The sequence below is a fragment of the Pseudomonas sp. Os17 genome, assembly GCF_001547895.1.
Taxonomy (GTDB): domain Bacteria; phylum Pseudomonadota; class Gammaproteobacteria; order Pseudomonadales; family Pseudomonadaceae; genus Aquipseudomonas.
Genome location: NZ_AP014627.1, coordinates 413,685 through 471,355, shown reverse-complemented (window position 1 = coordinate 471,355; position 57,671 = coordinate 413,685). Strand labels below are relative to the sequence as shown.

Below are 57,671 nucleotides of genomic sequence, written 5' to 3'. Positions count from 1 at the left end.
CATCGGCACCCGCTCAGCGCTGTTCACGCCGATGAAGAACCCCGGGCTGATCATCATCGATGAGGAGCACGACGGCTCTTACAAGCAGCAGGAAGGCCTGCGCTACCATGCCCGCGACCTAGCCCTGGTGCGCGCCCGCCAGGAAGACATCCCCATTGTCCTGGGCTCGGCCACACCGTCCCTGGAAAGCCTGCACAACGCCTACACCGGCCGCTATGGCCTGCTGCGCCTGAACGAGCGCGCCGGCGGCGCCAAGCAACCGCGCTTCCTGCGCCTGGATGTGAAGAGCCGCCCTCTGGACAGCGGCATTTCCGGCCCCATGCAGCAGGCCATCGGCCAGACCCTGGCCGCCGGCCAGCAAGTTCTGGTATTCCTCAACCGCCGCGGTTTCGCTCCGACCCTGCTCTGCCACGACTGCGGCTGGATGTCCGAATGCCAGCGCTGCGACGCCCGCATGACCGTGCACCAGCGCTCCGGCGAACTGCGTTGTCACCATTGCGGCCATGTGGAGCGAGTGCCCCGGCACTGCCCGCAATGCGGCAAGGTCGATCTGCGCCCCGTGGGCGCCGGCACCGAGCGCGCGGAAGAACGCCTGGGCATCCTGTTTCCCGACTACCCGGTACTACGGGTGGACCGCGACAGCACCTCGCGCAAAGACGCGATGAACCAGCTGTTCGCCACCATCCAGAAGGGGCATCCGTGCATCCTGGTGGGCACCCAGATGCTGGCCAAGGGACATCACTTCCCCCGGGTCACCTTGGTGTCGATCCTCGACGCCGACGGCGGCCTGTTTTCCGGGGACTTCCGCGCCAGCGAGCGCATGGCGCAGCTGATCGTCCAGGTCGCCGGGCGCGCCGGGCGTGCCGAGGAACCGGGCAAGGTGATCATCCAGACCCACCTCGCCGACCACCCGCTGCTGGTGCAACTGACCGAGCAGGGTTACTTCGCCTTCGCCGAACAGGCCCTGAGCGAGCGCCGCGCCGCCGGCCTGCCGCCCTTCGCCCATCTGGCCCTGCTGCGGGCCGAGGCCCACAAGCCGGGGCAAGCCGAAGGTTTTCTCGATGAGGCGTGCAGCGAGGCCGAGCGCCTGCTGGCGGAACAGAACCTGGGGGGCATCGAGTTGCTGGGGCCGGTTCCGGCGCCGATGGAGCGGCGCGCCGGGCGTTATCGTGCGCAGTTGCTGCTGCAAGCCAATGCCCGGGCACCGCTGCATCGACTGCTGAGCAGCTGGTTGCTGGTGCTGGAGCAGATGCCCAGCGGACGCCAGGTCCGCTGGTCGCTGGATGTGGACCCGGTGGATTTGTATTGATCGATATCGCGTTTTCGCGGGCAAGCCCGCTCCTACAATGGGCTGCATCAAACCCGCAGGAGCAGGCTTGCCGGCGAAGGCACTCGAATGCCGCCACCGATCCCCAAGCAGCCCTCTATAGTTGGCAAGGCCGTTCCAGCAACGGATAATGCCCAGTTTTTCCACCCGCGCACCAACGCGCCGCCGCGCCAGCGGTCGAACGAGAAGACCATGAAAGACACCATTCGCCAGCTCATCCAGCAAGCCATCACCCAACTCGTCGCCGAAGGTGTGTTGCCAGAAGGCCTGACGCCGGCGATCCAGGTCGAAAACACCCGCGACAAGACCCACGGCGACTTCGCCAGCAATATCGCCATGATGCTGGCCAAGCCCGCCGGCATGAAGCCCCGCGACCTGGCAGAAAAAATCATCGCCGCGCTGCCGGCCCATGAGGACCTGAGCAAGGCGGAAATCGCCGGCCCGGGCTTCATCAACTTCTTCCAGAACACCCAGGCCCTGGCCGCGCGCCTGGACGCCGCCCTCGGCGACGAGCACCTGGGCGTGCGCAAGGCCGGCCCGGCGCAGCGCACCGTGATCGACATGTCGGCCCCCAACCTGGCCAAGGAAATGCACGTCGGCCACCTGCGCTCCACCATCATCGGTGACGGCGTGGCACGGGTCCTGGAGTTCCTCGGCGACACCGTGATCCGTCAGAACCATGTCGGCGACTGGGGCACCCAGTTCGGCATGCTGATGGCGTACCTGGAAGAGAACCCAATCACCAGTGATGAGCTGTCGGACCTGGAGAACTTCTACCGCGCCGCCAAGCAGCGCTTCGACGAATCCGAAGCCTTTGCCGACCGCGCCCGCGGCCTGGTGGTCAAGCTGCAAGCCGGCGACCCGGATTGCCTGGAGCTGTGGACCAAGTTCAAGGACATCTCCCTGTCCCACTGCCAGAAGATCTACGAGCTGCTCAACGTCAAGCTGACCATGGCCGACGTCATGGGCGAGAGCGCCTACAACGATGACCTGATCAACGTGGTCAACGACCTCAAGGCCCAGGGCATGCTGGTGGAGAGCAACGGCGCCCAGTGCGTGTTCCTCGACGAGTTCAAGAATGCCGAAGGCGAGCCGCTGCCGGTGATCATCGTCAAGGCCGACGGCGGCTACCTGTACGCCACCACCGACCTGGCCGCCGTGCGCTACCGCAGTGGCAAGCTCAAGGCCGATCGCGCCCTGTACTTCGTCGACCAGCGCCAGGCCCTGCACTTCCAGCAAGTGTTCGCCGTGGCCCGCAAGGCCGGCTTCGTGACCCATCCGATGGAGATGGAACACATGGGCTTCGGCACCATGAACGGCGCCGACGGCCGTCCGTTCAAGACCCGCGACGGCGGCACCGTGAAGCTCATCGACCTGCTGACCGAAGCCGAGGAACGCGCCTACGCCCTGGTCAAAGAGAAAAACCCGCAACTGCCGGAGGCCGATCTGCGCGGCATTGCCAAGGTGGTGGGCATCGATTCGGTGAAATACGCCGACCTGTCCAAGCACCGTACCAGCGACTACAGCTTCAACTTCGACCTGATGCTCAACTTCGAAGGCAACACCGCGCCGTACCTGCTGTACGCCTATACCCGTGCCGCCGGCGTGTTCCGCAAGCTGGGCAAGGACTTCAGCGAAGTCGGCGGCCAGATCGAACTGCACGCGGCCCAGGAACTGGAGCTGGCGGCCAAGCTGGCGCAGTTCGGCGAGATCCTCAACAACGTCGCCGACAAGGGCACCCCGCACATCCTCTGCACCTACCTGTACGACGTGGCCGGTCTGTTCTCCAGCTTCTACGAGAACTGCCCGATCCTGGCGGCCGAGACTCCGACGCAGATGCACAGCCGCCTGCGCCTCACCGAGCTGACCCGCCGCACCCTCAAGCAAGGTCTGGAACTGCTGGGCCTCAAAGTCCTGGAGCAAATGTAAGTTGGCTGCCAAGAAAAAACCTGCACCCAAGCGTGGCGCCAGCCGCTACCAGGCCCCGGCCAAGAAGCCGATCCCGGGCTGGTTGTGGCTGGCCATCGGCCTGACCATCGGCGCCTTCATCGTGTTCCTGATGAAGCTCGAACCCGGCAAGGGCGGCGACAGCGTCAAGCGCGAGAAGATCGAACAGCAGAAAGCCAGCAAGATCGCCGAGGCCAACAAGACCCCGCCGAGCCCGCAGCAACCGGTGAAGCCGAAGTACGACTTCTATACCCTGCTGCCGGAATCGGAGGTCATAGTGCCGCCGGAAGCGGTGCCGGAGAAAACCCTGCCGACGCCTCAAGTGCCGCCGGTGCCGACCACCCCGGTCACCCCGGCGGAAGCCGCGAAGATCGACACCGCCCGGGCCCAGGCGGCCCTGGCCGGCATCACCCCACCGCCGGCGCCACCGGTGGCCAAGGCGGCGCCGGTGACCAAGTTCTTCCTCCAGGCCGGCTCGTTCCGCAAGCAAGCCGATGCCGACAAGGTACGAGCGCAGATCATCCTGCTGGGCCAGTCGGTGGCGGTGGAATCCGGCACGGTGAAGGATGAAACCTGGTACCGGGTATTGGTGGGCCCGTTCAGCAACCGCGAACAGCTGACCGTGGCGCAGAAACAACTGGCCGGCGCCGGCTTTAGCAATCTGCTGTTACAACAGCGCCAGAGCCGTTAAGCCGACCGCTACGCGATTGATCGCGGCCCAGCCCACTCCTACACGACGCCTCGTAGGAGCGGGCTTGCCCGCGAAGCGCTTGCAGCTTGCAACAAAGACCGCTGGTCCCCCGCTACAGCCTCCGGTTGAAAAACTCCCAGCCACCCCCATATGAGTTTCCATCAGGGCACTTTCGCCCCGCTGTGTGGAGACTCCCCCCTTGACCACCATCGTTTCAGTCCGCCGCCACGGCAAAGTCGTCATGGGCGGCGACGGCCAGGTTTCTCTCGGCAACACCGTGATGAAAGGCAACGCGAAAAAAGTCCGCCGGCTGTACCACGGCCAGGTCATCGCCGGCTTTGCCGGGGCCACCGCCGACGCCTTCACCCTGTTCGAGCGCTTTGAAGGCCAACTGGAGAAACACCAGGGCCATCTGGTGCGCGCCGCTGTCGAGCTGGCCAAGGAATGGCGTACCGATCGCTCCCTGAGCCGCCTGGAAGCCATGCTGGCCGTGGCCAACAAGGACGCCTCCCTGATCATCACCGGCAACGGTGACGTGGTGGAGCCGGAGGACGGCCTGATCGCCATGGGCTCCGGTGGCGCCTACGCCCAGGCCGCAGCCAGCGCCCTGCTGAAAAAGACCGACCTGTCGGCTCGCGAAATCGTCGAGACGGCCCTGGGCATCGCCGGCGACATCTGCGTATTCACCAACCACACTCAAACCATCGAGGAGCAGGATCTCGCGGAATAAGCCTGTTGCGGCGCTCGCGCCACGGCATTCATTCTTGCTTGAGGACCGCCAATTACTATGTCCATGACACCCCGCGAAATCGTCCACGAACTCAACCGCCACATCATCGGCCAGGACGATGCCAAGCGCGCCGTCGCTATCGCCCTGCGCAACCGCTGGCGCCGGATGCAACTGCCGGCCGAACTGCGCGTTGAAGTGACGCCCAAGAACATCCTGATGATCGGCCCCACCGGTGTCGGCAAGACCGAAATCGCCCGCCGCCTGGCCAAGCTGGCCAATGCACCGTTCATCAAGGTCGAAGCCACCAAGTTCACCGAAGTCGGTTATGTCGGTCGCGACGTCGAATCGATCATTCGTGACCTGGCCGATGCGGCGATCAAGATGTTCCGCGAACAGGAAATGATCCGGGTTCGCCACCGCGCCGAAGACGCCGCCGAAGAACGCATCCTCGACGCCCTGCTGCCACCGGCCCGCATGGGCTTCAGCAGCGATGAAGCGCCAGCCCAGGACTCCAACACCCGCCAGCTGTTCCGCAAGCGCCTGCGCGAAGGCCAGCTGGACGACAAGGAGATCGAGATCGAAGTGGCGGAAGTCACCGGCGTCGACATCTCCGCGCCACCGGGCATGGAAGAAATGACCAACCAGCTGCAGAACCTGTTCGCCAACATGGGCAAGGGCAAGCGCAAGAGCCGCAAGCTCAAGGTCAAGGAAGCGCTGAAGCTGGTACGGGATGAAGAGGCCAGCCGCCTGGTCAACGACGAAGAGTTGAAGACCAAGGCCCTGGAAGCGGTCGAGCAACACGGCATCGTGTTCATCGACGAAATCGACAAAGTGGCCAAGCGCGGCAACTCCGGCGGCGTCGATGTGTCCCGCGAAGGCGTGCAGCGCGACCTGCTGCCCCTGATCGAAGGCTGCACCGTCAACACCAAGCTGGGCATGGTCAAGACCGACCACATCCTGTTCATCGCTTCCGGTGCCTTCCACCTGAGCAAGCCCAGCGACCTGGTTCCGGAGCTGCAAGGGCGCCTGCCGATCCGCGTCGAACTCAAGGCCCTGTCGCCGGAAGATTTCGAGCGCATCCTCAGCGAGCCTCACGCTTCGCTGACCGAGCAATACCGTGAGCTGCTCAAGACCGAAGGCCTGAACATCGAGTTCCTGCCTGAAGGCATCAAGCGCCTGGCGGAGATTGCCTGGCAGGTCAACGAGAAGACCGAGAACATCGGTGCCCGTCGCCTGCACACCCTGCTCGAGCGCCTGCTGGAAGAGGTGTCGTTCAGCGCCGGCGACCTGGCCAGCGCCCACAGCGAAGAGCCGATCCGCATCGACGCGGCCTACGTCAACAGCCACCTGGGCGAATTGGCGCAGAACGAAGATCTGTCCCGCTATATCCTCTAAGCGACAAGCTTTAAGCCTCAAGCTGCAAGTTGATCGCGGTCATCTTGTAGCTTGTAGCTTGCAGCTTTAAGCTGCCCTCATGACTAAACTCCCCTCTGGCATCAACCTGCACAAAGCCTCGAAAACCCTGACCCTGACCTACGGGCCGGACGAGGTCTATCACTTGCCTGCAGAGTTCCTGCGGGTGCACTCCCCCTCCGCCGAGGTCCAGGGCCACGGCAAACCCATCCTGCAGTTCGGCAAGCTCGGCGTGGGCCTGAGCAAGGTTGAACCGGCTGGCCAGTACGCACTGAAATTGACCTTCGACGACGGCCATGACAGTGGACTGTTCACCTGGGACTACCTGTATCAGTTGGCTCTGCGTCAGGACGAACTGTGGAGCGATTATCTGGCAGAGCTCAAAGCCGCCGGAAAATCCCGCGATCCGAATGAGTCGATAATCAAGCTGATGCTCTAGTCCGAGCCTCCGGCTGTTTAGAGGGCATTTTCTAATTCCATCTGTTTGAATGCTGGGCTGTATGGCCAATGAATGGCCTGCTTGCGAAAAAAATTAAACTCGGGTAACCAATGGAACTGGCAAGTTCCCTGCAGAGTTCTCTGCACTTTTAAAGCAGCGGTACGCAATCAACGGTCACCCGAGCAGTAGTACCTGGCATCGTGCTGTGTGACTGCACAGCAGGTCCGGTACTCGTCTCAGGACAATGGAGCGTCGTAGATGAGTAACAAGAATATCGATGACCTGAAACGCCAAGCCTCGGAAAACACACTGGGGCTCAATCCGGTCATCGGCTTGCGTAGAAAGGATCTGCTTACCTCTGCTCGAATGGTGCTCACCCAGGCCATTAAACAACCCATCCACAGCGTCAAGCATGTCGCCCATTTCGGCCTTGAGCTGAAGAACGTGATATTCGGCAAATCGACCCTGCAACCGGAGAGCGACGACCGTCGCTTCAACGATCCGGCCTGGAGCCAGAACCCGCTGTACAAACGCTATCTGCAAACCTACCTGGCGTGGCGCAAGGAGCTCCACGAGTGGATCGGCGACAGCAACCTGTCCGATCAGGACATCAGCCGCGGCCACTTCGTGATCAACCTGATGACCGAAGCCATGGCCCCGACCAACAGCATGGCCAACCCCGCCGCGGTCAAGCGCTTCTTCGAAACCGGCGGCAAGAGCCTGCTGGACGGCCTGTCCCATCTGGCCAAGGACCTGGTGCAGAACGGCGGCATGCCCAGCCAGGTCAACATGGACGCCTTTGAAGTAGGCAAGAACCTCGGCACCAGCGAAGGTTCGGTGGTGTTCCGCAACGATGTGCTGGAGCTGATCCAGTACCGGCCGATCACCGAACAGGTGTATGAGCGGCCGCTGCTGGTGGTGCCGCCCCAGATCAACAAGTTCTACGTCTTCGACCTCAGCCCGGACAAGAGCCTGGCGCGCTTCTGCCTGCGCAACAACGTGCAGACCTTCATTGTCAGCTGGCGCAACCCCACCAAGGCACACAGGGGATGGGGCCTGTCGACCTACATCGAGGCCCTGAAGGAGGCGGTCGACGTGGTCACCGCCATCACCGGCAGCAAGGATGTGAACATGCTCGGGGCCTGCTCCGGCGGTATCACCTGTACCGCGCTGCTGGGCCACTACGCCGCGCTCGGAGAAAAGAAGGTCAATGCCCTGACCCTGCTGGTCAGCGTCCTCGACACCACCCTGGATACCCAGGTGGCGCTGTTTGTCGACGAGCAGACCCTGGAAGCGGCCAAGCGCCATTCCTACCAGGCCGGTGTGCTCGAAGGTCGCGACATGGCCAAGGTGTTTGCCTGGATGCGCCCCAACGACCTGATCTGGAACTACTGGGTCAACAACTACCTGCTGGGCAACGAACCACCGGTGTTCGACATCCTGTTCTGGAACAACGACACCACCCGCCTGCCCGCAGCGTTCCATGGCGACCTGATCGAGATGTTCAAAAACAATCCCCTGGTGCGCCCCAATGCACTGGAAGTGTGCGGCACACCCATCGACCTGAAACAGGTGACCGCCGATATCTTTTCCCTGGCCGGCACCAACGATCACATCACCCCGTGGAAGTCCTGCTACAAGTCGGCGCAACTGTTTGGCGGCAACGTGGAGTTCGTGCTGTCCAGCAGCGGGCATATCCAGAGCATCCTGAATCCGCCGGGCAATCCCAAGGCGCGCTACATGACCAGCACCGAGATCCCCGTCTGCCCCGATCAATGGCAGGAAAACTCGATCAAGCACACCGATTCCTGGTGGCTGCACTGGCAAGCCTGGCAGGCGGAGCGTTCCGGCGAGCTGAAAGCGGCCCCCAGCACGCTGGGCAACAAAAAGTACGCCGCCGCCGAGGCCGCACCAGGGACCTACGTCCACGAGCGCTGAGTCCGGGCATTGAACGATGCGACGCCAGGAGGCGTCGCCACGCCCTATGCTTGGTACGAGGCCCGGCCTCGGAAAATCCGGACGACGCCCAGGACGGCGTTGCCCATGGTTCAATTCACAGGGCTACGGCATGCCACACTCTTTCATCTTTCGCACCGTTGATCTGGATGGACAGACCATCCGCACGGCGGTACGCCCCGGCAAGCCGCACTTGACGCCGCTGCTGATCTTCAACGGAATCGGCGCCAACCTGGAGCTGGTCTTTCCCTTTGTCCAGGCCCTGGATCCGGACCTGGAGGTCATTGCCTTCGACGTCCCCGGCGTGGGCGGCTCCTCGACCCCAAGCCGGCCTTATCGTTTTCCCGGCCTGGCCAAGCTGACCGCCCGCATGCTCGATTACCTGGACTACGGCCAGGTCAACGCCGTGGGCGTGTCCTGGGGCGGAGCCCTGGCCCAGCAGTTCGCCTACGACTACCCCGAACGCTGCAAGAAACTGGTACTGGCGGCCACCGCCGCCGGCGCCTTCATGGTCCCCGGCAAGCCCAAGGTGCTGTGGATGATGGCCAGTCCACGGCGCTACGTGCAGCCTTCCCATGTGATGCGCATCGCGCCGCTGATCTATGGCGGTGCCTTCCGGCGCGATCCGAACCTGGCCGCCGAACACGCAGCCAAGGTCCGCTCGGCCGGCAAGCTGGGCTACTACTGGCAACTGTTCGCCGGAGTGGGCTGGACCAGCATCCACTGGCTGCACAAGATCCACCAGCCGACCCTGGTGCTGGCCGGCGACGATGACCCGCTGATCCCCCTGATCAACATGCGCATGCTGGCCTGGCGGATTCCCAACGCGCAGCTGCACATCATCGACGACGGTCACCTGTTCCTGATCACCCGGGCCGAGGCCGTCGCCCCGATCATCATGAAATTCCTCCAGGAAGAGCGACAACGCGCCGTGATGCACCCGCATCCACTGCCATCGCACCCAACGAAATAAAACAACGCTGCCGACAGGATCGTCGCGCGCAAGAAAGGCCAGGAGCGACTATGTTGTCTGTCTTGGATTGGTCTGCTTGTTAGTGGTTTGACGAAGGAGTGTTGACTCATGCAAGACAAGCCTGCACAGGGTTCGCTTCCGGCCCCTGCGGCCTACATCAACGCACAGAGCGCGATCACCGGTCTGCGCGGCCGGGATCTGCTCTCGACACTGCGCAGCATTGCGGCCCACAGTTTGCGCAACCCGTTGCACAGCGCCCGCCACACCCTGGCCCTGGGTGGCCAGCTGGGACGTGTGCTGCTGGGGGAAACCCTGCATAAACCCAACCCCAAGGACAACCGCTTCGCCGACCCGGCCTGGACCCTCAATCCCTTTTACAAACGAGGCTTGCAGGCCTACCTCAGCTGGCAGAAGCAGGTTCGGCACTGGATCGACGACAGCGGCATGAACGAGGACGATCGGGCCCGGGCGCACTTCGCCTTCTCCCTGCTCAACGACGCGGTGTCGCCCTCCAACACCCTGCTCAATCCCCTGGCCCTCAAGGAAATCTTCAACACCGGCGGCAACAGCGTGGTGCGCGGCATCAGCAACCTGCTGGACGACCTGTTGCACAACAACGGACTGCCCAGCCAGGTGACCAAGCACGCCTTCGAGATCGGCAAGAACCTGGCCGTGACCCCAGGCTCGGTGGTGTTTCGCAACGAGCTGCTGGAACTGATCCAGTACAGCCCCATGAGCGAAAAACAGTACGCCAAGCCGTTGCTGATCGTGCCGCCGCAAATCAACAAGTACTACATCTTCGACCTCAGCCCGCACAACAGCTTCGTCCAGTACGCCCTGAAGAACGGCCTGCAGGTATTCATGATCAGCTGGCGCAACCCGGACGTGCGCCATCGCGAGTGGGGCCTGTCGAGCTACGTAGAGGCTACCGAAGAGGCACTGAATGTCGCCCGGGCCATCACCGGCAGTCGGGAAGTCAACCTGGTAGGTGCCTGCGCCGGCGGCCTGACCATCGCCGCCCTGCAAGGTCACCTGCAGGCCAAGCGCCAGCTGCGCCGGGTGGCCAGCGCCACTTACCTGGTGAGTCTGCTGGACAGCCAGCTGGACAGCCCGGCCACCTTGTTTGCCGATGAGAAAACCCTGGAAGCGGCCAAGCGTCGCTCCTACCAGCAAGGGGTGCTCGATGGCCGCGACATGGCCAAGGTGTTTGCCTGGATGCGTCCCAACGACCTGATCTGGAACTACTGGGTCAACAACTACCTGCTGGGCAAGGAGCCGCCAGTCTTCGACATTCTCTACTGGAACAACGACAGCACCCGCCTGCCCGCCGCCTTGCACGGCGACCTGCTGGACTTTTTCAAGCACAACCCGCTGAGCCACGAAGGCGGACTCGAAGTCTGCGGCACCCCGATCGATCTGCAGAAGGTCACGGTGGACAGCTTCAGCGTGGCCGGCATCAACGATCACATCACCCCCTGGGATGCGGTGTATCGCTCGACCCTGCTGCTGGGCGGAGAGCGGCGCTTCGTGCTGTCCAACAGCGGGCATGTGCAGAGCATTCTCAATCCGCCGAGCAACCCCAAGGCCAACTACGTGGAAAACCACAAGCTCAGCAGCGATCCGCGAGCCTGGTATTACGACGCCAAGCATGTCGACGGCAGTTGGTGGGGCCAGTGGCTGAGCTGGGTCCAGGAGCGCTCAGGAGCGCAGCGGGAAACCCTGACCACCCTCGGCAATCAGAACTATCCACCCATGGAGGATGCTCCGGGCACCTACGTGCGCGTGCGCTGAAAACACTTTGCTCCACGACTCCATGCTGGAGTCGTGCCCGCCAATGGACCGACAAGAAGTCAGGATGAAGACCCGCGACCGGATACTCGAATGTGCCCTGCAACTGTTCAACCAGAAGGGCGAGCCCAATGTCTCCACCATGGAGGTGGCCAATGAGATGGGCATCAGCCCCGGCAACCTCTACTACCACTTCCATGGCAAGGAGCCCCTGGTGCTCGGCCTGTTCGAACGTTTCCAGAACGAGCTGACACCGCTGCTGGATCCACCGTCCGATGCCCGGCTGGCACCGGAGGACTACTGGCTGTTCCTGCACCTGATTGTCGAACGCCTGGCCCACTACCGCTTCCTGTTCCAGGATCTGTCCAACCTGGCGGGACGCTTGCCGAAACTGGCCAAGGGCATTCGCAACCTGCTCAACGCCCTCAAGCGGACCCTGGCCTCGCTGCTGGCCCGACTCAAGACCCGTGGACAGCTGGTCAGCGGGACCCAGGCCTTGGGCCAACTGGTGGAGCAGATCACCCTGACCCTGCTGTTCTCCCTGGATTACCAGCGGATCCTTGATCGCGAGGGGGAAGTGCGCCTGGTGGTCTACCAGATCATGATGCTGGTGGCACCGCACCTGTTGCCGCCGGCGAAGCTGGCCACCGAGCAGATGGCGTTGCGCTACCTGGAAGAACAGGAATAGGCGGGCCTGGCGAGTACCGAACGCGGCCCAATAAAAAACGCCCGGCCTTTACAGACCGGGCGTTCTTTGAGCCCGATGCAATCAGGACTGGCTGCTTGGCGTCGCTGGAGCTGGCGCAGCAGTTGGCGCTACCGCCGGGCTGGGGGCTGCGGCGGAGTTTGCCGAACTGGCCGAAGCCGTCGGCGCTGGCGCTGCAGGCTTGGCCGCTACCGCGGGCTTGGCGGCAGGCTTCTTGGCGGCAGGCTTTTTCGCCACCGCCGGCTTGGCCGCGGGTTTGGCGGCGGCTTTCACCGCTGGCTTGGCGGCGGGCTTGGCCGCAGGTTTTGCTGCAACCGGCTTGGCAGCGGGTTTGGCAGCCGGCTTGGCGGCAGCGGTTTTCGCGGCGGGCTTGGCGGCGGGTTTAGCTGCAGCTTTGGCCGCCGGTTTGGCCAGAGGCTTGGCTGCAGGTTTAGCCGCAGGCTTGGCAGCGGCGGTTTTGGCCGCAACCGGCGCAACCTTGGCACCTGTGAGTTTTTCAATCTGCTTGGTCAGGGTATCGACCTTGTCATGCAGCGCTTTCACCTCATTGCGGCTCGGTACGCCCAGGCGCGAGATGGCACTGTTCAAACGCTTGTCGAAAGCGCCTTCCAGTTCGTCCCACTTGCCCAGGGCGCGGTCCTTGACGTCGCTGATGCGCGACTTGGCCGAACTGGCGGAGTCTTTGGCGGCATCAACTTTCTTGCCGACTACACTCTTGGTCAGTTTCTCGGCTTTCTCACCATCTTTGACCAATGTCTCGAAAAGCTTGCTGCCGTCAGAATCGATTTTCGAGTACACGCCTAAACCAGCAAGCCAAATTTTACGGGAGTACTCTTCGACTTTCCCGATCCACGAGCTGCCTTCTTTTTCAGTATTCTTTTTACCAGCCATCCCGTTCTCCTTAATGTTTACGCGCGACACGTTCGAGCAACGCCGTCAGCTCATCGAGCTTAGCAGAGAGTGTCTCGACGTCATGTTTAGACGGAATGCCGATGCGATTCAAGGCACTGGCGACGCGCGTGTCAAAGGCCTTTTCGACCTTGTCCAGTTGCACTTCGACTTTGCCTTTAAGAGTACTGACATCCCCTTTAACGCTGTCTATCTGACTATTGGCCGCTTCAAGTTGTTCAGTGACAACTTTTTTGCCTTTCTTTTCAACGGATTGACCGGCCTTGATCAACTCCTGGAAGTATTCGCTGCCCTCGTGACCGACTTTGGCGTAGGCACCCAGGCCAGCCAGCCAGATCTTGCGGGCATAGGATTTGACTTCGCTCAGAGCAGTCGATTGAACATCAACTTTTTTCTTCAGAATCACTTTGGCCATGGTGCACCTCACGCGCGGAAGGTTTGAGGAACTGTCCTCGGAACGAGGACCTGAGGCACAACCTAGAGAGAAAAATTAGAATCGGCACCCTAACGAATGTCATCAATTGATGTAGGGGCCGGCTCGCCGGCGAGGCTCTTGAGCGTGGCGCCGTCGCAGTGCCTGCGATTTGCCTGCAAGCCGGCGCCTGGGGATCGGGGCTCAGGCCAGGGCCTTGTCCAGGGCTTTTTCAATTTCGGACTTGATGGTGCCGCTCATGGCCGACATCAACAGACCCAGTTCCAAATCGATCCGGATCGACGCCTCACCCACATGCACAGCGCCTTTGACCCCGGAGCGCTTGAGGTTCAGCGTATCCCCCGCCCATTGCGGCTCCAGGCCATATTGATCGGCGAGTTTCTGCGCCAGTTTGTCGGCCTTTTCACGGGCTACCTGCTTACCCAGGCCATGGGCGCGTTCAACACTAATACGGGCCATCGAAGGACTCCTGCTGTTTGCGGACTTGCCTGAAGCATCTTGACCCTGTGTGCGTCAAAACGTCCCGGCGGTTCGCTATCTTACATTCAGCCTTGCCAAGACAAAGGCCGCCACCGGGATTAGAATGTCGCGCATTCTCTTTTGGTGACAGCGATATGACTGATCAGCGCAAAGGCAGCGATGCCGAACCCACCACGCACTTCGGCTTCAAGAACGTTCCTGAAAGCCAGAAAGCGGAAAAAGTCGCAGAGGTGTTCCACTCGGTAGCGGCCAAGTACGACCTGATGAACGACGTACTGTCGGGCGGCATGCACCGTTTGTGGAAACGCTTCACCATCGAGCTCTCCGGCGTGCGCGCCGGCAACCGCGTGCTGGATATCGCCGGTGGCACGGGCGATCTGACCAAGCGCTTTTCGCACCTGGTGGGGCCTACCGGCCAAGTGGTGCTGGCGGACATCAACGAATCCATGCTCAAGGTCGGCCGTGACCGCCTGCTGGACCTGGGTGTGGCTGGCAACGTCGAATTCGTCCAGGCCGATGCGGAAAAACTGCCGTTCCCGGACAACCATTTCGACTGCGTGACCATCGCCTTCGGCTTGCGCAACGTCACCCACAAAGAAGATGCCCTGCGCTCCATGCTGCGGGTGCTCAAGCCCGGTGGCCGCCTCTTGGTGCTGGAATTCTCCAAGCCGACCAACGCCCTGATGTCCAAGGTCTACGACGCCTATTCGTTCGCCTTCATGCCCCTGGCCGGCAAGCTGATCACCAACGATTCGGAAAGCTACCGCTACCTGGCCGAATCGATCCGCATGCACCCCAACCAGGAAACCCTGAAGTCGATGATGGTCGAGGCCGGTTTCGACCGCGTGACCTATCACAACATGACCGCAGGCATCGTCGCCCTGCACCGCGGCATCAAGCCCTGATGTTGCTCAGCGGCCTGCTCGCCAGCGTCGAGACCGGCATCAACCGGGTGCTGCGTCTGGACAGCACGGCCCTTCCGCGCCTGCAGCACCTCAATGGCAAGGTGATCGCCGTCGACTGCCGCAGCCCGGCATTGCAGCTGTTCATCCTGCCCAGCGATGAAGGCCTGATACTGGCCAGCCAGTGGGCCGCCGACCCTGACTGCATCCTCCGCGCGCCGGCATCGAGCCTGGTACGCCTGGCCCTGAGCAAGGACAAGACCGCTGTTCTGCACGCGCCGGACGTGGAGCTGGAAGGCGACAGCGGCGTGCTGCTGGACCTGGCAGCCATCCTCCAGGATCTGGAGCTGGACTGGGAATACGAACTGTCGCGCTGGCTGGGGCCGGTGGCCACCCAGCTGTTCAGTGGCCATGTGCGCAGCCGTGCACGCTGGTATCAACAGGGCTTTGCCAGCCTGAATCAGAACCTTGCCGAATTCCTTGCCGAAGAGTCGCGGACCCTGGTGGGTCAGCGCGAAGCCGAAGCGCGCTTTCGCGAGCTGGATCAGGCCAAACTCGACCTGGAACGTCTCGAGGCGCGCTTCGAGCGCCTTTCCCGCTCCCTTGACCCAAGCGATAACGCATGAAGCTGCTTGCCGTCCGCCGTCTGTTGCGCATCCAGCGCGTCGTGATCCGCTACCGCCTCGATGACCTGCTGTTCGCCCTGCCCCTGCCCTGGTTTCTCCTGGCCCTGCGCTTTGCCCTGCCCTGGCGCTGGTTCCCGCGCAAACCGCTGGACCTGAGCCGCGGAGCCCGCCTGCGCCTGGCGCTGCAGGACCTGGGCCCGATCTTCATCAAGTTCGGGCAGATCCTCTCCACCCGCCGTGACCTGCTGCCGGAAGACATCGCCGACGAGCTGATGCTGCTGCAGGATCGGGTGCCGCCCTTCGACTCGCAAAAGTCCGTGGCCCTGATCGAGGAGCAACTGGGCAAGAAGATCAGCGACGTGTTCAGCCGCTTCGACATCGAACCCCTGGCCTCGGCCTCGGTGGCCCAGGTTCACGCCGCCAAGCTCAAGACCGGTGAAGAAGTGGTGGTCAAGGTGATTCGCCCCGGGCTCAAGCCGATCATCGCCCAGGACCTGGCATGGCTGTTCATCCTCGCCCGCGCCGCGGAAAAGCTCTCCGCCGACGCGCGCCTGCTGCATCCGGTGGACGTGGTCAGCGACTACGAGAAAACCATCTACGACGAGCTCGACCTGCTGCGCGAGGCGGCCAACGCCAGCCAGCTCAAGCGCAACTTCGAAGGCTCGCCGCTGCTGTATGTGCCCCAGGTCTACTGGGACTGGTGCCGGCCTAAAGTGCTGGTGATGGAGCGCATCTACGGCATTCAGGTGACCGACCTGGCGACCCTGGCCGACCAGCGTACCGACATGAAGATGCTTGCCGAGCGCGGCGTGGAGATCTTTTTCACCCAGGTGTTCCGCGACAGTTTCTTCCACGCCGACATGCACCCGGGCAACATCTTCGTCAGCACCGTGCAGCCCTGGAGCCCGCAGTACATCGCCATCGACTGCGGCATCGTCGGCAGCCTGACCCCGGAAGACCAGGACTACCTGGCACGCAACCTGTTCGCCTTCTTCAAGCGCGACTACCGTCGCGTGGCCCAGTTGCACATCGACTCCGGCTGGGTCCCGGCAGAAACCAAGCTCAACGAATTCGAGGCGGCGATCCGCACCGTGTGCGAGCCGATCTTCGAAAAGCCGCTGAAGGATATTTCCTTCGGTCAGGTGCTGATGCGCCTGTTCCAGACCGCCCGGCGCTTCAACATGGAAGTGCAGCCACAACTGGTGCTGCTGCAGAAGACCCTGCTCAATATCGAAGGCCTGGGCCGCCAGCTGTACCCGGACCTGGACCTGTGGAACACCGCGCAACCCTTCCTCGAACGCTGGATGCGCGAGCGGGTCAGCCCCAAGGCCGTGCTCGGCAATATCCACAGCCAGATCGAGCAACTGCCGCATCTGGCCAACATGACCCGCGACCTGCTGGAACGCATGTCGCAGCCCCACGCCGCCGATCCGCCGGCCCCCTGGCACCGACGCAAGGACGACTGGTTCCTGCGCTTGCTGGGCACTGCCCATCTGGGCGGCGGCGCCGTTCTGGCCGCCGGCGGCCCGCTGCAGGAACTGGGGCACTGGCCGGCCGGCGTGATGATCGCAGTGGGTCTGTATCTGATCGTGCGCCGATAGCCAGTGGCGCGACCTGCTGGCAAACTGTCGCAATCGCCGAGGCGCCACCAGCGGGTTGCGCCCGGTTGTCGGAGTCGAACATGAAAGATTGGCTGGACCAGATCAAATGGGACGCAGACGGCCTGGTGCCGGCCATCGCCCAGGACCACAAGACCGGGCGCGTGCTGATGATGGCCTGGATGAACCGCGAGGCCCTGAGCCTGACCGCCGCCGAGCACCGCGCCATCTATTGGTCACGTTCCCGTGGCAAGCTATGGCGCAAGGGCGAAGAGTCCGGGCACGTGCAGAAACTGCATGAAATGCGCCTGGACTGCGACGCCGACGTGATCATCCTGATGGTCGAGCAGATCGGCGACATCGCCTGTCACACCGGCCGCCACAGCTGTTTCTACCGCGTCTACGAAGACGGCGAGTGGAAAACCGTCGAACCGGTCCTCAAGGACCCGCACGCGATTTATTCTGCAGGACACTGACATGAGCGATACCCTCACCCGTCTGGCCCAGGTGCTGGAAGAGCGCAAAGACGCCGCAGCCGACAGCTCCTACGTCGCCAGCCTGTATCACAAGGGCCTGAACAAGATCCTGGAAAAGGTCGGCGAAGAGTCGGTGGAAACCATCATCGCCGCCAAGGACGCCGCCATCAGCGGCGACTGCAGCGACCTGATCTACGAAACCGCGGACCTGTGGTTCCACACCATGGTCATGCTGGCGCAGCTGGGGCAGCATCCCCAGGCCGTGCTCGATGAGCTGGACCGCCGCTTCGGTCTGTCCGGACACGCCGAGAAAGCCTCGCGCCCGTCCGCCTGAACAACTTTCTAAGAGGAAACGCAGCATGGGCATTTTTGACTGGAAACACTGGATCGTCATCCTGGTGGTCGTGGTACTGGTATTCGGCACCAAGAAACTCAAGAACCTGGGCACCGACGTCGGCGAGTCGATCAAGGGCTTCCGCAAGGCCATGAACGACGACGAAAAACCGGCCGAGCCAGTGGTTCCTCCAGCGGCCCAACCGGTGCCACCGGTTCAGCCCCAGCAAAGCGCACCGCTGAACCAGCCGCACACCATCGACGTGCAGGCCCAGAAAGTCGAAGAGCCGACCCGCAAAGACTCGTGAGCACTGACTAATGTTTGGTATCAGCTTCTCTGAACTGCTGCTGGTGGGCCTGGTGGCCCTGCTGGTGCTCGGCCCCGAGCGCCTGCCCGGCGCTGCGCGCACCGCCGGCCTGTGGGTCGGGCGCCTCAAGCGCAGCTTCAACGCGATAAAACAGGAAGTTGAACGTGAAATCGGGGCCGATGAAATTCGTCGGCAACTGCACAACGAGCACATTCTGTCCCTGGAACAGGAGGCGCGGAAGATCCTCGCCCCGACCCAGCAGCAACCGACTCCGGTGGAACCGGTGGCCGAGCAGACGATCCACGCGCCAGGCACCGCGCCGCAGGCCGAAGCCTCGCCAGCCAGCGAGGTGCCCGCCCCCGCGACACCGACATCGGCACCGACCGCAGAGCCAGCGGCCCCGGTGGCAACACCCGCCACCACGGCCACCCACGACTCCACCTTGCCGCCGCGAGCACCATGAGCGATATCCCAGAGAACGACCAACACATGCCGCTGGTGTCGCACCTCACCGAGCTGCGTACCCGCCTGCTGCGCTGCGTAGCGGCGATCTTCATCATCTTCGCCGGGTTGTTCGCCTTCACCCAGCAGATCTACACCATCGTCTCCACGCCACTGCGCCAGTACCTGCCGGTCGGCGCGACGATGATCGCCACCGACGTCGCCTCGCCGTTCCTGACGCCGCTGAAGCTGACCATGATGGTCTCGCTGTTCCTGGCCATTCCGGTGATCCTGCACCAGATCTGGGGCTTTATCGCACCCGGTCTGTACAAGCACGAGAAACGCATTGCCGTGCCCTTGCTGGTGTCGAGCATCCTGCTGTTCTACGTCGGCATGGCCTTCGCCTACTTCCTGGTGTTCCCGCTGATCTTCAAGTTCTTCGCTGCCGCCACCCCGGCCGGCGTGGAAATGATGACCGACATCACCAGCTACCTCGATTTCGTCATGACCCTGTTCTTCGCCTTCGGCGTGGCCTTCGAGATCCCGGTGGCCGTGGTCCTGCTGGTGTGGATCGGCGTGGTCAACGTGGCCTACCTGAAGAAGATCCGGCCTTACGTGATCATCGGCTGCTTCGTGGTGGGCATGATCCTCACGCCGCCGGACATCTTCTCCCAGACCCTGCTGGCCGTGCCCATGTGGCTGCTGTTCGAGATCGGCGTGCTGTTCGGCGGGCTGATCAGCAAGCGCGGCGAGCATCCGGACGACGCCCCGGCCGACGATCACAACGACCAGCCGCCAGCGACCCAAGCGTGAACCTGCTGCTTCTGGAGGAGGCCGACTTCATCGCGGCCGACCGCGTGGTGCTGCGCGATCGACGCCTGACCCACATGCAGGAAGTGCATCGGGTAGCCGTGGGCGACAGCCTGCGCGTGGGGCGCATCGGCGGCTTGATGGGCAGCGCCCGGGTCCTGCGCCTGGAAACAGCCGAAGCCGAACTGCAAATCAGCCTGGAGCAAGCGCCACCGGCCAAGCTGCCACTGACCCTGGTGCTGGCCCTGCCGCGGCCGAAAATGCTGCGCCGGGTGTTTCAGACCGTCGCCACCATGGGTGTGCCGCGGCTGGTGCTGGTCAATAGCTACCGGGTCGAGAAGAGCTTCTGGCAGACCCCGTTCCTTGAACCCGAAGCCATTCGCGAACAACTGATCCTTGGCCTGGAGCAGGCACGCGACAGCGTGCTGCCCGAAGTGCTGATCGAGAAACGCTTCAAGCCCTTCGTCGAGGACCGCTTGCCGACCCTCTGCGCCGGAACCCTGGGACTGGTGGGTCACCCGGGCCAGTACCCGCCCTGCCCACGCGACGTGGATCGACCGGTGACACTGGCCATCGGCCCGGAAGGCGGCTGGATTCCCTACGAGATCGACCTGCTGGGCAAGGCCGGATTGCAACCGGTGCAACTGGGCGAACGCATCCTGCGGGTGGAAACCGCCGTCACCGCCCTTCTCGCCCGCCTGTTCTGAGGATGGACCCGGCCACAGCCGGGTCTGTCGCGAGCAATATCAAACCGCCATTACCGCTACAGAATCCAGGGTTCCCGCCGATAGCCTATGGTTAAGCCATATTGCTAATAGGGAGTTCGCAGCATGTACGGTTGGCTAGCCAAAAACCTGGGAAACCTGAGCGTCAGCCTCAAGCTCGGCATCGGCTTCGGCCTGGTACTGCTGCTGACCCTGTTGATCACCGCCACCGGCTGGACGGGCTTGGCGGGGGTCATCGATCGTGGCGATAAGCTGGGTAACATCTCCACCCTCTACGCCATGACCAAGGACCTGCGCATCGCTCGCCTCAACTACGAGATGCTCCATGGCGAACAAGGTCCCGATGCCGTCAACGGCATACTCCAGCAGCTCGACGAAGGCCTGCAGGCTGCCCGCCAACAGTTGCAGCAACCCGAGAGCATCGCGATGCTCGAGCAGCAGCTGGAAGCCGTTGCCGAGTATCACCGGGCCTTCAACGACATGACCCGCGCCACCGCCGCCCGCGAAGCCGCCCGCTCCCAGCTCGGCGCCAGCGCGGACAACGCCGCAGCCCGGGTAGCCGAAGTCGAGAAATCGCTGCTGCAAGGCGACAGCGTGGCCCAGTTCAACAACGTCATCGAACTTTCCAGGCTGATCCAGCAGGCACGCTTCCAGGTTCGCGGCTACACCTACAGCGCCAAGCCCGAGGCCAAGCAGCCGGCCCTGGACGCCATCGACAACGCCCTGAACAACCTCACCGGCCTGCCCTCGCGCCTGCCGGAACAGCACATCACCAACCTGCAACAGGCCAGCGACTCGCTCAAGACCTACCGCGCCGCGGTCAGTGCCTTCAGCGACTCCGAGGAAGCCAGCGCCGCCGCCCTCAAGCGCATGGCCACCCAGGGCGACCACCTGATGACCCTGAGCAAGCAACTGACCACCGCTCAGACCGCCAAGCGTGACAGCGAGGCCGGCCAGGCCAAGAGCACCCTGCTGATCGCCACGCTACTGGCGCTGGTATTCGGCATGGTCGCTGCCTGGGCCATCACCCGGCAGATCATCCAGCCCTTGCAACAGACCCTCAAGGCCGCCGAGCGCGTGGCTTCCGGCGACCTCAGCCAGGACCTGACAGTCGATCGCCGCGACGAACTGGGCCAGCTGCAACGCGCCATGCAGCGCATGACCCTGGGCCTGCGGGAGCTGATCGGCGGTATCAGCGACGGCGTGACCCAGATCGCCAGCGCCGCCGAACAGCTGTCCGCCGTCACCGAGCAGACCAGCGCCGGGGTCAACAGCCAGAAAGTCGAGACCGACCAAGTGGCCACCGCCATGAATGAAATGGCCGCCACGGTGCAGGAAGTGGCGCGCAACGCCGAAGAGGCGTCGGAGGCCGCAGTAGCCGCCGACCAGCAGGCACGCGAAGGTGATCGGGTGGTCAACGAAGCCATCGCCCAGATCGAGCGCCTGGCCAGCGAGGTGGGCAACTCCACCGAAGCCATGGGCCACCTCAAGCAGGAAAGCGACAAGATCGGCAGCGTGCTGGACGTGATCAAATCCGTGGCCCAGCAGACCAACCTGCTGGCCCTCAACGCCGCCATCGAGGCCGCCCGCGCGGGCGAGGCCGGACGTGGTTTCGCCGTGGTTGCGGACGAGGTGCGCAGCCTGGCCCAACGCACCCAGCAATCCACCGAAGAAATCGCCGAGCTGATCGTCGGCCTGCAAAGCGGCACCCAGCAAGTGGCCAGCACCCTGGACACCAGCCGCAGTCTGAGCGACAGCAGCGTCGAGCTGACCCGCCGGGCCGGCGGTTCCCTGGAGAACATCACCCGCACCGTGTCGGCGATCCAGGCGATGAACCAGCAGATCGCCGCCGCCGCCGAGCAGCAGAGTGCCGTCGCCGAAGAGATCAATCGCAGTGTGTTGAATGTGCGGGATGTGTCCGAACAGACATCATCGGCCAGCGAGGAAACCGCGGCCTCCAGCGCCGAGCTGGCGCGGTTGGGGATTCACTTGCAGAGCCTGGTGGGGCGCTTCCGGGTCTGAGCCGCTTCGCCGGCAAGCCGGCTCCTACAGGGAAATGCAGGAGCCGGCCTGTCGGCACAGGCCTTACAGCACCTGACGCAGGAAAGCCTGGGCCCGCGGGTCTTTCGGCGCCTCGAAGAAGACATCCGGCGCCGCATCTTCCAGCAGCTTGCCGTGATCGAAGAACAGCACCCGATCCGCCACTTCCCGGGCGAAACCCATTTCGTGGGTGACGCAAACCATGGTCATGCCTTCCAGGGCCAGGGTCTTCATCACGTCCAGCACCTCGCCGACCATTTCCGGGTCCAGGGCCGAGGTCGGCTCATCGAACAGCATCACCTTGGGCTCCATCGCCAGGGCCCGGGCAATCGCCACCCGCTGCTGCTGACCGCCGGAAAGCCGTGAAGGAAACTCATGGGCCTTCTGCGCGATACCGACCTTCTCCAGCAGCGCCAGGGCCTTGACCTCGCGCTCCTGCTTGCCTCGCTTGCGCACCACCTTCTGCGCCAGGCAGAGGTTTTCCAGCACGGTCATGTGGGGAAACAGGTTGAAATGCTGAAACACCATGCCGACTTCCCGGCGATAGGCGTTCACGTCGGTCTTGGGATCGGCCAGTTGCAGGCCGTCGATGCTCACCGAGCCCGAGTCGAACTCTTCCAGGCCGTTGAGGCAGCGCAGGAAGGTCGACTTGCCGGAACCGGAAGGACCGATCACCACCAGCACCTCGCCCTTGGCCACTCGGGTGGTGACGTTATCCACCGCGCGCACCACCTGGCCGCGGGTGTCGAAGACTTTTACCAGATCGCGGACTTCAATCACTTTGCGCGAGCCTCCGCTCAAGCCGGCTGGCCATCTTCGACAGCGGCAGGTTGATCAACAAATACAGGCCCGCCACACAGAACAGGATCTCGAACGGCGAGAACGAGGTGGTGATGACTTCCCGACCGCTCTTGAGCAGCTCGGTGATGGCGATCACCGACACCAGCGAGGTGTCCTTGACCAGACTGATGAACTGCCCGGCCAGGGGCGGCAGCACCCGCTTGAAGGCCTGGGGCAGCACCACATGACGCATCGACTGGCCGGCGCTGAGCCCCAGGGAGCGGGCGGCCTCGTTCTGCCCGCGGGCGATGGACTGCACCCCGGCACGGACGATCTCCGCCACATAGGCCCCGGTGAACAGCGACAGTGCGGCGATCCCGGCGAACTCCCGGGACAGGTTGAGCACCGTGCCGATGAAGAAATAGAAGATGAAGATCTGCACCAGCAGCGGCGTGCCGCGCACCAGTTCGACATAGATCGTCGACAGGTCGCGCAGGGTCGGGTTGTTCGACAGGCGGCACAGGCCGGTGCCCAGGCCGATGATCAACCCCAGCACCCCGGACACCACCGACAGCCACAGGGTGGTCCACAGGCCCCACAACAGCGGCCCCGCGGCCCAGTGCCGGGTTACGCCGATGACGTCGCCCTCACCCACGTCATCGCCGTTGGCCACTTGCAGGCTGCTTTCATCGACGCTCAGATGCTGCTCGGCACCCGAATCACCGCGCAGGGTGACTTGAGCCTTGCCGCCCTGGCGCACAACCTCGGCGACGGTGGAGATCTCCGCCGCCCGCTGGGACTCTTCAGCCTGATAGGCGAAGTACTGGGGGACACGGTTCCAGCGCCACTCGTAGGACATCAACGAGGTGGCGTAGTACAGCGCGCCGGCCAGACCGATCAGCACCAGCACGGTCAGCACGTGCCAGGGCCATTGGGCTTTTTTCTGTTTGTTCACTTTGCAGGTTCCAGCGGGTTGCAGCGGGGAGGTTCGGCAGAGCCTGGGTGGGCATCATCGCGAGCAAGCTCGCTCCTACAAAAACGCTGTACGCCCTGTAGGAACGAGCTTGCTCGCGATCAACCGCAAATCAGTTGCCTGACGCCTATTCCATGTCCTTGAGCCACTCGGTGCTCTTGAACCACTTGTCATGGATGCGATCGTAGGTGCCGTCTTCGTGAATCTGGTGCAGGAAGTTGTTGATGAAGTTGATGCTGTCGTAATCGCCCTTCTTCAGGCCGAAGGCCAGCGGCTCGTAGGTGAACGGCTTGTCGAGGAACACCAGCTTGCCATTGCCCACTTTGTTGACGGCCACCACGTTGTACGGGGCGTCATAGATGAAGGCGTCGGCCTTGCCATTGACCACGTCCAGCACCGCTTCCTGCTCGTTGTCGTAGCCGTGGTACTTGGCCTTGGCGATCAGCTTCTTGGCAACCATTTCACCGGTGGTGCCCAGCTTGGAGGTGATGCGGTAATCGGCGCTGTTCAGGTCCTTGTAGGACTTGATGGTGCCTTCCAGCTCCTTGCGGATCAGCAGGGTCTGGCCGACCACGATGAAGGGCTCGCTGAAGTTCAGGCGCAGGTTGCGTTCCTGGGTCAGGGTCATGCCGCTGCCGATCATGTCGAACTTGTCGGTCAGCAGGGCCGGGATGATGCCGTCATAGCCGGTGGAAACCATCTCCAGCTTGACCCCCATGGACTTGGCCATGGCCTTGAGCAGATCGACTTCGAAGCCGATGATTTCGCCACGCTTGTTGGTCATTTCGAACGGCATGTAGGTCGGGTCCATGCCGACTTTCAGCGTGCCGCGCTTGACCGCATCATCGATGGCGCCGGCCTGGGCGGTATTGACCGCCAGCAGGGCGGCAGCGCCTGCCAGCAGCAGCGAAAGATACTTCTTCATCTCAAGTCCCCTGAAGCCATTTTATTGTGGTGTCTGCACGCGGCGGGCCCGGAAAGGAAAGTCTTCGACGATCAAGGCGTTATCGATCACGCACAGAAATTTGCGGGTGCGATGCTAACGCACTCGGCCATTTGCACAAGGATTTTTGTTGCTTGCCCAGGGGATGGAGACTATTGGCCGCATACAGCAAAACGCCCTTGAGCAGGAGCTCAAGGGCGTTGGCTTCAGGCGGGTTGCGGCGCCGCGTTCAGCGGCTGCAACGGCAGCAGGGGAGCATGGGGATCGGTATCCACCGACTGGCGCCAGGCGCTCAGCCATTCGCTGTGCCCCTCGCTCCAGACCTGCTCGTGCAGGCGTCCCAGGGCCACCGGATCGCTCAACAGCGCCAGGCGCTCGCTGTTGTTCAAGGCCGCCGGACCGGCTTTCAGGGCATGGCGCACCCGCTCCTGACGCAGCCATTCGATCGGCTCGGCCTGGGTGTGACGGGACGTCGCCAGGGCACAGGCCAGGGCGTTCTGCTGCGGATCGACCACGGCCCGGATAAAGCCGTCGTTGAGCGCGTGCCAGCGGTTCTCGTGGGTGTACTGGTCGGTGGCCAGCAGCGCCTGGGGCGGAGCGTATTCCTCGGGGATCAGGAACAGGCTCTCGTCACGGGACTTCAGGCCCAGGCCGACCCGGCTGGAAATCACCGACACCGGGATCGACAGCATCAGCGAACCGACGATCGGCACCAGCCACCAAAGGAAGCTCGGGTTCAGCCAGATCACCAGCAGTGCCCAGCAGAAGCCCAGCAGGGTCTGCGGACCATGGCGGCGCACCGCTTCGCTCCATGGCGTGGAGTCGTCGTCACGCTGCGGCGAGTTCCAGGTCGCGGCCCAGCCAAGGAACGCGGCCAGAACGAAACGGGTGTGGAAAATCATCCGCACCGGCGCCAGCAGCATGGAGAACAGCATCTCCAGGAGCATCGACAGGGTCACCTTGAACTTGCCGCCGAACTCTTTCGCGCCCTTGGCCCAGATCAGGATGATGCTCAGGAGCTTCGGCAGGAACAGCAGCACGATGGTGGTGGAGAACAGCGCGATGGCCTTGTCCGGGTGCCACTGCGGCCACAGCGGATACAGCTGCCGTGGTTCGAGGAAGTACTGCGGCTCCATCAGGGTGTTGACCGCCAGCAGGGCCGTGGACAGCACCAGGAAGAAGAACCACAGCGGCGCCGACAGGTAGGACATCACCCCGGTGAGGAACACCGCGCGGTGCACCGGGTGCATGCCCTTGACCAGGAACAGGCGGAAGTTCATCAGGTTGCCGTGGCACCAGCGACGGTCACGCTTGAGCTCGTCCAGCAGGTTCGGCGGCAGCTCTTCGTAGCTGCCCGGCAGGTCATAGGCAATCCACACGCCCCAACCGGCACGGCGCATCAGCGCGGCTTCGACGAAGTCGTGGGACAGGATCGCACCGGCGAAGGCGCCTTTGCCGGGCAACGGCGCCAGGGCGCAGTGCTCGATGAACGGCTGCATGCGGATGATCGCGTTATGGCCCCAGTAGTGGGATTCACCCAACTGCCAGAAGTGCAGGCCGGCGGTGAACAGCGGGCCGTAGACCCGGGTGGCGAACTGCTGCATGCGCGCATACAGCGTGTCCATGCCCGAGGCCCGTGGCGCGGTCTGGATGATCCCCGCGTCCGGCGTGGCTTCCATCAGGCGTACCAGGCTGGTCAGGCATTCGCCGCTCATCACGCTGTCGGCGTCGAGCACCACCATGTATTTGTAGTCGCCGCCCCAGCGACGGCAGAAGTCGTCGAGGTTGCCGCTCTTGCGTTTCACCCGGCGCCGGCGCCGGCGATAGAAGATCTTGCCGAAGCCCTTGGCTTCGCGGCAGACATCCAGCCAGGCCTGCTGCTCGGCGACGCAGATATCGCTGTCGTTACTGTCGCTCAAGACGAAGAAGTCGAAGCGGTCCAGGTCGCCGGTGGCTGCCACCGACTCGAAGGTCGCCCGCAGGCCGGCAAACACCCGCGGCACGTCTTCGTTGCAGATCGGCATGACCAGGGCGGTGCGCGCATCCTTGGGGATCGGCTCGTTGCCGGCGCTGGCCCCGGAAATGCGGTACTTGTCGTGACCGGTCAAGAGTTCCAGGAAGCCCATCAGGGCGGTCCAGAAACCGGCCGACACCCAGCAGAAGAGAATCCCGAACAGAATCAGGATGCTGGTCTGCAAGGCATAGGGCAGCACTTGCTGGGCGGTCTGCATCAGCGGCTGATGCATGACCTCTTCCAGGTCGACGAACGACCAGCCCTGGTACGGCATGATGCCTTTCATGTACCAGCCGGCGACGATGGTCTGGCCAAGCATCAACAGCAGCAGGATGTAGCGACGGATCGAACCCACGGTGCGCCAGCGGGCAGCCGGCAGCACGCGTTCGTCCTTCTTCGGCGCTGGCGGGTTGCTGCGCCCGGTCAGGCGCCGCCAGCCACGCACCAGGATATTGGTGCGCCACGGCTCCGGTACCACCTTGGTACGGCGGATGGGCGGCGTGGCCTTGAGGCAGACCCGGCCTTCGGCGTCGACACCGAGCATTTCCGCTTCTTCAAGTTCGGCGGCGGTGCTCATGTTCAGGCGCTGGCCCACCGAGGCCTGGGCGGCATCGGTGGGGGCGTCGAAGGTGCTGGACGACAGGCGTTGGTGCAATTCGCTGAAGGACTGGCAGCCCGCGAGTTCCGCGCGCTGCTGGTCCGACATCGGCAGGTGCGCCAGGTACTCGGCAAGAGACTCTGGCTGTAGTTGAGAGTTACTCATCGGCAGGCAACTGATAGCTCCAGGTCTCGGTCAGGACTTGTTCAGTTTTAACCGGTTCCGGTGTGGCAGGGGCCGCTTCGGCAGCAGCAGGCTGCTTGGCGTCTTTGTGGTCCTTGTCCTTGGTGCTCTTGGCATCCTTGACCGGCTTGGCTTCAGCCTGTTTGGCGGCCGCTGCGGCGGCTTCCTTGTCCTTCTTCTCCTGCTGCTTGGCGGCGAGCTTGTCGGCCTTGGCCACAGAAGAGTTGGAGTTCGGCATCGACGCCTTGGCCGGCTCGGGCTGCGCAATGTCACGGACCAGGGCGGCGCGCATCTCGGTGGACTTGCTCGCGTCCTTGATCTTCATCCGCAGGGTCAGGCGCCAGCCCTTGGTTTCCGGGTTGTAGCGCACGCTGTTTTCCACCAGTTCGGCGTTGTCACCGACACTGACCTGGCTGCGAACTTCGGCGTTCTCCGGCAATGCCGCCAGGGACGGGCCCTGGAAGTCCACCAGGTAAGCCACGCTGCCATCGGGTTGACGGATCAGGTTGGACTGCTTGACGTCACCGGTGGAACGCAGGGTCTGTTGCACCCAGGCGCTGTCCGGGGAATGCAGGGCAGCTTCGTCGATGGTCCAGTGCAGGCGGTAGGCGTAGTCAAGCGGCTGGCCTGGCTCCGGCTGTTTTTCCGGGTTCCAGAAGGCCACGATGTTGTCGTTGGTTTCGTCCGCGGTCGGGATCTCTACCAGGTCGACGGTGCCCTTGCCCCAGTCGCCCTTCGGCTCGATCCAGGCGCTCGGACGCTTGTCGTAGCGGTCGTCGAGGTCTTCATAATGGCTGAAGTCGCGGCCACGCTGCAGCAGGCCGAAACCACGCGGGTTTTCCACCGAGAAGTTGCTCACGGCCAGGTGTTTCGGGTTGTTCAGCGGACGCCAGATCCACTCGCCATTGCCGGCATGGATCGACAGGCCGCTGGAGTCATGCAGCTCGCGACGGTAGTTGAGGACTTTCGACGGCTGGTTGGCGCCGAACAGGTACATGCTGGTCAGCGGGGCCAGGCCCAGCTTGCCGACCTTGTCCCGCAGGAACACCCGGGCCTTGACGTCGACGATAGTGTCGGCGCCCGGACGCAGGGTCAGGCGATAGGCACCGGTGGCCCGTGGCGAGTCCAGCAGGGCGTAGATCACCAGGTGCTTGTCGGTCGGCTTGGGCTGCTGGATCCAGAACTCGCTGAAACGCGGGAACTCTTCGCCGGACGGCAAGGCGGTGTCGATTGCCAGGCCCCGGGCGGACAGGCCATAGGTGTGGCCCTTGCCAACGACGCGGAAGTAGCTGGCGCCGAGCATGGTCATGATTTCGTCTTGCTTGTCAGCCTTGTTGATCGGGTACAGCACGCGGAAACCGGCATAGCCGAGCTTCTCGGTGGCCTTGGGATCGAACTTCACGTCGCCGAAATCGAAACGGTTCGGGTCGTACTTGATCTCGGATACGGTGTTGGCGCTGATCTCGTTGATCTTCACCGGCGTGTCGAAGTGCATGCCCTGGTGATAGAACGACAGCTTGAACGGGGTCTTCTGATCGGCCCATTCGGCTTTTTCGCTGAGGAAGCGGATTTTCTGGTAGTCCGCGAACTTCATCTCACGGAACTCGTTCGGCAGGTTACTGCGCGGGGCCTCGTACTTCTGCCCGGCCAGGTCCTTGGCCTTGGCCGACACATCATCCAGATTGAATGCCATGAGTTGACCGGCACCGAACAGGCAGACCAGCGCAGAGCCCGTCACCAGTGCGTTTCGTAACCGTTTGGCAAACAAGTTTGGTGCATTACAGGGACTAACAATCACGAGCAACCCTCGCCGAAAACAGATCAAAAAACCAACGGCCAGCTATCTATATGCCAGGTTGGCGAGCATTGTTCCGACTCCGATGGGGCTAAATGATTCCCCAAGCGGCCGTGGACAAGTCTCTACTTAAGTCAAAATGGACCAACGAACGCTGATCCCCGTAGCGCGCGATTATCTAGTAGCCCGCGTTACAACGCATCAGGGGTAACAAAGTATTTATCGCGAAAAACAGCTGTTTGCGCCGCAATTCGGTGGAAAAAGCTGTTTCAGGCGTTTTCAGGTCTGTAACAGGAAGGTTACCGGGCCGTCATTGACCAGATGCACCTGCATGTCCGCGCCGAAACGCCCTGATGCCACTTTGCCATGCAACTGTTGCGCCTTCACTACCAGATAGTCAAAAAGCGCCTCGCCAAGGGCCGGCGGCGCAGCCGTGGAGAAGCTCGGGCGCAACCCGCTCTTGGTGTCCGCTGCCAGGGTGAACTGCGACACCAGCAGCAAGCCGCCCTGCACATCGCTCAGGGACAAGTTCATCTTGCCTTCAGCATCGCTGAACACCCGATAGTTAAGCAGCTTATGCAGAAGTTTGTCGGCGCTGGCCCGAGTGTCCTCGGGCTCCACCGCCACCAGCACCAGCAACCCCTGGTCCACAGCACCGACGATTTCCCCGGCCACCTCGACCCGCGCGCCGGTTACGCGTTGCAACAGCCCCTTCATGCTTCTTCGGGCGGCAGATCGAGGAGGCGACGTGCCATCTGATCAGTGGCACGCACCAGAGCATCGGTGATGCCCGGTTCGGAAGCGGCGTGACCGGCGTCGCGAATCACCTGCAGCTCGCTGTTGGGCCAGGCCTGATGCAGCTCCCAGGCATTGTCCAGCGGGCAGATCACGTCGTAGCGACCATGGACGATGACCCCGGGCAGATGGGCGATCTTGCCCATGTCGCGGATCAGCTGGTCGGGTTCGAGGAACGCATTGTTGATGAAGTAATGGCATTCGATCCGGGCGATCGACAGCGCTCGCTGCGGCTCGGAGAAACGGTCCACCACCAACGGATTGGGACGCAGGGTCGCGGTGCGCCCTTCCCAGCCCGACCAGGCCTTGGCCGCATGCATCTGGGCGATCTGGTCGGTGCCGGTCAGGCGTTTGTGGAAGGCGCTGACCAGATCGTGACGCTCCTCCAGGGGAATCGGCGCCACATAGTCCTGCCAGTAGTCGGGGAACAGGCGGCTGGCGCCACACTGGTAGTACCACTGGATTTCCTGGGGACGGGCCAGGAAGATCCCGCGCACGATCAGCCCCAGCACCCGATCGGGATGGGTTTGCGCGTAGGCCAGGGCCAGGGTCGAACCCCAGGAGCCGCCAAACAGCACCCATTTGTCGATGCCCAGGTGCTGGCGAATCCGCTCAAGGTCGGCCACCAGGTCCCAGGTGGTGTTGTTTTCCAGGCTGGCGTGAGGGGTGGAGCGCCCGCAACCGCGCTGGTCGAAGGTGACGATACGGTACAGGTTCGGATCGAAGTAGCAGCGGCTGGACGCATCGCAGCCGGCCCCCGGCCCGCCATGAATGAACACCACCGGCAACCCTTCCGGTGAACCGCTTTCGTCGACATACAGCACATGGCGCTCGTCGACGGCCAGATCGTGCCGGGCATAGGGTTTGATCTGCGGGTACAAAGTCTGCATTACGCGCTCCGTGGAGGTCGGGTTCATCCCTGGTGGGACTTCATTTATTCTGCCGTTCGGCATCATAAACCCGAATCACGCAATCAGCATGTCCTTGAAGAAAACAGGGTTGTTCAGGGGATAGCGACGCGTAGCGCAGAGCGTTTCGCCAGCAAGCGCGCTCCGGCAGGAAGGCGGCATCGGCGCCAGGAGCGCGCTTGCTGGCGACACCCCTGTCAGCGGTAACGCTCCTGGCCCCAGGTCAGCAGCCCCTGCAGCAATGCCTTGAGTACCACCTGGGTCGGCGCCGCCAGATCCTCGCGATAGCGGAACGGCTCGAACTCCTCCATGTAGGCACTCTGCGCCAGCTCCAGTTGCACTGCATGAATATGCGCGGCCGGGTTGCCGTAATGCCGGGTGATGTGCCCGCCCTTGAAGCGGCCGTTGAGCACGTGGGTGTAATCGCCGTGGGCCGCGCAAATGCTCTCCAGACGACCGGCCAGTTGCGGATCGCAGCTGGCGCCATTGAAGGTGCCGAGATTGAAGTCCGGCAGCTTGCCCTCGAAGAGGTGCGGAATCAGCGAGCGGATGGAATGGGCATCGAACAGCAAGGCGTAGCCGAACTCGGCCTTGAGCCGCGCCAGCTCCTCCTGCAGGGTGCGGTGATAGGGCACCCAGACCTGCTGCAGGTACTGCTGCCGTTCCTCACTGGACGGCGCCTGCCCCTCGACGAACAACGGCTGGCCATCGAACAGCGTCGCCGGATACAGCCCGGTGGTAGCGCCCGCGTACAGCGGCTTGTCATCGGAGGGCCGGTTCAAGTCGATGACGAAACGCGAGTACTCGGCGGCCAGGGTGCTGGCCCCCATCTCCTCGGCAAATTCATACAGCCGCGGGATGTGCCAGTCGGTATCCGGCAGGCTCTGCGCCTGGGGCACCAACCCGGCCGCCACTTCCGGGGTCAGGCGCGTACCGGCGTGGGGCATGCTGATCAGCAGCGGCACCCGGCCTTGTTTGAAAGTCAGAACCTTATCCACAAGCCTTCTCCTAGACAGTCACTTCAATGCCGTGTCGCACGACACGTTTTTCCAGGTCGCCGCCCAGCCAGTAGGCCAGGTCGGCGGGACGCTCGATCTGCCAGGCGACGAAGTCCGCCACCTTGCCCGCTTCCAGCGAGCCATGGGTCGTGTCCATGCCCAGGGCCTGGGCCGCGTGCAAGGTCACCCCGGCCAGCGCCTCCTCGGGGGTCATGCGCAAGCAGGTGCAGGCCATGTTCAGCATCAAGCGCAGCGACAGCGCCGGCGAGGTGCCGGGATTGAGGTCGCTGGCCACGGCGATCTTCACCCCATGCTTGCGCAGGGCGGCCAACGGTGGCAGTTGGGTTTCCCGGAGGAAATAGAACGCCCCCGGCAACAGCACCGCGACGGTTCCCGAGGCCGCCATGGCAATGGCATCGTCCTCGGTCATGAACTCCAGGTGATCGGCGGACAGCGCCCGGTAGCGCGCCGCCAGGCTCGATCCGTGCAGGGACGACAGCTGCTCGGCATGCAACTTGACCGGCAGTCCGAGCTTCTGCGCAGCGATGAATACCCGTTCCACCTGCTCAGGGGAGAACGCCAGGTATTCACAGAAGGCATCCACCGCATCCACCAGCCCTTCAGCCGCCAGGGCCGGGAGCATTTCCGCGCAGATGTGCTCGATGTAGTCGTCGCTGCGCTCGGCGTATTCCGGCGGCAGGGCATGGGCCGCCAGGCAGGTGCTGCGCACACTGACCGGCAACTCCTCGCCAAGACGGCGGATCACCCGCAGCATCTTGCGCTCGCTGGCCAGGTCCAGGCCGTAGCCGGACTTGATCTCGACGCTGGTGACGCCATCGCGCAGCAGGCTCAGCAGCCGCTTGCGGGCGCTGCTGAACAACGCCTCTTCGGTGGCCTCGCGGGTCGCCCGCACGGTGCTGGCAATACCGCCACCGGCGGCGGCGATCTCCGCGTAGCTGACGCCCTGCAGGCGCTGTTCGAACTCGCCGCTGCGGTTGCCGCCAAACACGATGTGGGTGTGGCAATCGATCAACCCCGGGGTGACCCAGGCGCCGCCCAGGTCCTGGACCTGGTAGTCATCGGCGACCGGCGCCTGCTGGCGCCGGCCGATCCACTCGATGTGCGCCCCTGACGTCACGATGGCCGCGTCCTCGATGATCGAGTAAGTGCCCTGGGCCATGCTGGCGACGTTGCAGTGTTGCCAAAGAGTTCTCATCCAAGGCCTCCGTTAATGATCAGTAGGTAAAGAAGAATCGACGCGAATCTGCTGAGCCTGCCCCGCCGCCGGCTTGACCCACAACAGATAGGCCACCACCAGCAGAACGATCCACACCACGCCCACCATCAGCGCCGCTTGGGTTTTCGGGAAATAGCCCAGCACGCCAAAGATGAACAGCATGAAGGCGATCGCCGCCGCCGGCGCCCAAGGCCAGAACGGCACCTTGAACTGCAACCGGGCCACTTGCTCGGCGGTCATGGAGCGCCGCATTGCCACATGGGTCAGCAGAATCATCAGCCACACCCAGACCGTGGCGAAAGTGGCCAGGGAAGCGATCAGCAGGAAGATGTCTTCCGGGATCAGGTAGTTCAGCACCACGCCGCCCAACAGGGTCACCGCCATCACCACCACGGTCATCCACGGCACGCCGGCCTTGGACACCTGGGCAAAGCCCTTGGGCGCCTGCCCTTGTTGGGCCAGGCCGTACATCATGCGCCCGGCACCGAAGATGTCGCTGTTGATGGCCGACACCGCCGCCGAAATCACCACGATATTGAGGATGGTGGCCGCCGAGCTGATACCCAGGCTGTCGAAGATCTGCACGAACGGGCTGCCCTGAGTGCCAATCTGTGGCCAGGGGAAAATCGACATCAGCACGAACAGGGTCAGTACGTAGAACAGCAGGATGCGCAGAGGCACCGCGTTGATCGCCTTGGGAATGACCCGCTGTGGGTCCTTGGCCTCACCGGCGGTGACACCGATGATCTCGATGCCGCCAAAGGCGAACATCACCACCGCAAAGGAGGCGATCACTCCGCCAATGCCGTTGGGCATGAAGCCGCCATGGGCCCAGAGGTTGCTGGCGCCGGTGGCCTGCTCGGTGAGCGCGCTGCCCATGCCGAACAGCATGATGCCGAAGCCGCCGAGGATCATGGCGATGATCGCCCCGACCTTGAGCAGCGACAGCCAGAACTCCATCTCGCCGAAGACCTTGACGCTGCACAGGTTCAACCCGCCGATGAGCAGGACGATGCCCAGCACCCAGATCCAGCGCGCCACCTCGGGAAACCAGAAGCCCATATAGATGCCGAAGGCCGTGACGTCCGCCAGGCAGACGATGAGCATCTCGAAGGCGTAGGTCCAGCCCAGGATGAAGCCCGGCAAGGGCCCCAGGTACTGACTGGCGTACTGCCCGAAGGAGCCCGACACCGGGTTGTGTACCGCCATCTCCCCCAGGGCGCGCATCACCATGAACACGGCAGCGCCACCGATCAGGTAGGCCAGCAGCACCGCCGGGCCGGCCATCTGGATGGCGGAGGCCGAGCCGTAGAACAATCCGGTGCCAATGGCCGACCCCAGGGCCATGAAGCGAATATGGCGAGCCGTCAGCCCCCGACGTAATCCTGTTTCTTGCGATTGCATGTCATCGTCCCTTTTATTGTTATCGGACAAGTGCGCCCCACGCCGGAGCGCGGGGCGACATCAGCGGGCGCTCCGCGCCCGTCTTGCAGGTGAAGCGAACCCACTCGGGCCACCGCTCTCGGCCGAGCGCGGAGTGATCGGGTGACCCGGCGTGCATTACAGACTCGGCAACAACTGGGCTGGCAACAGCCCATTCAGGCAGCGCGAAGCCAACAATTCGCTGGCCGCGTTGATATCCGGTGCAAAGAAACGGTCCTTCTCGTAGTACGCCACCTTCTCGCGCAGGGTGGCGCGGGCTTTTTCCAGGGTCGGCGAGGTTTTCAGGCCTTCGCGCAGGTCCAGGCCCTGACAGGCCGCCAGCCATTCCACGGCCAGCACACCGCGGGTGTTCTCGGCCATTTCCCACAAGCGCTTGCCGGCGGCCGGCGCCATGGAAACGTGGTCTTCCTGGTTGGCGGAAGTGGGAATGCTGTCCACCGAGTGCGGGTGGGCCAGGGCCTTGTTCTCACTGGCCAGGGCCGCAGCGGTGACCTGGGCAATCATGAAGCCGGAGTTGACCCCGCCATTGGCCACCAGGAACGGCGGCAGCTGGGACATGTGCTTGTCCATCATCAGCGAGATACGGCGCTCGCTCAGGGACGCGATCTCGGCGATGGCCAGGGCCATGTTGTCGGCCGCCATGGCCACGGGTTCGGCGTGGAAGTTGCCACCGGAAATCACATCGCCTTCGGCAGCGAACACCAGTGGGTTATCGGACACCGCGTTGGCTTCGACCACCAGCACCTCGGCAGCCTGGCGGAACTGAGTCAGGCAGGCGCCCATCACTTGCGGCTGGCAACGCAGGGAGTACGGGTCCTGGACCTTGTCGCAGTTCTGGTGCGAGGCGGACACCTCGGTGCTGTCCCCCAGCAAGGCGCGATAAGCCGCAGCGGTATCGATCTGCCCGCGCTGACCGCGAGCGGCGTGAATCCGTGGGTCGAACGGCGAGCGCGAACCCAGCACCGCTTCCACCGTGAGGCCACCGCACACCAGGGCACCGGCGAACAGGTCTTCGCCTTCGAACAGCCCGCGCAAGGCGAACGCGGTGGACACCTGGGTGCCGTTGAGCAGCGCCAGGCCTTCCTTGGCGGCCAGGGTCAGCGGCTTGAGACCGGCGACTTCCAGGGCCGCGGTCGCTTCCAGCCACTGGCCCTTGTAGCGCGCCTTGCCCTCACCCAGCAGCACCAGGGACATGTGGGCCAAAGGCGCCAGGTCGCCGGAAGCGCCCACCGAACCCTTGAGCGGGATATGCGGATAGACCTCGGCGTTGATCAGGGCGATCAGGGCATCGATCACCTGACGGCGGATGCCGGAGAAACCGCGGCTCAGGCTGTTGACCTTGAGCACCATGATCAGGCGCACCAGGTCATCGCTGATGGGCTCGCCCACGCCAGCGGCATGGGACAGCACCAGGGAGCGCTGCAGGTTTTCCAGGTCGGCGCTGGCGATGCGGGTCGAAGCCAGCAGGCCAAAACCGGTGTTGATCCCGTAGGCAGTGCGGTTCTCGGCGAGGATCTGTTCGACACAAGCGACGCTGGCGTCGATCTGCGCCGAGGCGCTGTCGTCCAGGGTCAGGGTCAGCGGCTGCTGATAGATGGCCCGCAGTTGGGCCAGGGTCAGTTGGCCGGGAATCAGGTTAAGCGCAGTCACATTCATGCTCCTTTTGAGAGTTTTGTAATAACTACCAGTCGCTCCGGAAGCTTCCGTTATCCGTCGTCATTCGCGGTTTTGCACGAGTGACGCCTTGGCACGCTGGTGATGGAAAAAACGGTTTATTGCACCTTGGAAAAACGTTTGTGCAGCAGCTCCGGATCCCTGAGCAGAGCCGCTGCGCTGGCAATGTCCGGCGCCAGCCAACGGTCCTGGTCATAAGCCGGGACCCGCTCGCGCAACAGGCACCAGGCGATACCGGTGCCGGTGCCGAAGCGCTGCGCCTTGAGAAATTCGAAAGCCTGGGCCGCCAGCAGGTACTCGATGGCGAGGATCTGGGTGCAGTTCTCCAGTACCTGATGCAGCTTCAGGACGGCATTGGTGCCCAGGCTCAGGTGGTCTTCCTGCAGGCCCGAGGTCACGTAGTTGTCCAGCACCGCCGGCTGTGCCAGTTGACGGTTCTGGGCACACAGCGAGGCCGCTACGTATTGCACGATCATCATTCCGGAGTTGACCCCGGGCTCGCTCACCAGGAACGCCGGCAAGCCGCTGACATGAGGGTTGATCAAGCGGTCCAGGCGACGTTCGGCAATGGCGCCGATCTCGGCCATGGCGATGGCCAGCAGGTCCGCCGCCAGCGCCACCGATTGCCCGTGGGGGTTGGCCTGGGACACCACGCGGTACTGCTGCGGGGTGCCCAGCAGCAACGGGTTGTCGGTAGCTGCATTGAGCTCGGTTTCCACCTGCCTGGCGGCATGGGCCAGTTGATCCCGGGCTGCGCCGTGCACCTGGGGAATGGAGCGGATGCTCAAGGCGTCCTGGGTACGGATGCCGCGGCTGGCGGCGATGACTTCACTGCCGTCGAGCAAGGCCCGCAAGTTGCTGCCCACCACCTGCATGCCGGGGTGCGCCTTGAGGGCAATGATCTGGGCATCGAAGGCGTCGATCTGGCCCCGCTGGGCCTCGAAACTCATGGCACCGATCACATCGGCCCACTGCAGCAGGCGGCTGGCGTCGGCCAGGGCCAGGCAACTCAGGCCGGTCATGCACGGCGTGCCGTTGACCAGGCACAGGCCATCCTTGGCCCCCAGTTGCACCGGCTGCAGCCCCTCTTCGGCCAGGGCCTGTTCGGCGCTGACAACACGACCGCGATAGCTGACCTGACCGACGCCCAGCAAGGCGATGCCAATGTGGGCCATGTGGGTCAGGTAACCCACCGAGCCCTGGGACGGTACTTGGGGGGTGATGCCGCGATTGAGCAGGGCCAGCAGCGCCTCGACCACCTGGCGGTGGATGCCGGATTTGCCGTGGCTGTAGTTGATGATGGCGGCGCAGAGGATCGCCCGGGTCTGCTCATCGGCCAAGGCCGGGCCCACGCCGCAGGCATGGCTGAGCAAGGTGTTGCGCGACAGCTGGCTGAGTTGCTCACCGGCCAGCACCACGTTGCACAAGGCGCCAAGCCCCGTGCTGATGCCATAGGCGCGTTCGCCACTGTTCACCACCTGGCGGACGATGGCCTGGGCATTGTCGATACGCGCCCAGGCCTGGGCCGACAGTTCAAGCTGCGCGCCATGACGGGCGACGGCGACTACATCCTGCCAACCCAGGGGGGCGTCGGCGATAACGATTTTTTCAGCCTGGGACATCGGGGACCTCTTCTTGCAAACCTTGGGTTGTCTGCCGCTTTGCCGGACCTTTGGCCGGCCAGCCGGCTCCTAGACGGTGGCGGCGCGACGCTGGACGAAACGGTCGACGTACTCGTCCGCCGGCGAATGCAGGATCTCCTTCGGCGTACCCACCTGGATCAGGCGGCCGTCCTTGAGGATCGCGATGCGGTTGCCGATGCGCACGGCCTCGTCCAGATCGTGGGTGATGAAGACGATGGTCTTGTGCAGGGTCTTCTGCAGCTCCAGCAACTGGTCCTGCATCTCGGCGCGGATCAGCGGGTCCAGGGCGCTGAAGGCTTCATCCATGAGGATGATGTCGGTGTCTGCGGCCAGGGCCCGGGCCAGGCCGACCCGCTGGCGCATGCCGCCGGACAGCTGGTGCGGGTACTTCTTCTCATAGCCCTTGAGGCCCACGGTGTTGATCCAGTGCAGGGCCCGTTCGGCGCACAGTGCCTTGCTCTCGCCACGCACCTTGAGGCCATAGGCGACGTTGTCCTGCACATTGCGGTGGGGCAGCAGGCCGAAGCTCTGGAACACCATGCTGATCTTGTGCCGGCGGAATTGGCGCAGGGCCTCCATGTCGTATTGCAGGATGTCTTCGCCGTCCACCAGGATCGCGCCGCTGGTGGGGTCGATCAGACGGTTGAAGTGGCGCACCAGGGTCGACTTGCCGGAACCGGACAGGCCCATGATGACGAAGATCTCACCGGTACCGATGCTCAGCGACAGGTCATTGACCCCCACCACGCAGCCGGTCTGGGCCAGCACCTGATCCTTGCTCTGGCCCTGGCGGATCATCGCCAAGGCATCAGAGGGGCGGTTGCCGAATATCTTGAAGACGTTCCTGACTTCGATCTTGCTCACGGCAGCACTGCTCATTTGCTCACCTCATGACGTGGACGACCGTAGGCCTGGGTAATGCGGTCGATCACCACCGCCAGAATCACGATCGCCAATCCCGCTTCCAGGCCACGCCCGACGTTGAGGGTCTGGATGCCCACCAGCACATCCTCGCCCAGGCCGCGGGCGCCAATCATCGAGGCGATCACCACCATCGACAGGGCCATCATGGTGGTCTGGTTGATCCCGGCCATGATGCTCGGCAGGGCCAGGGGCAGTTGCACACCGAACAGCTGCTGCCAGCGGTTGGCGCCAAAGGCGTTGATCGCCTCCATCACCTCGCCGTCCACCTGGCGGATCCCCAGATCGGTGAGACGGATCAGCGGCGGCGCAGCGTAGATCACCGTGGCGAAGATCGCCGGCACCTTGCCCAGGCCGAACAGCATCAGCACCGGGATCAGGTACACGAAGCTGGGCATGGTTTGCATGATGTCCAGCAGCGGCATCAGCACCGAGCGCAAGCGGTTGCTGCGGGCCGAAAGAATCCCCAGGGGAATGCCGATCAACACCGAGATCAGCGTGGCCACCAGCATCAGGGCCAGGGTCTGCATCAGCTTGTCCCACAGGCCGACGGCGCCCACCAGGAACAGCAGGCCGACGATCACCGCCGTGGTCAGCAGCTTGCGGGTCGCATGCCAGGCGATGCCGCCGACAATCGCCAGCATCAGCCACCAGGGCGCCAGGCGCAGCAGGCCCTCCAGGTTGACGATGGCCCACAGCAGGGTGTCGGAGATATGCCGGAACACATCGCCGTAGTTGGTCACCAGGGCGTCGACCCAGCCATTGACCCAGTCGGCGATGGAAAAAGTGAAGCGGTCTGGAAACATAAGAAATTCTCGATCAAAGGAGGTTGTGGTCCGGCTTCCGGCGGTGCTTGCGAACCGCCGGAATGGCTCGACCTACAAGGCCGCGTCGATTTTCCTGGCCGCGTCTTCGCTGACCCATGGGTGCCAGACTTCAGGATGTTCCTTGAGAAAGAGTTTCGCCAGTTTCGGCGACTCGATGCGTTCGCGGGTCATCCGCGCCAGATTCTGATTGAGCAGGTCGATGGGCAGGTTGGCCTTTTCCAGCACCGCCACCAGTTCCGGGGCCTCGTCGTGGAAGGTCCTGGACAGGCCGACCTTGATGCTCACGCTCTTGTCGACGCCGGGTTTCTCCTCCAGCTTGACCAGGTCCACCTGACCCATCAGCGGCGTCGGCGACCAGTAGTAGAAGAGGATCGGCTCGCCACGCTTGTAGCTCGACAGCACCGCCGCATCCAGGGCCGGGCCGGTGCCCGGACGGAAGTTGGTGTAGCGGCTTTCCAGGCCGTAGCTCTTGAGCATCTCGCTGTTGTCCAGCTCGCAGGTCCAGCCCGCCGGGCAGTTGTAGAAGCGGCCCTTGCCCGGTTCTTCCGGGTCCTTGAACAGGCTGGCGTACTGGCCCAGGTCGGCGATGTTTTTCAGGTTTGGCGCCTTGGCTTCGAGCTTGCGCTTGGCGTCGCCCTCGATCACATAGCGCGGCACGTACCAGCCTTCGACGGCTCCCACCACCGGCGCGCCGACGCCCACCACCTTGCCGGCCTTCTCGGCCTTGTTCCACACCTCGCTGCGGCCCACCCACTCTTCGGCGAAGACCTGGATGTCATTGCTGCCCAGGGCGTTTTCCATGGTGATGGAGTTGCCCGGCAGGCTGTCGGTCTTGCAGTCGTAGCCCTTCTCCAGGACGAACTGCAGGACGTCGGTCAGCAACATGCCGCTTTCCCAGTTCAGGCCGGCGAACTTCACCGGTTTGCCCGACTCGCACCAGCCGGCCGCCTGGGCGCCGGAGGCGGCCAGCAAGCCCATGGACAGCAACGTGGTCAGCAGGGTCTTATGCATTTTCATTGTGTGACGCTCCTAATCATAAGTTGGCTTACGGCAGTTAAGAGGCATCCAGCCCTGTCCACGTCCCGTCAAGACTCACACCGCAGCAGCGCGGCCGGTCCCACTCAGTTCTTGTTCGATCGGCGCACCCTGCTCTTGCGGCAGGATCAGGTGCTCGGGCACCGCGCCATGCCACTTCTTCGCGCACACGTAGTACAACGCCGCCGGCACCAGCAGGCCGATGATCCAGGAGATATCGGTATCGCCCAGACTCGCCACCAGGGGGCCGGTATAGAAGTGGGTGGAAATGAACGGCATCTGGATTAGCACGCCGAACACATAAATAGTGATGCCCATGACATTCCAGCGACCGTAGCGACCGTCCGGGTTGGACAGTGCCGGGATGTCATAGCGCTCCTTGGTGATGCAGTAGAAATCCACCAGGTTGATCGCGCTCCAGGGCGTGAAGAACGCCAGCAGGAACAGGATGAAAGACTTGAAGGCGCCGAGGAACGAGTGCTGGCCCAGCAGTGCGATCAGGGTCGCGGTGCCGACAATCAGCAACACCGCGATCAGCCGCTGCAAGCGCGTCACTTTCAGCTCGCCGCGAAAGCCGCTGATGATGGTGGCGATGCACATGAAGCTGCCGTAGGAGTTCAGCGTCGAGATGGTCACCTTGCCGAAAGCGATGCTGAAATAGAGCATCGCGGCAATGGCGCCGCTACCGCCCAGGCCGACGATGTAGGCCACTTCACGACCGGCGAACTGGCCCTGGGACAGGGCCGCGGCGAACACGCCGAGCACCATCGCCACCTGGGCACCGATCACCGAGCCTGCGCCAGCGGCGAAGAACGTCTTCAACGGCGACGTCTTGCTCGGCAGGTAGCGCGAATAGTCGGCCACGTAGGGTCCGAACGCGATCTGCCAGGACGCGGCCAACGACACCGCCAGGAGGAAGCTGCTCCAGCTGAAGTGCCGAATCGCCAGCAAGGCGCTGACATCGGTCTGCTCCAGCAGCCGACTGAACAGATAGAAGAAGGCGACCACGCCGATCACGCTGGCGACCCGGCCGATGTAGTGGATCACCCGATAACCGAGCACGGTGACCAGCACAATGACGCTGGCGAAGATCAGGATGCCGAGACTGTCGCTGACACCGAACATCTGGCCCAGCGCCTGGCCGGACAGCACCGTACCGGTTGCGGTGAACCCCAGGTACATCAGGCACACCAGCACCATCGGGATGGCGGCGCCATAGACGCCGAACTGCACCCGGCTGGAAATCATCTGCGGCAGGCCGAGCCTCGGCCCTTGCGCCGCATGCAGCGCCATCACTGCGCCGCCCAGCAGTTGCCCGATCAACAGCCCGATCAACGACCAGAACACATCACCGCCCAGCACCACCGCCAGAGCGCCGGTGACGATCGCCGTGATCTGCAGGTTGGCACCCAGCCACAGGGTGAACTGGCTCAGTAGACGACCGTGTCTTTCCGCTTCCGGGATGTAGTCGATCGAACGCCTTTCAATCAACGGTTTGTTGTTGGCACGATCATTCGCTAAAGCCATGGACGTCAAACCTCTATGGGCACTACTGACGATATCCACTGTAGAAGCGAGCTTGCTCGCGAGGCGGTGCATCTGATGCCGCGCGGTGCTTGCTTCGCCAGCAAGCGGGCTCCTACAGGGAGAGTGGGTGAACCGACGCTCCGGTTACTTGCCGGTGATCATCGGCAGGTTCAGGCCCTGTTCCTTGGCGCAGTCGATGGCGATCTGGTAACCGGCGTCGGCATGACGCATGACCCCGGTGGCCGGATCGTTGTGCAGCACCCGGGCAATCCGCTCGGCCGCTTCATCGGTGCCGTCGCAGACGATGACCATCCCCGAATGCTGGGAGAAGCCCATGCCGACACCGCCACCGTGGTGCAGGGAAACCCAGGTCGCACCGCTGGCGGTGTTCAACAGGGCGTTGAGCAGCGGCCAGTCGGACACGGCGTCGGAGCCGTCCTGCATGGATTCGGTTTCACGGTTCGGGCTGGCCACGGAGCCGGAGTCGAGGTGGTCGCGACCGATGACGATCGGCGCCGACAGCTCGCCGCTGCGCACCATCTCGTTGAACGCCAGGCCGAGCTTGGCGCGCTGGCCCAGGCCGACCCAGCAGATCCGCGCCGGCAGGCCCTGGAAGCTGATGCGCTCGCGGGCCATGTCCAGCCAGTTGTGCAGGTGGGCGTCGTCGGGGATCAGTTCCTTGACCTTGGCGTCGGTCTTATAGATGTCCTGCGGGTCGCCGGACAGCGCCGCCCAGCGGAATGGACCAACGCCACGGCAGAACAGCGGACGGATGTAGGCCGGCACGAACCCCGGGAAGTCGAAGGCATTCTCGACGCCCTCTTCCTGGGCCATCTGGCGGATGTTGTTGCCGTAGTCGAAGGTCGGGACGCCCATCTTCTGGAAGGCGAGCATGGCTTTGACGTGTTCGGCCATCGACTGCTTGGCGGCCTTGATCACGGCAGCCGGCTCGGTCTTGGCGCGGTCGCGGTACTGCTCCCAGGTCCAGCCCTTGGGCAGGTAGCCGTTGAGCGGGTCGTGGGCGCTGGTCTGGTCGGTGACCATGTCCGGACGCACGCCGCGACGCACCAGTTCCGGCAGGATTTCGGCAGCGTTGCCACACAGGGCGATGGAGATCGCGCGGCCTTCGGCGGTGTATTTCTTGATCCGCGCCAGGGCGTCGTCCAGGTCGGTGGCCTGCTCGTCGACGTAGCGGGTCTTGAGGCGGAAGTCGATGCTGGTCTGCTGGCACTCGATGTTCAGCGAGCAGGCCCCGGCCAGGGTCGCGGCCAGCGGTTGCGCGCCGCCCATGCCACCCAGGCCGGCGGTCAGGACCCAGCGGCCCTTGAGGTTGGAGTCGTAATGCTGGCGACCGGCTTCGACGAAGGTTTCATAAGTGCCCTGGACGATGCCCTGGCTACCGATGTAGATCCAGCTGCCGGCGGTCATCTGGCCGTACATGGCCAGGCCCTTGGCGTCCAGCTCGTTGAAGTGCTCCCAACTGGCCCAGTGCGGTACCAGGTTGGAGTTGGCGATCAGCACCCGTGGCGCGTTGCTGTGGGTCTTGAACACACCCACCGGCTTGCCGGACTGCACCAGCAGGGTTTCGTCGTCATTCAGCTGGGTCAGGGCGTCCACGATCTTGTCGTAGCACTCCCAGTTGCGCGCGGCGCGACCAATGCCACCGTAGACCACCAGTTCCTTGGGGTTCTCGGCGACTTCCGGATCGAGGTTGTTCATCAGCATGCGCAGCGGCGCTTCGGTCAGCCAGCTCTTGGCGGTCAGCTTGTTGCCACGTGCGGCACGGATTTCGACGTTGCGGAATTTGGTGGGTTTGCTGTCAGTCACGGAAAAACTCCTCGGCGATGAGTCCAAGGTGCGAAGAGGATTCCATCGACTCTTACGCACACATATTTACTTGTACATACAAGCATATGCAATCAAGCGGCCAACTTGCATGAGACATCCCTGAAAAGCCCGTGGATGAAACCGCGGGCCTTGTGGAACAAGGCTTTCAAACAAGCGAGATTTTTCGAGAAGAGGATTTTGCTCAGCCGACAGGCTGTTACCAAACAGCGGTTTTGCGCTGTCCTGGGGCGTTCGGTAACAAATGGGTGCGCCGGAGACACCGCCCCGACCGGAAAAGATGCGCCGCACACACCAGTGCCGCGGACCAGCATCCGCGGGTCATCGAAGGGAAGCTATAAGGAGGGGAAACCTGCAGCCGTCGCGGTCCGTATCCCGGACTGCGACAGCCCATGGACATCAGCGGACGGTGAGCTCGATGACGCAGCAGCGTCCGTCGGTGGCGATCTCCAGTACTCCGGCATTGCCATCCAGACGCAGGCAATCGTAACGACCCAGCGCCTGCAACGGGCTGCTGCCCGTGTCCACCCAGGCTTGCTCGGCGGCACTGAACACCAGCACGGTGTGGGCCTGGGTAAAGAAGCGCTGCTGACCATCGAGCCACTGCAAACGAGCGGCATAACGCTCAGGGCAGTAAATCAGGTTGAAGTCGCGGATCGCCCCGTCCAGCAGTGCGCAGCTCACCTGGCTGGCGCCACTGAAGGCGAAGGGGTCCAGCGGCAGCAACGGGCGCACGGCCTGACCATCCACCGTCAGTTGCATGCCCGCGCCTTGCAGCACGGTGATGATCCGCTGATAACCGGCAAAGCTGGAGAAGCCGCCGGACTCGCCAATGTCGGCAATCGACAGGCGCCAGCCAAAGCCTTCCAGGCCGGTGCCGGCGTCACGGGTGATTTCTTCGGTGCTGCCGCCGCCGTTTTTCCAGGGCATGCGCGGGTAGTCGGTGGCGCGTAACAGGGTGGGTCGGATCATTTGTGAAAGCGTCCTTCCAGACGATGACGGGAGCCAGGGTGGATCAAGCGGGCAGCGGTCACCGGCTGACGTCCGGACCAGGTGCGACGGCGAATCAGCAGGCACGGCTCGCCGCGCTCGATCTGCAGCAGCCGGCACTCCTCGGGCTCGGCGAGGATCGCCTCGACCACATGCTCGCCCTCGGTCAGCGGCGCCACCTGGGACAGGTAGGCGTAAGGGGTTTGCAGGGTGAAGTCCTGCTTGAGGTACTCCGGCGCCACCAGGGCGTTGACGAAGCGATCCTCGATCTGCACCGGGATGTCGTTCTCGAAATGCACGATCAGCGAGTGGAAGACCTTCTGCCCTTCACGCATGTCCAGGGCCAGGGCACGCTCGGAACCGGCGGCCTCTTCACCCAGGGTGATGACCTGGCAGGTGTGGCGATGACCGCGGGAAGCGATCTCGTCGGCAATGTTGTGCACTTCGAACAGGGCCGACTGGCTCTTGGGCTCGGCGACGAAAGTGCCCACGCCCTGCATGCGCACCAGCATGCCTTCGGCGGTCATCTCACGCAGCGCGCGGTTGATGGTCATGCGGCTGAAACCCAGCTGGTTGACCAGCTCGCTTTCCGAGGGAACCCGGTAATGCGGTGGCCAGTTTCCGCTCTCGATCTGCTGGGTGATCATCTGTTTGACGCGGGCATACAAGGGCGCCGGACTATCGCCCAGATGGGCAGCCAGCGGCGATTTGGCAGGCGGAGTCGGCACAGGAAATCCTTGTTGAGGAAAAAAGGTGACTAGCTTGCCGGAGTTTACCGGGCAGGCAAACGTCTGTATATGTATATACAAATAACACACGATGGGGTGCTTGAACCATGTCCGCCTTCTTCGCCGAACGCGCGCTGCTGCCTGATGGATGGGCCAACCATGTACGTCTTGAAGTCAGCCCCGATGGCCTGTTGACACAGATCCAGGCCAACGCCAGCGCCGAAGGTGCACAACGGCTCAAGGGCCCGCTGCTGCCCGGCATGCCCAACCTGCACTCCCACGCGTTCCAGCGGGCCATGGCCGGGCTGGCGGAAGTGGCCGGCAACCCCAACGACAGCTTCTGGACCTGGCGCGACCTGATGTACCGCCTGGTGGGCAAGATCAGCCCCGAACAGCTGGAGATCATCGCCCGCCAGCTGTACATCGAAATGCTCAAGGCCGGCTACACCTCGGTGGCCGAATTTCATTACGTGCACCACGACAGCGATGGCCGGCCCTACGCCGACCCTGCCGAGCTGTCCCGACGCATCAGCCAGGCGGCCGCCGCCAGCGGCATCGGCCTGACCCTGCTACCCGTGCTCTACAGCCACTCGGGCTTTGGTGGCCAGGCGCCGAATGACGGCCAGCGCCGCTTCATCAACAGCACGGAAAACTACCTCCAGCTGCAACAGCGCCTGCAACCCGTGCTGGCGCAACAGGCCAACCAGCAACTGGGCCTGTGCTTTCACTCGTTGCGCGCAGTCACGCCCCAGCAGATCAGCGAAGTGCTGGCCGCCAGCGACCGCCAGTGTCCGGTGCATATCCATATCGCCGAGCAACAGAAGGAAGTTGACGACTGCCTGGCCTGGAGCGGACGCCGTCCCCTGCAATGGCTGTACGAAAACGTCGCGGTGGACCAGCGCTGGTGCCTGGTCCACGCCACTCACGCCAACCCGGAAGAAGTCAGCCTCATGGCCAAGAGCCGGGCCATTGCCGGCCTGTGCCTGACCACCGAAGCCAACCTGGGGGACGGCATCTTCCCGGCCGTGGATTTCCTCGCCCAGGGCGGGCGCCTGGGCATCGGCTCCGACAGCCATGTTTCGCTGAGCGTGGTGGAAGAGCTGCGCTGGCTGGAATACGGCCAGCGCCTGCGGGATCAGCGGCGCAACCGCCTGTACCGCGCCGACCAGCCCATGGTGGGGCGGACCTTGTACGACGCCGCGCTGGACGGCGGCGCCCAGGCCCTGGGGCAAGACATGGGTGCCCTGGCCGTGGGCAAGCGTGCCGACTGGCTGGTGCTGGATGGCAACGACCCCTACCTGGCCACGGCCGAGGGCGATGGCATTCTCAACCGCTGGCTGTTTGCCGGTGGCGACCGTCAGGTGCGGGATGTGATGGTGGGTGGCCAGTGGGTTGTGCGTGACGGGCACCATGGCGCCGAAGAAGACAGCAGCCGGGCCTTCACCCAGGTCCTGCGCGACCTGCTCAACTGACCCATAGGCACAGGAGCCGGCTTGCCGGCGAAAGCGTCCATGAAAGCGCCTTCGCCGGCAAGCCGGCTCCTACAGGTCTACTTCGAGGTCTTGGCCATGGCCGAGTCCGACACCCGCCAGATCAATCGCGTGGTGTCATAACCCTGCTGACGCGCCCTGCTCAGCAACTCTTCGCGCACCGTCTCGTTGACCTCGGGCGTGCGCGACAGCAACCACAGGTAGCGCCGGTTGGGGTTGCCGACAATCGCGGTCTTGTAGTCATCGCTGACATACAGCACCCAGTAGTCGCCCTTGGTCGCTCCCGGCAGCAGCCGCGAGAACCAGTTATCGAACTCGACCCACAGCTTGTCGGTCTTGCCCGGCACCTGAGGCGTGGCGGTACCCCGGGCCTCTTCCCACTTCCACTCCGGGGTCAGGCAGCGATTGAGCACCGCCACGTTGCCCTCCGGCAACAGGGTGTAACGCGCCTCGGATTGCGCGCAGTTACGCTGGAAATACATCGGCAACCGCGCCAGCTCGTACCAGGTCCCCTGGTAACGCTTGAGATCGACATGGTTGACAGTCTTGGGCGCCAGCGAATCGTCCCGGGACGTGGCGCAGCCGGCCAAGAGCAGGCCGACCAGAAGAGTGAAAACAAAACGCATCATTATTTTTCTCCCGTGGGCCCGAGGCCCCGGTTCTTACTTCAGGCCTTGCCCGGAAAACATCAGCACCTTGTCACCGGCATACTGCACGCTGATAAAGCTGTTCTTGTCGCCCCAGGTGCAACTGGACATACCCAGCGCGCCCGAACAGTCGGTCGGCTTACCCAGGAGTTGTTCGACCTCGGCCTTGGGCATGCCCGCCGAGAGTTTGGAATAGTTTTCCTGATTGACCTTGCTGCACGCGGCCAGCAGCACGCAGAAGGACAACAGAGCGAGAGAACGCAGGGACATGGTGAACTCCTGGACGAAGGGGGGAAGGCCTGTCAGCCAACCAGAAGCTTAGAAGAGAAAACCCCCTTCTGGTTCCCCGCGCGACCGGGTATTTGTTGCCCGGCGAGCGAGGCATTTTCCCGGCAAATCAAGCACCTTTTCACCCGGCCCTGCAGTTCGTCGGTTTTCCCCGCCCGCTCCTCATCTTCCTTGATGGCCAGTCGACATAACTGCAGCGCAAAACCTTCCACTGTGGCAAATTGACGCCCCCTCGTTGACCAGCCCATCGCGGTAGTTCACTTAATGACCAGAAACATGAAGTTCAGCCACAAGATCCTGCTCGCCGCCGCCCTGGTGGTGGCCGTCGCGTTCGCCTGTTTTATTCTGTTCAACGACTACCGACAGCGCGAAGCCCTGCGCAATAGCACCGAGTCAACCATGCAGGAACTGGGCAGCCTGACCACCAGCAATATCCAGACCTGGCTGGAAAGCCGCATCCAGCTCCTGCAGTCTCTGGCCCAGCAGATTGCCGTGGACGGCAGCGGCGCCGAGAGCCTGAAACGCAGCGTCGGCCTGCCCGCCTACACCGGCAACTTCCAGCTCAGCTACTTCGGCGGCCAGGACGGCGTGATGTTTTCGGTGCCGGCCGGCAATCGCGCCGCCGACTACGACCCCCGCGCCCGCGGCTGGTACAAGGCGGCCACCGGCGCGCAACGGACCATCGTCACCGAACCCTACATCGCCGCTTCGTCCGGCAAGCTGGTGATCACCGTGGCCACCCCGGTGCAGCATCAGAACCAGATGATCGGCGTTGCCGGCGCCGACATCGATCTGTCGAGCATCAGCGCCATCATCAACTCGCTGAACTTCGGCGGTCATGGCCAGGCCTTCATCGTCAGCGCCGATGGCAAGATCCTGATCCACCCCGACAGCAAGCTGGTGCTCAAGAGTCTCGCCGAGGCCTACCCCGCGGGCGCCCCGAGCATCAGCCCCGGGCTGAAAGAAGTGCAGCTCAATGGCAAGACCCAGTTGATCTCCTTCACCCATGTCAACGGCGTGCCTTCGGCCGACTGGTACGTGGCCCTGGTCCTGGACAAGGACACCGCCTTCGCCGTGCTCAGTGAATTTCGCACCTCGGCGATCATCGCCATGCTGATTGCGGTGGTGATCATCATCAGTCTGCTGGGCATGTTGATCCGCATGCTGATGCAGCCGCTGCACGTGATGGGCCGGGCCATGCACGACATCGCCGAAGGCGAAGGCGACCTGACCAAGCGCCTGGTGATCCATGGCCATGACGAATTCGGCACCCTGGGGCTGTCGTTCAACCGTTTCGTCGAACGCATCCACAGCTCGATCCGCGAAGTGTCCTCGGCCACCGGCCAGGTCAACGAAGTGGCCCTGCGCGTAGTCGCCGCCTCCAACTCGTCGATGTTCAACTCCGACCAACAGGCTTCGCGCACCAGCAGCGTGGCCGCGGCCATCAACCAGTTGGGCGCCGCCGCCCAGGAAATCGCCCAGAACGCCGCCCTCGCCTCGCAGCACTCCAGCGAGGCCCGCAGCCTGGCGCAAGACGGCCAGCAAGTGGTGGATCAGACCATCGCCGCCATGCATCAGCTGTCGGCGAAGATCAGCAGCTCCTGCGACAACATCGAGACGCTCAACAGCAATACGGTGAACATCGGGCAGATCCTTGAGGTGATCACCAGCATCTCTCAGCAGACCAATCTGCTGGCCCTCAACGCCGCCATTGAAGCGGCCCGCGCCGGTGAGGCCGGGCGCGGCTTCGCGGTGGTGGCGGACGAGGTGCGCAACCTGGCGCACCGTACCCAGGATTCGGCGCAGCAAGTGCAGAAAATGATCGAGGAGCTGCAAGTGGGCGCCCGCGAAGCGGTGGGCACCATGACCGAAAGCCAGCGCGAGAGCGAAAGCAGCGTCGGCATCGCCAACCAGGCCGGCGAACGCCTGGGCAGCGTGACCCAACGCATCGGCGAGATCGATGGCATGAACCAGTCGGTGGCCACCGCCACCGAGGAACAGACTGCGGTGGTGGAGTCGATCAACGTCGACATCACCGAGATCAACACCCTGAATCAGGAAGGGGTGGAAAACCTGCAAGCCACCCTGCGTGCCTGCGCAGACCTGGAACAACAGGCCAAGCGCCTGCAGCATCTGGTGGGCAGCTTCCGTATCTGAGGAGCAGCTTCGCCGGCAGCCGGCTCCTACCACTCTTGCGTAGGAGCCGGCTTGCCGGCGAACGCGCGCTTAAAAACGCGAACCAGGCTCGCGCAGGAAGGCCAGTTCCTCGGCAGTGGATTCACGGCCGAGGATGGCGTTGCGATGGGGGAAGCGCCCGAAGCGGGCAATGACCTTCTGGTGCCGCTCGGCGTAGTCCAGGTGATCGGCGAATACCGGACGATCATCCTCGGGCTGTTCGTCATGCAGAGCAGCAAAGCGCGAAACCCCTTCGTTCTGCACCGCCAGGTGCTCGCAATGCTCGAACACCAGGTAGATGAAGCAGCGCTGCATGGCCGGCAGGCGCCGGTCAAAATCCGCGGCGATGCCTTGCGCCACCAGTGCCTGGGCACGGGCGTCGCCAGAGAATGCCTTGGGGGTGTCGCGGTAGATCATCCGCGGTAACTGATCGAGCAGCAGCACCAGGGCCAGCCAACCTTGGGGACTTTGCGTCCACTCGGCCAATCCGCCGGCCAGTGCCTGCTCCACCAGACCCGCAAAGCGCTGGCGCGCTTCGAGGTCCTGGCTGTCGCGCTTGCCAAACCACAGCCGGCCCTTGGCAGCGACAATCTCCGCCGGCTTTTCGGCTGAGCCGAACCACCAATCAAGCAGAGGCTGCCAGGGCGCGGCCATGTCTTACTCCTTGTGGTAGCCCGTCACGCGAGCCACTTCTTCTTTCGAGCCGAGGAATACCGCAACACGCTGGTGCAGGCCTTCAGGCTGAATGTCGAGGATGCGCTGGTGACCGTCGGTGGAAGAACCGCCGGCCTGCTCGATGAGGAAGGACATCGGATTGGCTTCGTACATCAGGCGCAGTTTGCCCGGCTTCTCCGGCTCGCGGCTGTCGCGTGGGTACATGAACAGGCCGCCACGGGTCAGGATACGGTGCACGTCGGCAACCATCGCCGCGACCCAGCGCATGTTGTAGTTCTTTTTCAGCGGACCGGTATCGCCGGCCAGCAGCTCGTCCACGTAGCGCTTGACCGGGGCTTCCCAGTGACGCTCGTTGGACATGTTGATGGCGAATTCCTGGGTGGATTCCGGAATCTTGATGTCTTCGTGGGTCAGCACGAAGCTGCCCATCTCACGATCCAGGGTGAAGCCCTTGACGCCGTGGCCCAGGGTCAGGATCAGCATGGTCTGTGGACCGTAGATGGCGTAACCGGCAGCGACCTGCTGGGTGCCCGGCTGCAGAAAGGCCTTTTCGTTCAAGGCTTCGTTCTGGCTCAGGTACTCGTTCGGGCAGCGCAGCACGGAGAAGATGGTGCCGACCGGGGCGTTGATGTCGATGTTCGACGAACCGTCCAGCGGGTCGAATACCAGCAGGTAGGCGCCTTTGGGGTATTTGCCGGGAATCTGGTAGGCATTGTCCATTTCCTCGGACGCCATGCCGGCCAGGTGACCGCCCCATTCGTTGGCTTCCAGGAGAATCTCGTTGGAGATCACATCGAGCTTCTTCTGCACTTCGCCCTGCACGTTTTCCGTGCCCATGCTGCCCAGGACACCACCCAGGGCGCCTTTGGACACGGCGTGGCTGATCTCCTTGCAAGCACGCGCCACCACTTCGATCAGGAAGCGCAGATCGGCAGGAGTGTTGTTGCTGCGGGTCTGCTCAATCAAATAGCGACTCAGGGTAACGCGGGACATGGACGGCTCCGGAGGAATGGGGGAGGTTGAAAACCCGCGCAGTTTAACGCGAGTCGGGGCGCATTTCCTCCTCTCAGACAGGGAACTGCCAGATAGAGTTCAGGCAGCGGTTTTCAGCGTAGACGGATTTGTCGCGAGGGCACTTGCCCCCGCCACAGTGATCAGGATTTGGCCGCCGGTTTGCGCAGCAGGCTCACCGCCATCCCGGCCAGGGCCAGCACCCCCAGCAGCAGCACGGCCCACAGGCCGATCTTCTTCCAGTCCGGCCCCACGGCCGCGGCGCCGGCGGGCGCCGTGGCCGCAACTGGCGTCAACGGCGCCGCGCCCTCGACCTTGGCCTGGCCCAGTTCCTTGAGGCGCTGCGGGCTGTAATCGGGAATCAGCGTGGTCAGCGGCAGGTTGGCCGCCACCGCGCTCGGGTTGCCCAGCGCCAGCGTGTAAGGCCCGGCGCCCCGGGCCAGGAACACCAGTTGCGTGCCGCGCACGGCAAACGCCAGGGTCGGCGCCTCGGCCCCCAGGCCGCCGCCACGCTCGTCCACCGTCAGTTTCAACTGTTGCACGGTCTGCCCCGGCAGTTGCAGTTCGTTCTGCTGCACGTCCTGGCCATTCTGAGTCAGGCGGTACAGCAGGCCGTTATTCAGGGTCTGCCAGGGCAGGCTGCTGTCACGGCGGCCATACAGGGTCGCCGGTGCCAGCGTGTTGGCCTCCTTGAGGTCGATGCGCACCCGCTCGACATTCAGCCCCATGGGCAGTTGCCAGGTGTATTCGCCAGCCTTGGCGGCGGTGCCGCGCAGGGGCTGGGACCACACCAGCGGCGACGGCAGGCTGGTAGTGCTGCTGCTCTGCAGTTGCGCCGAGGTCAGCACCGGCGCCGATTGCGGGGTGTTCCACAGCAGGCGCAGGTAGCGCGCCGACTGCCCGGGCAAGGCCACTTCATGCTGCTCGATCCGCTCGTCGGCAAATGACAGGCGCGCCACCTGGCCGTCCCCCCAGGATTGCCAGTGCTGCAGGTCGTCGCTGGCCTCGATGCTGAAACGCTGGAAACCGTCGCGCTCGCTGGTCCAGTCCAGCAGCAGTTGCTGCAGCGGGGCCTTGATGCCACTGGCATCCAGCAGCCAGCCGCGCAGCACTTCCTCGCCCGCCTCCAACTGCGTGGCCGGCTGCACCTCCACCAGGGTGCCGTTGGCGCTGGATTGCACCCGCACGCTGGGGGTGCTGTCGCCGGCTTGCGCCGAGCTGTACAGCGGGAACCACTTCACCTCCGTGAGGCTCTGCTGCTCGCGGGTCTGTGCCTGTTGACGGGCCAGGGCATAGGCCTGGGGCTCGCCGGCGGCATTGAACACGCGGACATCCCGCAGATCGGTCTGGCTGGCATGCAGCTGCACCTCCAGCGGCAGCTCCAGGCGATACCAGGGCCCCTCGCCACTCAGGGTCAAGGGGGCCTGGGACTTGAAGTCCCCCGGCTTGTCCTGGGCCACGGCGGACAGCGCCACACACAGGCTCACAGCGCCCCACCAGCCCAGGCTCAGCTTCGAACTCACGATGACACTCCTTCATCCAACGGTTTTCCGGGCGCGGATTCGGCCTCGGCGCGCTTGGGCGGCAACGGCGCGAAATAGCCCACCACCAACAGCAGTCCCCCCACCCCGATGAATGAGACGATCCGCGCCAGCCCACCACGGTTGCTCAACTCCACCAGGAACAGCTTGGCCACCACCACGGCGATCAGCACCGCGCCGATCAGCCAGACTTCACGCCGATGGCGCAGATGCCCGCCGATCATCAGGCCCAGGGCAATCAGGGTCCAGACGATAGACAGCCCGGCCTGGACCATCATCGACTCAAGCAAGGCATCCGGCTGGAACGGCACGCCGCTCCAATGATGGGCCGCACGCATCACCAGCACGGTGAAGAAGGCGAACAGGGAAATTCCCGCCAGCAACTGCGTGCCACGCTCGGCGTAATCGGCGCGGATCGCCAGTTCCTGCACCGCGCTGCGCGACCAGACATAGACGCCGAACAGGGCAAACAGCAGCCCCAGTTCCAGGGGGTTGAGCAGCGGCAGGTACGGCAGCGGTTCGGCGCGGCCATCGCTGAAGGTATTGGCCAGCCAGAACCAGCCCAGCATCAGCAGCGCCAGGGGCAGCGCGGCATACAGGCGATATTCACGGGAATGCGCACTGACCGGCCACGGCCAGGGGCGCGGCGCGGCCATCGCCACCAGGTACAGGCTCGGCAGGATCGCCCAGCCCAGCCAGCGCCAGGCGTTGTACTGCTCGGACAACAGCAGCAAGCCATAGCGCAGCTCCAGCGCCAGCACGCCGATCAGCAACCAGCAGCCCAGCACATGGGCCGTGCTCAAGATTCGCGCCGGCAGCCAGGCCTCCAGGCGCCGCAAACTGAAGAAGTGCACGATGAACAACAGGCTCCAGGCCAGCCAGCCCAGATCCGCCGCCGGGTGATAGCGCGACGTCCAGGACGCCAGCAGCACCAGGGCCCCCGCCGGTATCAGCAGGCTGCACACCAGCCCCAGGGACTTCCACTGCAGGCGCCGGGCCAACAGTGCACAGAGCAGCACGCTGAGGGCCGTGATCAGCAGCAACAGGCTCGCCTGCCAATGCGCCGGGGCGAAACGCAGCACTTCCTTGAACCAGGTAAATGCCCACCAGCAAGCGCCCCAGGCCAGCAGCAGATCGGACAGATGCCCCAGGCTCAAGGCGTCGAAGGCCGAGCCGTGATTGCCCCGCTGCAAGCGCCAGGCTCCCAGCAGCGCCGCCAGGGCCAGGACCATCGGCGTCCAGAAATCGCCATTGGCCAACGGACGCACGCCCTCGACCACGCCCCCCAAGAGCCCGTCCGCGCCGGCCAGCAGGAACGTGCTGCCGCCAATCACCTGCAACAGCAGGCCAAAGGCAAAACTGGCCCGCTGCTGCAGATACAGGCTGAGCCAGATGATCAACAGGCCACTGGCGGCCCAGACGCCGCTGGCGGTACGCCAGGGCAGCACGAACAGCACCGCCAGGTTGATCATCATCAACCCGGCCAGCAGCACCACCGACAAGCCCCGCAGCAGGCGCGGGTCATGGCGCACCATGTCGTTGCGCGCGGCCAGAAGCATGCCACCGATCAGGGTCAGGCCAATCAGCGAGGCGCTCATCAGGCCGCTCCAGCCGGCGCTCAACACCGCGCCGGCATCGCCGCCCGCGCCTTGCAGGCGCATCAAAAACAGCCCACCGCCCAACAGTTGCACGGCAAAGGCCGTGAACAGGAAGGTCCGCGATTGCAGGCGCAGGCCGACAAACAAGGTCGCCAGCCCAGCCAGGGCCCAACTGATGGCCGTGCCCTGGGTGAACAAGAACAGCGGCGCCAGCAGGTACAGGAAGCCCAGCCCGGCCACTGCCAGGATCGGCGCAATGCCCTGCTCCCAGCTCGCCGAGCAGGCCTTGTCGGCCCGGCGCAACTGGTCGAAGCTGAACAGCAGCGCAGCACCGAGCAATAGCGCGCCCAACGGCGCACCGTCCAGCAGGCTGGAATCGCCGGGGCGCAGCTCACTGAGGAAGGCCAGGGCCGAGCCCAGCTGCAGCAGCAAGGCGAAGATCCGGGCCAGGGGACGCTGCTGACGCAGGCCGAGCCAGAAGACCCCCGCGCCCTCCACCGCCCAGGCCGCGGACGTCCAGCGCGCATCCAGGCCCAGGGGAATGGCCAGGGTGGCGAAAATCACCCCCAGCGCCAGGCAGGTTTCACCCAGCAACAGAGCGCGGCCGCCCATCAGCAGCCGTGCCAGGACCATGTAGATCAGACCCAGGGCCAGGGCACTGAAGGAGGCGGCGAACTCCAGGTGCTGGACCAGCGCCAGTTGCAGGCCGAAGCCCACCAGCGGCGGGCCGAACAGCAGGCTGCCGTCGACGTAATCGCCCTTGCGCGCCGACCAGTGCAGCAACGCCTGGCGGCTGTCGTCCGCTGGCGCATCGCGCGTCTCCAGCAGCTTGCGCCGGGTGAACAGCAGGCCGATGGCCAGGTACATGACAAAGAACAGGATCAGGAAGGGTTCGGTGCTCCACAGCAGCTCCGGCGTGTAGGAGCGCAGGCCCCAGGCAAAGCCGATGCCGAAGGTGCCGACAAAACCGATCAGGTTGAGCAGGCGCCAGGCCTTGAACCAGGCGATGGCCAGAATGCCGGCATTGAGCAGCGCGAAGTAGCTGAACAGCGCCACATGGCTGCCGGCACCGGTGGAGGTCAGGATCGGCGCGGCGAAACCGCCGAGGGCCGCAGCGGCCGCCAGCCCCAGGGCATCCTGGGTGATGGCCAGAATCGCCGAGAACAGCGTGACCGCCACCAGCAGGCCCAGGGCCGCGGAAGGGTCGAGCAACGGGTGCAGGCGCATGGCGGCGAACACCGTCAGGTAAAGCACGGCGATGCCCGTGCCCTGCAGCATCAGGGCGTAGTTGCTGTTGCGCCGCCGCAGCCACCAGCCCAGCCCCAGCAGGCCCAGGGAGCTGGCCGCGACGCCGGCGTAACGCAGTTCGATGGGCACCACCATGCCTTCGGTGGCGTAGCGCAGCAGGAAGGCCAGGCCGAGGAACAACAGCACCACGCCGACCCGCAGCACGGTGTTGCCGCCGAACAGCCAGTTGCGCGCCCCGCTGATGGCGCGCTCGATCAGGTTCGGCTCCCGCGGCTGCGCCACGGCAGGCTCAGCGGCCGGCGCCTGGGGCTGCCAGACCGACTCCGGCAGCGGCTGGCTGGCGTCGAGCGCCGCGCCGGCACGCGGCGCAGCGGGCAACTCCCAGACCAGCTCGGCCGCCGCCGGTGCCGGTTCCACGGGCCGGACTTCGTCAAGGATGAATTCAGGCAGGTCCTGCAGCTCGGGCGCGGCGCTCAAGCCGCTGCTTGCCTCGGCAGGCGGGGTGCTGTGCTGGGGTTCGGCAAGCGCCTGGGCAGCACCGCCGGGGGTTTCCAGCTGGGCCAGGCGCTGACCCAGGGTGGCGAGGGTGCTTTTCGCCTGCTCCAGCTCACGGTGCTGGTCGAGCACCTGTCGCTGCAGGGCACCGAAACGAATGGCCAGGCCAAGCACCAGGCCCAGTAGCGCGCCAATCAGGGCATCGCTGATGGACTGGTCGACGATCCAGCCCAGCAAGGCACCCAGCAGCATGAACATCCATTGCATGTGTCGATATCCCTAAGCGGTCCACTGACGGACGGGTACGGCGGTGTCGAGACTTGGCAGGCAAGCGGGCCCAACCACCCAGTGCGGGAGCCGGCCTGCCGACGCAGATATCTCCCCGATTGGAAGCCGAGCGCGGCCCAAAAGACACCATCCGGGAGATAAAATCGCCGCTCAGTATATCGATCCGGCCCAACAAACGTTGGGCCTTGTGCACAGTTCGAACATTTTCCCGGCCCCCTCAGTCCAGGGCCTTCCAGATCTCCGTGGCGTATTCGCGGATAGTCCGGTCCGAAGAGAACCAGCCCATGCGCGCAGTGTTGAGCACCGC

51 protein-coding genes and 2 pseudogenes (2 of these 53 cut by a window edge) are annotated in these 57,671 nt (G+C 63.8%); 24 read left to right on the top strand and 29 right to left on the bottom strand.

Annotated features, from left to right (window positions below; genetic code table 11):
* The 10 genes from POS17_RS02155 to POS17_RS02110 form a co-directional block, all read left to right on the top strand.
* Nucleotides 1–1,309: the 3' portion of a primosomal protein N' gene (locus POS17_RS02155; protein ID WP_060837155.1), read on the top strand. The gene continues 911 nt to the left of window position 1, outside the view; the window shows 1,309 of its 2,220 coding nt (coding positions 912–2,220); its start codon lies off the left edge, out of view; the stop codon is at nt 1,307–1,309.
* 210 nt (nt 1,310–1,519) lie between these two features.
* Nucleotides 1,520–3,256: an arginine--tRNA ligase gene (gene argS, locus POS17_RS02150; protein WP_060837154.1), complete on the top strand. Its 1,737-nt coding sequence runs from the start codon at nt 1,520–1,522 to the stop codon at nt 3,254–3,256.
* 1 nt (nt 3,257) lies between these two features.
* Nucleotides 3,258–3,965, top strand: a complete 708-nt coding sequence (locus POS17_RS02145) for an SPOR domain-containing protein (RefSeq protein ID WP_016962745.1) — start codon at nt 3,258–3,260, stop codon at nt 3,963–3,965.
* Between the two features lie 199 nt (nt 3,966–4,164).
* On the top strand, nt 4,165–4,695 hold the full coding sequence (hslV, locus tag POS17_RS02140; RefSeq protein ID WP_003186641.1) for an ATP-dependent protease subunit HslV: 531 nt from the start codon (nt 4,165–4,167) through the stop codon (nt 4,693–4,695).
* Nucleotides 4,696–4,752: 57 nt separating this feature from the next.
* Nucleotides 4,753–6,090, top strand: coding sequence for an ATP-dependent protease ATPase subunit HslU (gene hslU, locus POS17_RS02135; protein ID WP_060837153.1), 1,338 nt, complete (start codon nt 4,753–4,755; stop codon nt 6,088–6,090).
* A 79-nt stretch (nt 6,091–6,169) separates the two neighbouring features.
* Nucleotides 6,170–6,547: a gamma-butyrobetaine hydroxylase-like domain-containing protein gene (locus POS17_RS02130; RefSeq protein ID WP_016962743.1), complete on the top strand. Its 378-nt coding sequence runs from the start codon at nt 6,170–6,172 to the stop codon at nt 6,545–6,547.
* 258 nt (nt 6,548–6,805) lie between these two features.
* A complete protein-coding gene (phaC, locus tag POS17_RS02125; protein WP_060837152.1) occupies nt 6,806–8,485 on the top strand; it encodes a class II poly(R)-hydroxyalkanoic acid synthase in 1,680 nt (559 codons plus the stop codon).
* A 130-nt stretch (nt 8,486–8,615) separates the two neighbouring features.
* Nucleotides 8,616–9,476 carry a poly(3-hydroxyalkanoate) depolymerase gene (gene phaZ, locus POS17_RS02120; RefSeq protein WP_060837151.1) on the top strand — a complete coding sequence of 287 codons (861 nt, stop codon included), beginning with the start codon at nt 8,616–8,618 and terminating at the stop codon, nt 9,474–9,476.
* Nucleotides 9,477–9,584: 108 nt separating this feature from the next.
* The gene (gene phaC, locus POS17_RS02115) at nt 9,585–11,267 is read left to right on the top strand and encodes a class II poly(R)-hydroxyalkanoic acid synthase (RefSeq protein ID WP_060837150.1); all 1,683 of its coding nucleotides are present in this window, start codon (nt 9,585–9,587) and stop codon (nt 11,265–11,267) included.
* Nucleotides 11,268–11,331: 64 nt separating this feature from the next.
* Nucleotides 11,332–11,952 carry a TetR/AcrR family transcriptional regulator gene (locus POS17_RS02110; protein ID WP_060837149.1) on the top strand — a complete coding sequence of 207 codons (621 nt, stop codon included), beginning with the start codon at nt 11,332–11,334 and terminating at the stop codon, nt 11,950–11,952.
* Between the two features lie 81 nt (nt 11,953–12,033).
* Here the strand turns inward: POS17_RS02110 and POS17_RS02105 are convergent, their stop codons facing one another.
* The 3 genes from POS17_RS02105 to POS17_RS02095 all read right to left on the bottom strand — a co-directional run bounded on the left by POS17_RS02105 (nt 12,034) and on the right by POS17_RS02095 (nt 13,771).
* Nucleotides 12,034–12,861, bottom strand: a complete 828-nt coding sequence (locus POS17_RS02105) for a phasin family protein (RefSeq protein WP_060837148.1) — start codon at nt 12,859–12,861, stop codon at nt 12,034–12,036.
* Nucleotides 12,862–12,871: 10 nt separating this feature from the next.
* Nucleotides 12,872–13,294, bottom strand: coding sequence for a phasin family protein (locus POS17_RS02100; RefSeq protein WP_060837147.1), 423 nt, complete (start codon nt 13,292–13,294; stop codon nt 12,872–12,874).
* Between the two features lie 201 nt (nt 13,295–13,495).
* Entirely contained in the window at nt 13,496–13,771 is a 276-nt protein-coding gene (locus POS17_RS02095; RefSeq protein WP_060837146.1) for a polyhydroxyalkanoic acid system family protein, read from the bottom strand.
* 155 nt (nt 13,772–13,926) lie between these two features.
* On the opposite strand from POS17_RS02095, the gene ubiE reads away from it, so the two are divergent.
* The 11 genes and pseudogenes from ubiE to POS17_RS32545 all read left to right on the top strand — a co-directional run bounded on the left by ubiE (nt 13,927) and on the right by POS17_RS32545 (nt 22,033).
* Entirely contained in the window at nt 13,927–14,697 is a 771-nt protein-coding gene (gene ubiE, locus POS17_RS02090; protein ID WP_011058802.1) for a bifunctional demethylmenaquinone methyltransferase/2-methoxy-6-polyprenyl-1,4-benzoquinol methylase UbiE, read from the top strand.
* Complete coding sequence (locus POS17_RS02085; protein WP_060837145.1) at nt 14,697–15,320, top strand: ubiquinone biosynthesis accessory factor UbiJ; 624 nt, start codon at nt 14,697–14,699, stop codon at nt 15,318–15,320. Before ubiE ends, POS17_RS02085 begins: the two co-directional genes overlap by 1 nt.
* Nucleotides 15,317–16,921 (top strand): ubiquinone biosynthesis regulatory protein kinase UbiB, encoded by a 1,605-nt coding sequence (gene ubiB, locus POS17_RS02080; protein ID WP_060837144.1) that lies wholly within the window; start codon nt 15,317–15,319, stop codon nt 16,919–16,921. Before POS17_RS02085 ends, ubiB begins: the two co-directional genes overlap by 4 nt.
* An 80-nt stretch (nt 16,922–17,001) precedes the next feature.
* Entirely contained in the window at nt 17,002–17,394 is a 393-nt protein-coding gene (gene hisI / locus POS17_RS02075) for a phosphoribosyl-AMP cyclohydrolase (protein ID WP_060837143.1), read from the top strand.
* A gap of 1 nt (nt 17,395) precedes the next feature.
* Nucleotides 17,396–17,728, top strand: a complete 333-nt coding sequence (locus POS17_RS02070; RefSeq protein WP_060837142.1) for a phosphoribosyl-ATP diphosphatase — start codon at nt 17,396–17,398, stop codon at nt 17,726–17,728.
* Between the two features lie 25 nt (nt 17,729–17,753).
* Nucleotides 17,754–18,035: a twin-arginine translocase TatA/TatE family subunit gene (locus POS17_RS02065; protein ID WP_011058797.1), complete on the top strand. Its 282-nt coding sequence runs from the start codon at nt 17,754–17,756 to the stop codon at nt 18,033–18,035.
* Nucleotides 18,036–18,045: 10 nt separating this feature from the next.
* Complete coding sequence (tatB, locus tag POS17_RS02060; RefSeq protein WP_060837141.1) at nt 18,046–18,498, top strand: Sec-independent protein translocase protein TatB; 453 nt, start codon at nt 18,046–18,048, stop codon at nt 18,496–18,498.
* Entirely contained in the window at nt 18,495–19,289 is a 795-nt protein-coding gene (gene tatC / locus POS17_RS02055; RefSeq protein WP_060837140.1) for a twin-arginine translocase subunit TatC, read from the top strand. Before tatB ends, tatC begins: the two co-directional genes overlap by 4 nt.
* Nucleotides 19,286–19,993 carry a 16S rRNA (uracil(1498)-N(3))-methyltransferase gene (locus tag POS17_RS02050; RefSeq protein WP_060837139.1) on the top strand — a complete coding sequence of 236 codons (708 nt, stop codon included), beginning with the start codon at nt 19,286–19,288 and terminating at the stop codon, nt 19,991–19,993. Before tatC ends, POS17_RS02050 begins: the two co-directional genes overlap by 4 nt.
* A gap of 123 nt (nt 19,994–20,116) precedes the next feature.
* Nucleotides 20,117–21,127: pseudogene (locus tag POS17_RS32550) on the top strand (methyl-accepting chemotaxis protein); the annotation flags it as partial.
* Nucleotides 21,128–21,160: 33 nt separating this feature from the next.
* Nucleotides 21,161–22,033, top strand: coding sequence for a methyl-accepting chemotaxis protein (locus POS17_RS32545; protein WP_371920256.1), 873 nt, complete (start codon nt 21,161–21,163; stop codon nt 22,031–22,033).
* 63 nt (nt 22,034–22,096) lie between these two features.
* Here POS17_RS32545 and POS17_RS02040 read toward each other — a convergent pair whose 3' ends face one another.
* The 19 genes from POS17_RS02040 to hutC form a co-directional block, all read right to left on the bottom strand.
* Nucleotides 22,097–22,831: an amino acid ABC transporter ATP-binding protein gene (locus tag POS17_RS02040; RefSeq protein ID WP_060837137.1), complete on the bottom strand. Its 735-nt coding sequence runs from the start codon at nt 22,829–22,831 to the stop codon at nt 22,097–22,099.
* Nucleotides 22,824–23,786 (bottom strand): amino acid ABC transporter permease, encoded by a 963-nt coding sequence (locus POS17_RS02035; RefSeq protein WP_060837136.1) that lies wholly within the window; start codon nt 23,784–23,786, stop codon nt 22,824–22,826. The genes POS17_RS02040 and POS17_RS02035 overlap by 8 nt, the downstream gene beginning before the upstream one ends.
* 145 nt (nt 23,787–23,931) lie before the next feature.
* A complete protein-coding gene (locus tag POS17_RS02030) occupies nt 23,932–24,729 on the bottom strand; it encodes a transporter substrate-binding domain-containing protein (protein WP_060837135.1) in 798 nt (265 codons plus the stop codon).
* Nucleotides 24,730–24,953: 224 nt separating this feature from the next.
* Nucleotides 24,954–27,524, bottom strand: coding sequence for a glucans biosynthesis glucosyltransferase MdoH (mdoH, locus tag POS17_RS02025; protein ID WP_060837134.1), 2,571 nt, complete (start codon nt 27,522–27,524; stop codon nt 24,954–24,956).
* Nucleotides 27,517–29,340, bottom strand: a complete 1,824-nt coding sequence (locus tag POS17_RS02020; protein ID WP_060841865.1) for a glucan biosynthesis protein G — start codon at nt 29,338–29,340, stop codon at nt 27,517–27,519. The genes mdoH and POS17_RS02020 overlap by 8 nt, the downstream gene beginning before the upstream one ends.
* Before the next feature lie 276 nt (nt 29,341–29,616).
* On the bottom strand, nt 29,617–30,054 hold the full coding sequence (dtd, locus tag POS17_RS02015) for a D-aminoacyl-tRNA deacylase (protein WP_060837133.1): 438 nt from the start codon (nt 30,052–30,054) through the stop codon (nt 29,617–29,619).
* A complete protein-coding gene (gene pip, locus POS17_RS02010) occupies nt 30,051–31,022 on the bottom strand; it encodes a prolyl aminopeptidase (protein ID WP_060837132.1) in 972 nt (323 codons plus the stop codon). The genes dtd and pip overlap by 4 nt, the downstream gene beginning before the upstream one ends.
* A 215-nt stretch (nt 31,023–31,237) precedes the next feature.
* A complete protein-coding gene (hutG, locus tag POS17_RS02005) occupies nt 31,238–32,038 on the bottom strand; it encodes an N-formylglutamate deformylase (protein WP_060837131.1) in 801 nt (266 codons plus the stop codon).
* Nucleotides 32,039–32,048: 10 nt separating this feature from the next.
* Nucleotides 32,049–33,254: an imidazolonepropionase gene (hutI, locus tag POS17_RS02000; RefSeq protein ID WP_060837130.1), complete on the bottom strand. Its 1,206-nt coding sequence runs from the start codon at nt 33,252–33,254 to the stop codon at nt 32,049–32,051.
* Between the two features lie 12 nt (nt 33,255–33,266).
* Nucleotides 33,267–34,679, bottom strand: coding sequence for an amino acid permease (locus POS17_RS01995; protein WP_060837129.1), 1,413 nt, complete (start codon nt 34,677–34,679; stop codon nt 33,267–33,269).
* A gap of 156 nt (nt 34,680–34,835) precedes the next feature.
* Nucleotides 34,836–36,374 (bottom strand): histidine ammonia-lyase, encoded by a 1,539-nt coding sequence (gene hutH / locus POS17_RS01990; RefSeq protein ID WP_102862768.1) that lies wholly within the window; start codon nt 36,372–36,374, stop codon nt 34,836–34,838.
* A 116-nt stretch (nt 36,375–36,490) separates the two neighbouring features.
* Complete coding sequence (locus tag POS17_RS01985; protein WP_060837128.1) at nt 36,491–38,014, bottom strand: HAL/PAL/TAL family ammonia-lyase; 1,524 nt, start codon at nt 38,012–38,014, stop codon at nt 36,491–36,493.
* Nucleotides 38,015–38,083: 69 nt separating this feature from the next.
* On the bottom strand, nt 38,084–38,914 hold the full coding sequence (locus tag POS17_RS01980; protein WP_016968648.1) for a quaternary amine ABC transporter ATP-binding protein: 831 nt from the start codon (nt 38,912–38,914) through the stop codon (nt 38,084–38,086).
* On the bottom strand, nt 38,911–39,762 hold the full coding sequence (locus POS17_RS01975; RefSeq protein WP_016968647.1) for an ABC transporter permease: 852 nt from the start codon (nt 39,760–39,762) through the stop codon (nt 38,911–38,913). Before POS17_RS01975 ends, POS17_RS01980 begins: the two co-directional genes overlap by 4 nt.
* Before the next feature lie 72 nt (nt 39,763–39,834).
* Nucleotides 39,835–40,800 (bottom strand): ABC transporter substrate-binding protein, encoded by a 966-nt coding sequence (locus POS17_RS01970; RefSeq protein WP_060837127.1) that lies wholly within the window; start codon nt 40,798–40,800, stop codon nt 39,835–39,837.
* A 75-nt stretch (nt 40,801–40,875) separates the two neighbouring features.
* Nucleotides 40,876–42,345 carry a purine-cytosine permease family protein gene (locus POS17_RS01965; RefSeq protein WP_060837126.1) on the bottom strand — a complete coding sequence of 490 codons (1,470 nt, stop codon included), beginning with the start codon at nt 42,343–42,345 and terminating at the stop codon, nt 40,876–40,878.
* Nucleotides 42,346–42,489: 144 nt separating this feature from the next.
* On the bottom strand, nt 42,490–44,172 hold the full coding sequence (gene hutU / locus POS17_RS01960; protein WP_047301154.1) for a urocanate hydratase: 1,683 nt from the start codon (nt 44,170–44,172) through the stop codon (nt 42,490–42,492).
* 417 nt (nt 44,173–44,589) lie between these two features.
* A complete protein-coding gene (locus POS17_RS01955; RefSeq protein WP_060837125.1) occupies nt 44,590–45,162 on the bottom strand; it encodes a HutD/Ves family protein in 573 nt (190 codons plus the stop codon).
* Nucleotides 45,159–45,908, bottom strand: coding sequence for a histidine utilization repressor (gene hutC / locus POS17_RS01950; protein ID WP_016968643.1), 750 nt, complete (start codon nt 45,906–45,908; stop codon nt 45,159–45,161). Before hutC ends, POS17_RS01955 begins: the two co-directional genes overlap by 4 nt.
* Nucleotides 45,909–46,015: 107 nt before the next feature.
* Here hutC and POS17_RS01945 point away from each other — a divergent pair, with 107 nt between their 5' ends.
* On the top strand, nt 46,016–47,380 hold the full coding sequence (locus POS17_RS01945; RefSeq protein ID WP_060837124.1) for a formimidoylglutamate deiminase: 1,365 nt from the start codon (nt 46,016–46,018) through the stop codon (nt 47,378–47,380).
* A 77-nt stretch (nt 47,381–47,457) separates the two neighbouring features.
* Here the strand turns inward: POS17_RS01945 and POS17_RS01940 are convergent, their stop codons facing one another.
* Nucleotides 47,458–48,027: a lipocalin family protein gene (locus tag POS17_RS01940; protein WP_060837123.1), complete on the bottom strand. Its 570-nt coding sequence runs from the start codon at nt 48,025–48,027 to the stop codon at nt 47,458–47,460.
* A 33-nt stretch (nt 48,028–48,060) separates the two neighbouring features.
* Nucleotides 48,061–48,315 (bottom strand): hypothetical protein, encoded by a 255-nt coding sequence (locus POS17_RS01935; RefSeq protein WP_011058771.1) that lies wholly within the window; start codon nt 48,313–48,315, stop codon nt 48,061–48,063.
* A gap of 282 nt (nt 48,316–48,597) precedes the next feature.
* On the opposite strand from POS17_RS01935, the pseudogene POS17_RS32540 reads away from it, so the two are divergent.
* Together POS17_RS32540 and POS17_RS32535 are read left to right on the top strand one after the other, a co-directional pair.
* Nucleotides 48,598–49,632: pseudogene (locus POS17_RS32540) on the top strand (HAMP domain-containing protein); the annotation flags it as partial.
* Between the two features lie 93 nt (nt 49,633–49,725).
* Nucleotides 49,726–50,490, top strand: a complete 765-nt coding sequence (locus tag POS17_RS32535) for a methyl-accepting chemotaxis protein (protein WP_371826192.1) — start codon at nt 49,726–49,728, stop codon at nt 50,488–50,490.
* Between the two features lie 69 nt (nt 50,491–50,559).
* Here POS17_RS32535 and POS17_RS01920 read toward each other — a convergent pair whose 3' ends face one another.
* From POS17_RS01920 to POS17_RS01900, 5 genes are all read right to left on the bottom strand, one after another.
* Entirely contained in the window at nt 50,560–51,162 is a 603-nt protein-coding gene (locus POS17_RS01920; protein WP_060837120.1) for a DUF924 family protein, read from the bottom strand.
* A 3-nt stretch (nt 51,163–51,165) separates the two neighbouring features.
* Nucleotides 51,166–52,176 carry a class 1 fructose-bisphosphatase gene (locus POS17_RS01915; protein WP_060837119.1) on the bottom strand — a complete coding sequence of 337 codons (1,011 nt, stop codon included), beginning with the start codon at nt 52,174–52,176 and terminating at the stop codon, nt 51,166–51,168.
* Nucleotides 52,177–52,337: 161 nt separating this feature from the next.
* Complete coding sequence (locus POS17_RS01910; protein WP_060837118.1) at nt 52,338–53,717, bottom strand: DUF3999 domain-containing protein; 1,380 nt, start codon at nt 53,715–53,717, stop codon at nt 52,338–52,340.
* Nucleotides 53,714–57,343: a DUF2339 domain-containing protein gene (locus POS17_RS01905; protein WP_060837117.1), complete on the bottom strand. Its 3,630-nt coding sequence runs from the start codon at nt 57,341–57,343 to the stop codon at nt 53,714–53,716. Before POS17_RS01905 ends, POS17_RS01910 begins: the two co-directional genes overlap by 4 nt.
* A gap of 238 nt (nt 57,344–57,581) precedes the next feature.
* Nucleotides 57,582–57,671, bottom strand: partial view of a glycogen/starch/alpha-glucan phosphorylase gene (locus POS17_RS01900; RefSeq protein ID WP_060837116.1) — the 3' end only. 2,361 nt of this gene lie beyond the right edge of the window; 90 of the gene's 2,451 nt are visible here — the last part of the coding sequence; its start codon lies beyond the right edge, outside the window; it ends in the stop codon at nt 57,582–57,584.

What these genes read in the sequence shown, in the direction of transcription:
- argS (WP_060837154.1), top strand. Translation starts at nt 1,520, where the DNA reads ATGAAAGACACCATTCGCCAGCTCATCCAGCAAGCCATCACCCAACTC.
- hslU (WP_060837153.1), top strand. Translation starts at nt 4,753, where the DNA reads ATGTCCATGACACCCCGCGAAATCGTCCACGAACTCAACCGCCACATC.
- POS17_RS02130 (WP_016962743.1), top strand. Translation starts at nt 6,170, where the DNA reads ATGACTAAACTCCCCTCTGGCATCAACCTGCACAAAGCCTCGAAAACC.
- phaC (WP_060837152.1), top strand. Translation starts at nt 6,806, where the DNA reads ATGAGTAACAAGAATATCGATGACCTGAAACGCCAAGCCTCGGAAAAC.
- phaZ (WP_060837151.1), top strand. Translation starts at nt 8,616, where the DNA reads ATGCCACACTCTTTCATCTTTCGCACCGTTGATCTGGATGGACAGACC.
- phaC (WP_060837150.1), top strand. Translation starts at nt 9,585, where the DNA reads ATGCAAGACAAGCCTGCACAGGGTTCGCTTCCGGCCCCTGCGGCCTAC.
- POS17_RS02110 (WP_060837149.1), top strand. Translation starts at nt 11,332, where the DNA reads ATGAAGACCCGCGACCGGATACTCGAATGTGCCCTGCAACTGTTCAAC.
- POS17_RS02105 (WP_060837148.1), bottom strand. Translation starts at nt 12,861, where the DNA reads ATGGCTGGTAAAAAGAATACTGAAAAAGAAGGCAGCTCGTGGATCGGG.
- POS17_RS02100 (WP_060837147.1), bottom strand. Translation starts at nt 13,294, where the DNA reads ATGGCCAAAGTGATTCTGAAGAAAAAAGTTGATGTTCAATCGACTGCT.
- POS17_RS02095 (WP_060837146.1), bottom strand. Translation starts at nt 13,771, where the DNA reads ATGGCCCGTATTAGTGTTGAACGCGCCCATGGCCTGGGTAAGCAGGTA.
- ubiE (WP_011058802.1), top strand. Translation starts at nt 13,927, where the DNA reads ATGACTGATCAGCGCAAAGGCAGCGATGCCGAACCCACCACGCACTTC.
- POS17_RS02085 (WP_060837145.1), top strand. Translation starts at nt 14,697, where the DNA reads ATGTTGCTCAGCGGCCTGCTCGCCAGCGTCGAGACCGGCATCAACCGG.
- ubiB (WP_060837144.1), top strand. Translation starts at nt 15,317, where the DNA reads ATGAAGCTGCTTGCCGTCCGCCGTCTGTTGCGCATCCAGCGCGTCGTG.
- hisI (WP_060837143.1), top strand. Translation starts at nt 17,002, where the DNA reads ATGAAAGATTGGCTGGACCAGATCAAATGGGACGCAGACGGCCTGGTG.
- POS17_RS02070 (WP_060837142.1), top strand. Translation starts at nt 17,396, where the DNA reads ATGAGCGATACCCTCACCCGTCTGGCCCAGGTGCTGGAAGAGCGCAAA.
- POS17_RS02065 (WP_011058797.1), top strand. Translation starts at nt 17,754, where the DNA reads ATGGGCATTTTTGACTGGAAACACTGGATCGTCATCCTGGTGGTCGTG.
- tatB (WP_060837141.1), top strand. Translation starts at nt 18,046, where the DNA reads ATGTTTGGTATCAGCTTCTCTGAACTGCTGCTGGTGGGCCTGGTGGCC.
- tatC (WP_060837140.1), top strand. Translation starts at nt 18,495, where the DNA reads ATGAGCGATATCCCAGAGAACGACCAACACATGCCGCTGGTGTCGCAC.
- POS17_RS32545 (WP_371920256.1), top strand. Translation starts at nt 21,161, where the DNA reads ATGCAGCGCATGACCCTGGGCCTGCGGGAGCTGATCGGCGGTATCAGC.
- POS17_RS02030 (WP_060837135.1), bottom strand. Translation starts at nt 24,729, where the DNA reads ATGAAGAAGTATCTTTCGCTGCTGCTGGCAGGCGCTGCCGCCCTGCTG.
- mdoH (WP_060837134.1), bottom strand. Translation starts at nt 27,524, where the DNA reads ATGAGTAACTCTCAACTACAGCCAGAGTCTCTTGCCGAGTACCTGGCG.
- dtd (WP_060837133.1), bottom strand. Translation starts at nt 30,054, where the DNA reads ATGAAGGGGCTGTTGCAACGCGTAACCGGCGCGCGGGTCGAGGTGGCC.
- pip (WP_060837132.1), bottom strand. Translation starts at nt 31,022, where the DNA reads ATGCAGACTTTGTACCCGCAGATCAAACCCTATGCCCGGCACGATCTG.
- hutI (WP_060837130.1), bottom strand. Translation starts at nt 33,254, where the DNA reads ATGAGAACTCTTTGGCAACACTGCAACGTCGCCAGCATGGCCCAGGGC.
- POS17_RS01995 (WP_060837129.1), bottom strand. Translation starts at nt 34,679, where the DNA reads ATGCAATCGCAAGAAACAGGATTACGTCGGGGGCTGACGGCTCGCCAT.
- hutH (WP_102862768.1), bottom strand. Translation starts at nt 36,374, where the DNA reads ATGAATGTGACTGCGCTTAACCTGATTCCCGGCCAACTGACCCTGGCC.
- POS17_RS01985 (WP_060837128.1), bottom strand. Translation starts at nt 38,014, where the DNA reads ATGTCCCAGGCTGAAAAAATCGTTATCGCCGACGCCCCCCTGGGTTGG.
- POS17_RS01980 (WP_016968648.1), bottom strand. Translation starts at nt 38,914, where the DNA reads ATGAGCAGTGCTGCCGTGAGCAAGATCGAAGTCAGGAACGTCTTCAAG.
- POS17_RS01975 (WP_016968647.1), bottom strand. Translation starts at nt 39,762, where the DNA reads ATGTTTCCAGACCGCTTCACTTTTTCCATCGCCGACTGGGTCAATGGC.
- POS17_RS01970 (WP_060837127.1), bottom strand. Translation starts at nt 40,800, where the DNA reads ATGAAAATGCATAAGACCCTGCTGACCACGTTGCTGTCCATGGGCTTG.
- POS17_RS01965 (WP_060837126.1), bottom strand. Translation starts at nt 42,345, where the DNA reads ATGGCTTTAGCGAATGATCGTGCCAACAACAAACCGTTGATTGAAAGG.
- POS17_RS01955 (WP_060837125.1), bottom strand. Translation starts at nt 45,162, where the DNA reads ATGATCCGACCCACCCTGTTACGCGCCACCGACTACCCGCGCATGCCC.
- POS17_RS01945 (WP_060837124.1), top strand. Translation starts at nt 46,016, where the DNA reads ATGTCCGCCTTCTTCGCCGAACGCGCGCTGCTGCCTGATGGATGGGCC.
- POS17_RS01940 (WP_060837123.1), bottom strand. Translation starts at nt 48,027, where the DNA reads ATGATGCGTTTTGTTTTCACTCTTCTGGTCGGCCTGCTCTTGGCCGGC.
- POS17_RS01935 (WP_011058771.1), bottom strand. Translation starts at nt 48,315, where the DNA reads ATGTCCCTGCGTTCTCTCGCTCTGTTGTCCTTCTGCGTGCTGCTGGCC.
- POS17_RS32535 (WP_371826192.1), top strand. Translation starts at nt 49,726, where the DNA reads ATGTTCAACTCCGACCAACAGGCTTCGCGCACCAGCAGCGTGGCCGCG.
- POS17_RS01920 (WP_060837120.1), bottom strand. Translation starts at nt 51,162, where the DNA reads ATGGCCGCGCCCTGGCAGCCTCTGCTTGATTGGTGGTTCGGCTCAGCC.
- POS17_RS01915 (WP_060837119.1), bottom strand. Translation starts at nt 52,176, where the DNA reads ATGTCCCGCGTTACCCTGAGTCGCTATTTGATTGAGCAGACCCGCAGC.
- POS17_RS01905 (WP_060837117.1), bottom strand. Translation starts at nt 57,343, where the DNA reads ATGCAATGGATGTTCATGCTGCTGGGTGCCTTGCTGGGCTGGATCGTC.